This is a genomic window from Pseudarthrobacter chlorophenolicus (genome assembly GCF_000962805.1).
In the GTDB taxonomy this organism is placed as follows: domain Bacteria; phylum Actinomycetota; class Actinomycetes; order Actinomycetales; family Micrococcaceae; genus Arthrobacter; species Arthrobacter chlorophenolicus_A.
The window spans coordinates 1-55517 of sequence record NZ_JZTW01000008.1; the positions used below are offsets into that span (position 1 = coordinate 1).

The 55517-nt window shown below is 67.5% G+C and carries 57 protein-coding genes (1 of these 57 running past the window's edge); 30 read left to right on the forward strand and 27 right to left on the reverse strand.

The window, feature by feature from the left end; all coding sequences use genetic code 11:
* Window positions 1-440: 440 nt before the first annotated feature.
* The 12 genes from UC32_RS09700 to UC32_RS09755 all read left to right on the forward strand — a co-directional run bounded on the left by UC32_RS09700 (window position 441) and on the right by UC32_RS09755 (window position 7291).
* Complete coding sequence (locus tag UC32_RS09700) at window positions 441-635, forward strand: hypothetical protein (RefSeq protein WP_045731026.1); 195 nt, start codon at window positions 441-443, stop codon at window positions 633-635.
* Window positions 636-806: 171 nt separating this feature from the next.
* A complete protein-coding gene (locus tag UC32_RS09705) occupies window positions 807-1667 on the forward strand; it encodes a CPBP family glutamic-type intramembrane protease (protein ID WP_045731027.1) in 861 nt (286 codons plus the stop codon).
* Window positions 1668-1808: 141 nt separating this feature from the next.
* On the forward strand, window positions 1809-2300 hold the full coding sequence (locus UC32_RS09710; protein ID WP_045731028.1) for an Asp23/Gls24 family envelope stress response protein: 492 nt from the start codon (window positions 1809-1811) through the stop codon (window positions 2298-2300).
* Complete coding sequence (locus UC32_RS09715; protein WP_015938414.1) at window positions 2297-2488, forward strand: DUF2273 domain-containing protein; 192 nt, start codon at window positions 2297-2299, stop codon at window positions 2486-2488. Before UC32_RS09710 ends, UC32_RS09715 begins: the two co-directional genes overlap by 4 nt.
* Window positions 2485-2790 (forward strand): hypothetical protein, encoded by a 306-nt coding sequence (locus UC32_RS09720; protein WP_045731029.1) that lies wholly within the window; start codon window positions 2485-2487, stop codon window positions 2788-2790. Before UC32_RS09715 ends, UC32_RS09720 begins: the two co-directional genes overlap by 4 nt.
* A 93-nt stretch (window positions 2791-2883) precedes the next feature.
* Complete coding sequence (locus tag UC32_RS09725) at window positions 2884-3465, forward strand: hypothetical protein (protein ID WP_045731030.1); 582 nt, start codon at window positions 2884-2886, stop codon at window positions 3463-3465.
* Window positions 3462-4082 carry a hypothetical protein gene (locus UC32_RS09730; RefSeq protein ID WP_045731031.1) on the forward strand — a complete coding sequence of 207 codons (621 nt, stop codon included), beginning with the start codon at window positions 3462-3464 and terminating at the stop codon, window positions 4080-4082. The genes UC32_RS09725 and UC32_RS09730 overlap by 4 nt, the downstream gene beginning before the upstream one ends.
* Window positions 4083-4144: 62 nt before the next feature.
* Window positions 4145-4375 (forward strand): CsbD family protein, encoded by a 231-nt coding sequence (locus tag UC32_RS09735; RefSeq protein ID WP_045731032.1) that lies wholly within the window; start codon window positions 4145-4147, stop codon window positions 4373-4375.
* A gap of 130 nt (window positions 4376-4505) precedes the next feature.
* Complete coding sequence (locus UC32_RS09740) at window positions 4506-5093, forward strand: RNA polymerase sigma factor (RefSeq protein WP_045731033.1); 588 nt, start codon at window positions 4506-4508, stop codon at window positions 5091-5093.
* Window positions 5090-5671, forward strand: a complete 582-nt coding sequence (locus tag UC32_RS09745) for an anti-sigma factor family protein (RefSeq protein WP_045731034.1) — start codon at window positions 5090-5092, stop codon at window positions 5669-5671. Before UC32_RS09740 ends, UC32_RS09745 begins: the two co-directional genes overlap by 4 nt.
* Entirely contained in the window at window positions 5668-6129 is a 462-nt protein-coding gene (locus UC32_RS09750) for a hypothetical protein (protein ID WP_045731035.1), read from the forward strand. The genes UC32_RS09745 and UC32_RS09750 overlap by 4 nt, the downstream gene beginning before the upstream one ends.
* A gap of 88 nt (window positions 6130-6217) precedes the next feature.
* Window positions 6218-7291, forward strand: coding sequence for a LacI family DNA-binding transcriptional regulator (locus UC32_RS09755; protein WP_045731036.1), 1074 nt, complete (start codon window positions 6218-6220; stop codon window positions 7289-7291).
* Here UC32_RS09755 and UC32_RS09760 read toward each other — a convergent pair.
* Genes UC32_RS09760 through UC32_RS09775 form a run of 4 tightly spaced genes read right to left on the reverse strand, consistent with a single transcriptional unit; the run spans window position 7288 to window position 12025 of the window.
* Entirely contained in the window at window positions 7288-8694 is a 1407-nt protein-coding gene (locus UC32_RS09760; protein WP_045731037.1) for a glycoside hydrolase family 32 protein, read from the reverse strand. The two genes, UC32_RS09755 and UC32_RS09760, sit on opposite strands and share 4 nt — an antisense overlap.
* 33 nt (window positions 8695-8727) lie before the next feature.
* On the reverse strand, window positions 8728-9633 hold the full coding sequence (locus tag UC32_RS09765) for a carbohydrate ABC transporter permease (RefSeq protein WP_045731038.1): 906 nt from the start codon (window positions 9631-9633) through the stop codon (window positions 8728-8730).
* Between the two features lie 8 nt (window positions 9634-9641).
* Window positions 9642-10607: a carbohydrate ABC transporter permease gene (locus UC32_RS09770; protein WP_045731039.1), complete on the reverse strand. Its 966-nt coding sequence runs from the start codon at window positions 10605-10607 to the stop codon at window positions 9642-9644.
* Window positions 10604-12025 carry an extracellular solute-binding protein gene (locus UC32_RS09775; RefSeq protein ID WP_045731040.1) on the reverse strand — a complete coding sequence of 474 codons (1422 nt, stop codon included), beginning with the start codon at window positions 12023-12025 and terminating at the stop codon, window positions 10604-10606. Before UC32_RS09775 ends, UC32_RS09770 begins: the two co-directional genes overlap by 4 nt.
* 154 nt (window positions 12026-12179) lie before the next feature.
* On the opposite strand from UC32_RS09775, the gene UC32_RS09780 reads away from it, so the two are divergent.
* Entirely contained in the window at window positions 12180-14276 is a 2097-nt protein-coding gene (locus tag UC32_RS09780) for a penicillin acylase family protein (protein ID WP_045731041.1), read from the forward strand.
* On the forward strand, window positions 14276-14887 hold the full coding sequence (locus UC32_RS09785) for a GNAT family N-acetyltransferase (protein WP_045731042.1): 612 nt from the start codon (window positions 14276-14278) through the stop codon (window positions 14885-14887). The genes UC32_RS09780 and UC32_RS09785 overlap by 1 nt, the downstream gene beginning before the upstream one ends.
* Here the strand turns inward: UC32_RS09785 and UC32_RS09790 are convergent.
* The 3 genes from UC32_RS09790 to UC32_RS09800 form a co-directional block, all read right to left on the reverse strand.
* Entirely contained in the window at window positions 14884-15633 is a 750-nt protein-coding gene (locus tag UC32_RS09790; RefSeq protein ID WP_045731043.1) for a hypothetical protein, read from the reverse strand. The two genes, UC32_RS09785 and UC32_RS09790, sit on opposite strands and share 4 nt — an antisense overlap.
* 189 nt (window positions 15634-15822) lie before the next feature.
* Window positions 15823-16863 carry an NAD(P)-dependent alcohol dehydrogenase gene (locus UC32_RS09795; RefSeq protein WP_045731044.1) on the reverse strand — a complete coding sequence of 347 codons (1041 nt, stop codon included), beginning with the start codon at window positions 16861-16863 and terminating at the stop codon, window positions 15823-15825.
* A 110-nt stretch (window positions 16864-16973) separates the two neighbouring features.
* Window positions 16974-17381 (reverse strand): (R)-mandelonitrile lyase, encoded by a 408-nt coding sequence (locus UC32_RS09800; protein ID WP_045731045.1) that lies wholly within the window; start codon window positions 17379-17381, stop codon window positions 16974-16976.
* A gap of 139 nt (window positions 17382-17520) precedes the next feature.
* Here UC32_RS09800 and UC32_RS09805 point away from each other — a divergent pair, with 139 nt between their 5' ends.
* Complete coding sequence (locus UC32_RS09805) at window positions 17521-18405, forward strand: helix-turn-helix transcriptional regulator (protein ID WP_045731046.1); 885 nt, start codon at window positions 17521-17523, stop codon at window positions 18403-18405.
* A gap of 42 nt (window positions 18406-18447) precedes the next feature.
* On the opposite strand, the gene UC32_RS09810 is transcribed toward UC32_RS09805, so the two are convergent.
* Window positions 18448-19632, reverse strand: coding sequence for a PQQ-dependent sugar dehydrogenase (locus UC32_RS09810; RefSeq protein ID WP_045731047.1), 1185 nt, complete (start codon window positions 19630-19632; stop codon window positions 18448-18450).
* Window positions 19633-20144: 512 nt separating this feature from the next.
* Here UC32_RS09810 and UC32_RS09815 point away from each other — a divergent pair.
* The 7 genes from UC32_RS09815 (at window position 20145) to UC32_RS09845 (ending at window position 27195) form a co-directional block, all read left to right on the forward strand.
* On the forward strand, window positions 20145-21245 hold the full coding sequence (locus tag UC32_RS09815) for an ABC transporter substrate-binding protein (protein ID WP_045731048.1): 1101 nt from the start codon (window positions 20145-20147) through the stop codon (window positions 21243-21245).
* Window positions 21242-22099 (forward strand): ABC transporter permease, encoded by an 858-nt coding sequence (locus UC32_RS09820; protein WP_152642593.1) that lies wholly within the window; start codon window positions 21242-21244, stop codon window positions 22097-22099. Before UC32_RS09815 ends, UC32_RS09820 begins: the two co-directional genes overlap by 4 nt.
* Window positions 22075-22851: an ABC transporter ATP-binding protein gene (locus UC32_RS09825; RefSeq protein WP_082072026.1), complete on the forward strand. Its 777-nt coding sequence runs from the start codon at window positions 22075-22077 to the stop codon at window positions 22849-22851. The genes UC32_RS09820 and UC32_RS09825 overlap by 25 nt, the downstream gene beginning before the upstream one ends.
* Before the next feature lie 71 nt (window positions 22852-22922).
* Window positions 22923-24302, forward strand: a complete 1380-nt coding sequence (locus UC32_RS09830) for an LLM class flavin-dependent oxidoreductase (RefSeq protein ID WP_045731049.1) — start codon at window positions 22923-22925, stop codon at window positions 24300-24302.
* A complete protein-coding gene (locus UC32_RS09835; protein WP_045731050.1) occupies window positions 24302-25690 on the forward strand; it encodes an LLM class flavin-dependent oxidoreductase in 1389 nt (462 codons plus the stop codon). Before UC32_RS09830 ends, UC32_RS09835 begins: the two co-directional genes overlap by 1 nt.
* Window positions 25687-26718, forward strand: coding sequence for an aldo/keto reductase (locus tag UC32_RS09840; RefSeq protein ID WP_045731051.1), 1032 nt, complete (start codon window positions 25687-25689; stop codon window positions 26716-26718). Before UC32_RS09835 ends, UC32_RS09840 begins: the two co-directional genes overlap by 4 nt.
* A 54-nt stretch (window positions 26719-26772) precedes the next feature.
* Window positions 26773-27195: a universal stress protein gene (locus UC32_RS09845; protein ID WP_015938440.1), complete on the forward strand. Its 423-nt coding sequence runs from the start codon at window positions 26773-26775 to the stop codon at window positions 27193-27195.
* Here the strand turns inward: UC32_RS09845 and UC32_RS09850 are convergent.
* Together UC32_RS09850 and UC32_RS09855 are read right to left on the reverse strand one after the other, a co-directional pair.
* Window positions 27183-28109 carry a DUF817 domain-containing protein gene (locus UC32_RS09850; protein WP_045731052.1) on the reverse strand — a complete coding sequence of 309 codons (927 nt, stop codon included), beginning with the start codon at window positions 28107-28109 and terminating at the stop codon, window positions 27183-27185. The two genes, UC32_RS09845 and UC32_RS09850, sit on opposite strands and share 13 nt — an antisense overlap.
* Window positions 28102-28908 carry an oxygenase MpaB family protein gene (locus tag UC32_RS09855; protein WP_235423631.1) on the reverse strand — a complete coding sequence of 269 codons (807 nt, stop codon included), beginning with the start codon at window positions 28906-28908 and terminating at the stop codon, window positions 28102-28104. The genes UC32_RS09850 and UC32_RS09855 overlap by 8 nt, the downstream gene beginning before the upstream one ends.
* A 205-nt stretch (window positions 28909-29113) precedes the next feature.
* Between UC32_RS09855 and UC32_RS09860 the strand changes: the two genes are divergently transcribed.
* Complete coding sequence (locus tag UC32_RS09860; RefSeq protein WP_045731054.1) at window positions 29114-29527, forward strand: Hpt domain-containing protein; 414 nt, start codon at window positions 29114-29116, stop codon at window positions 29525-29527.
* A 322-nt stretch (window positions 29528-29849) separates the two neighbouring features.
* The gene (locus UC32_RS09865) at window positions 29850-30491 is read left to right on the forward strand and encodes an ANTAR domain-containing protein (RefSeq protein WP_082072028.1); all 642 of its coding nucleotides are present in this window, start codon (window positions 29850-29852) and stop codon (window positions 30489-30491) included.
* Window positions 30492-30623: 132 nt separating this feature from the next.
* Here UC32_RS09865 and UC32_RS09870 read toward each other — a convergent pair whose 3' ends face one another.
* Together UC32_RS09870 and UC32_RS09875 are read right to left on the reverse strand one after the other, a co-directional pair.
* Window positions 30624-31571 (reverse strand): polysaccharide deacetylase family protein, encoded by a 948-nt coding sequence (locus UC32_RS09870; RefSeq protein ID WP_045731055.1) that lies wholly within the window; start codon window positions 31569-31571, stop codon window positions 30624-30626.
* 67 nt (window positions 31572-31638) lie between these two features.
* The gene (locus tag UC32_RS09875; RefSeq protein ID WP_045731056.1) at window positions 31639-33204 is read right to left on the reverse strand and encodes a purine-cytosine permease family protein; all 1566 of its coding nucleotides are present in this window, start codon (window positions 33202-33204) and stop codon (window positions 31639-31641) included.
* A gap of 108 nt (window positions 33205-33312) precedes the next feature.
* Here UC32_RS09875 and UC32_RS09880 point away from each other — a divergent pair, with 108 nt between their 5' ends.
* Entirely contained in the window at window positions 33313-35058 is a 1746-nt protein-coding gene (locus UC32_RS09880; RefSeq protein ID WP_045731057.1) for a PucR family transcriptional regulator, read from the forward strand.
* Between the two features lie 32 nt (window positions 35059-35090).
* Here UC32_RS09880 and bla read toward each other — a convergent pair whose 3' ends face one another.
* Window positions 35091-36032 (reverse strand): class A beta-lactamase, encoded by a 942-nt coding sequence (gene bla, locus UC32_RS09885; protein WP_045731058.1) that lies wholly within the window; start codon window positions 36030-36032, stop codon window positions 35091-35093.
* A gap of 79 nt (window positions 36033-36111) precedes the next feature.
* Between bla and UC32_RS09890 the strand changes: the two genes are divergently transcribed.
* Complete coding sequence (locus tag UC32_RS09890; RefSeq protein ID WP_161797264.1) at window positions 36112-36996, forward strand: LysR family transcriptional regulator; 885 nt, start codon at window positions 36112-36114, stop codon at window positions 36994-36996.
* Window positions 36993-37907: a serine hydrolase gene (locus UC32_RS09895; RefSeq protein ID WP_200896363.1), complete on the forward strand. Its 915-nt coding sequence runs from the start codon at window positions 36993-36995 to the stop codon at window positions 37905-37907. Before UC32_RS09890 ends, UC32_RS09895 begins: the two co-directional genes overlap by 4 nt.
* Window positions 37908-37934: 27 nt before the next feature.
* On the opposite strand, the gene UC32_RS09900 is transcribed toward UC32_RS09895, so the two are convergent.
* From UC32_RS09900 to UC32_RS09955, 12 genes are all read right to left on the reverse strand, one after another.
* The gene (locus UC32_RS09900; protein ID WP_045731060.1) at window positions 37935-38804 is read right to left on the reverse strand and encodes an IclR family transcriptional regulator; all 870 of its coding nucleotides are present in this window, start codon (window positions 38802-38804) and stop codon (window positions 37935-37937) included.
* 61 nt (window positions 38805-38865) lie between these two features.
* Window positions 38866-40122 carry an aminopeptidase P family protein gene (locus UC32_RS09905; RefSeq protein ID WP_045731061.1) on the reverse strand — a complete coding sequence of 419 codons (1257 nt, stop codon included), beginning with the start codon at window positions 40120-40122 and terminating at the stop codon, window positions 38866-38868.
* A gap of 123 nt (window positions 40123-40245) precedes the next feature.
* Window positions 40246-41616, reverse strand: coding sequence for an MFS transporter (locus tag UC32_RS09910; RefSeq protein WP_045731062.1), 1371 nt, complete (start codon window positions 41614-41616; stop codon window positions 40246-40248).
* A 315-nt stretch (window positions 41617-41931) separates the two neighbouring features.
* Window positions 41932-42162 (reverse strand): hypothetical protein, encoded by a 231-nt coding sequence (locus UC32_RS20315; protein ID WP_082072032.1) that lies wholly within the window; start codon window positions 42160-42162, stop codon window positions 41932-41934.
* A 122-nt stretch (window positions 42163-42284) separates the two neighbouring features.
* Window positions 42285-43778, reverse strand: a complete 1494-nt coding sequence (locus tag UC32_RS09920; protein ID WP_045731064.1) for an aldehyde dehydrogenase family protein — start codon at window positions 43776-43778, stop codon at window positions 42285-42287.
* 24 nt (window positions 43779-43802) lie between these two features.
* Window positions 43803-44603 carry an SDR family oxidoreductase gene (locus UC32_RS09925; RefSeq protein ID WP_045731065.1) on the reverse strand — a complete coding sequence of 267 codons (801 nt, stop codon included), beginning with the start codon at window positions 44601-44603 and terminating at the stop codon, window positions 43803-43805.
* Window positions 44603-45583: a dihydrodipicolinate synthase family protein gene (locus UC32_RS09930; RefSeq protein ID WP_045731066.1), complete on the reverse strand. Its 981-nt coding sequence runs from the start codon at window positions 45581-45583 to the stop codon at window positions 44603-44605. The genes UC32_RS09925 and UC32_RS09930 overlap by 1 nt, the downstream gene beginning before the upstream one ends.
* A gap of 49 nt (window positions 45584-45632) precedes the next feature.
* Entirely contained in the window at window positions 45633-46454 is an 822-nt protein-coding gene (locus tag UC32_RS09935; protein WP_045731067.1) for an enoyl-CoA hydratase-related protein, read from the reverse strand.
* Window positions 46451-47719, reverse strand: a complete 1269-nt coding sequence (locus UC32_RS09940) for a CaiB/BaiF CoA transferase family protein (RefSeq protein ID WP_045731068.1) — start codon at window positions 47717-47719, stop codon at window positions 46451-46453. Before UC32_RS09940 ends, UC32_RS09935 begins: the two co-directional genes overlap by 4 nt.
* Complete coding sequence (locus tag UC32_RS09945; protein ID WP_045731069.1) at window positions 47716-49122, reverse strand: FAD-dependent oxidoreductase; 1407 nt, start codon at window positions 49120-49122, stop codon at window positions 47716-47718. Before UC32_RS09945 ends, UC32_RS09940 begins: the two co-directional genes overlap by 4 nt.
* A gap of 11 nt (window positions 49123-49133) precedes the next feature.
* Window positions 49134-50465: an MFS transporter gene (locus UC32_RS09950; RefSeq protein WP_045731070.1), complete on the reverse strand. Its 1332-nt coding sequence runs from the start codon at window positions 50463-50465 to the stop codon at window positions 49134-49136.
* Window positions 50466-50629: 164 nt separating this feature from the next.
* Window positions 50630-51235 (reverse strand): helix-turn-helix domain-containing protein, encoded by a 606-nt coding sequence (locus UC32_RS09955; protein WP_015938467.1) that lies wholly within the window; start codon window positions 51233-51235, stop codon window positions 50630-50632.
* Window positions 51236-51421: 186 nt separating this feature from the next.
* Between UC32_RS09955 and UC32_RS09960 the strand changes: the two genes are divergently transcribed.
* Both UC32_RS09960 and UC32_RS09965 read left to right on the forward strand, forming a co-directional pair.
* A complete protein-coding gene (locus UC32_RS09960; protein ID WP_045731071.1) occupies window positions 51422-51886 on the forward strand; it encodes a hypothetical protein in 465 nt (154 codons plus the stop codon).
* Window positions 51883-53613 (forward strand): DUF5671 domain-containing protein, encoded by a 1731-nt coding sequence (locus tag UC32_RS09965; RefSeq protein ID WP_045731072.1) that lies wholly within the window; start codon window positions 51883-51885, stop codon window positions 53611-53613. Before UC32_RS09960 ends, UC32_RS09965 begins: the two co-directional genes overlap by 4 nt.
* 4 nt (window positions 53614-53617) lie before the next feature.
* Here the strand turns inward: UC32_RS09965 and UC32_RS09970 are convergent, their stop codons facing one another.
* Together UC32_RS09970 and UC32_RS09975 are read right to left on the reverse strand one after the other, a co-directional pair.
* Window positions 53618-54391: a cation diffusion facilitator family transporter gene (locus tag UC32_RS09970; protein WP_045731073.1), complete on the reverse strand. Its 774-nt coding sequence runs from the start codon at window positions 54389-54391 to the stop codon at window positions 53618-53620.
* Window positions 54388-54714, reverse strand: coding sequence for an ArsR/SmtB family transcription factor (locus tag UC32_RS09975; RefSeq protein ID WP_045731074.1), 327 nt, complete (start codon window positions 54712-54714; stop codon window positions 54388-54390). The genes UC32_RS09970 and UC32_RS09975 overlap by 4 nt, the downstream gene beginning before the upstream one ends.
* Before the next feature lie 107 nt (window positions 54715-54821).
* Between UC32_RS09975 and UC32_RS09980 the strand changes: the two genes are divergently transcribed.
* On the forward strand, window positions 54822-55517 hold the 5' end (the start) of the coding sequence (locus tag UC32_RS09980) for a Na+/H+ antiporter (RefSeq protein ID WP_045731075.1). It continues 1179 nt past the right edge of the window; the window shows 696 of its 1875 coding nt (coding positions 1-696); its start codon is at window positions 54822-54824; the stop codon falls past the right edge of the window.

Sequence of the window (55517 nt, forward strand, 5' to 3'; positions counted from 1 at the left end):
CCCCCCCCGGCCAGCGACTCTCCCGCCCGTCCCCAGGGTCACGCGTGTGATGAGTTTCACCTGCAATATTCGGCCATCTGGTTGGGCGGCCGCCGAAGCCCCGTGCACTATGGAAGGGCAGGGCTGGAGACTATCCGGCCCTCTACCCACCTGGTGAAGCGATGAAGCGCACCGGTGCGCCCCCGGCCGCCGACGCCTCAGAGCTCGTTCAGGCCGCTTCCCGGCTTCCGGCCGGGGTCCATAGAAAGTACAGAACGTGATTTCCGTGCCGCCGCGCGGGTCCGGTGTGATTGCTCACATTGCTGCCCGATTGATTGCCAACTCCGTCAGCGGCGTGCACCATGGAAGAACGGGAATGCGCTTTCCCAACTAATTGCCTCACCGACGAGGCCCCGGCCTGTTCAGCCAGGCCGCCCACCGCAAGAAATGGAAGTTGAATAATGACGTTCGATGCCACTCACTCCGTAACCCTGAAGATCTGGGACAAGGCAGCCCTCCACCACACCCTTGATGCTGCCATCAGCGATCTCTCCACCCGCCACAACACCACCACCTGCCAGGTGGCGGTCACCTGCAGTGGCCCGAACACCTTCACGCTGAGCCTGCGCAACAGCGGCGCCCTGGCCACCGCCTAGGCAACCGGAACTGCCGCGGAAGCGGACGACGGCGGGCCCTCCCGCCGTCGTCCGCTTTCCTTTTGTCCGCCCCAGCCCGCAGGCGTCCGGTAGGGCCACTGGAGCAGGCGTTCAGTAGAGCAGGACGTCCAGTAGAGTCGTGGCAACAACCTCGACACAAAGGTTTGGATGATGCAGGCTGGCGATAAATCCATGCGCGTGCCCTCGTCGGATCCCGCTGCCGGGCAGGTTGGGACGGCACCCGTCCGGGCGAGGCTGGCCGTAGTCCCGGCAGCGATGCTGTCGGCCGCGGGATTCCTCCTTTTCGCCCGCGAAGACCGGCTCTCCGGCTTTCTCCTCCTGGCGGCTGCCCTTGCACTGGCGGGATTCCTCAGCCGGAAGCTGCTAATCGACCTGGCCCTGATCACCGTGGGACTGACCGCCATGAGCCTGGTGCCCATCACCACGGACATCAGCACCGAGCACATGGCCATCATGGGCACCGCCATGGTTGTGGCGGTGGGCATCCCCTACGCCATCTCCCGGTTCATCACCAAGGACCACTCCATCCGGTTCCCCATCCGGACCGGGCAGCCGTGGACGCGGGCGGAAAAGTGGTACCTGCCGGCGGTCCTGGTGATCGGCTATGCCCTGATGCCGGTGTACATGATCCGGACCGGCGTTTACGAGAATTGGCCTGCCGTAAGTGACGCTGACGGCATTGCCAGGCTTTTCCTGGGTACCAATGTCCTGGGCATCTGGGATGAACTCTTCTTCATCTGCACCACCTTCGCGCTGCTCCGACGGCACCTTCCGGACTGGCAAGCGAACCTGCTCCAGGCTGTACTGTTCACGTCCTTCCTGTGGGAACTCGGCTTCCACGCCTGGGCGCCGTTCTTCATTTTCCCGTTCGCCCTGCTGCAGGCCAGGCTGTTCACCGTAACCAAGTCGCTGTCCTATATTGTCAGCGTCCACCTCTTGTTCGACTTCGTACTGTTCCTGGTCCTGATCCACGCGCACAACCGCGAATGGATCAACATCTTCCTGTACTGACCGCGTCACCAATCCCCTTCAGAAACATGTGACGCACGTCACGCAAGAATGACCGTGACGATCTCCCTCCCTGCTGCGTCTTACCTGTAACGGCGCAATCCCGCGCCTGGAACAGAACGCCAATCGAGCAGGAGTGACGTAATGACCACGCAGCCCAACGCCAGCACGCAGCAGACCGGCACCGCAGCGCAGAAGAAGCCGGCAGCCACCCACTCCCTGGACACGGCCGAAGGCCACGACGGCCGTGGCCGCACCACCGTCGCCGATGGCGTAGTGGCAAAGATCGCCGGCATCGCCATCCAGGAAATCGACGGCGTCCACGCCCTTGGCGGCGGCGCTGCCCGGGCCATCGGAAACCTGCGCGAGCGGGTGGGCCAGAAGGACCTCACCCAGGGCGTGAGCGTTGAGGTGGGCCAGACCCAGGTGGCCGTGGACGTAACCCTGGTGGTCGAGTACCCGCACCCCCTCCAGCAGGTGGCGGACAACGCCCGCGACGCCGTCTACTCCGCCGTGGAGGACCTGGTGGGCATGGAAGTCACCGAAGTGAACATCACCATCACGGACATCCACGTCCCCTCCGAGGACAACGACGGCGAGGCTGACGACGCCGGCCACGAGCCGAGGGTGGCATGACCCCGGTCATCGGCGGTGCGGCAGCCGGGGCAGTCCTGGCGGTAGTGGCGCTGGCCTTCGGGTTCTGGGGCTTCATCCTGACCCTGCTCTTCATGGGCATCGGTGCGGTCCTGGGACGCGCCGCCGAGGGCCGCCTGGACCTGGCGGCGGTGTTTGACGCCCTGCGCGGCCGCCGCACGTCGTCGTGAACCGCCAGGGCCACACCCGCATCGCCCCGGCCGCCCTCCGGAAGACCGTGGAAGCGGTGACGGGCCAGGCGTTCGGCGTTCCCCAGGCTGACGTTTCCGCCTCCCTGCGGGACGACGCGGGAAAGCTGGGGGTGGACCTCTTGGTCCGCCTGCCGGCACCTTCCTTGCTCGCGACAGCCCCGGAGGGCCGGCCACCCCTGTTTGAACAGGCGGAAGTGGCCCGGCTGAAGATTTCCTTCATGGGGCGCCAAGTCACCGGCATGGAGCTCGGCAAAATCAACATCAGGCTCGGGGCCGCATGAGGAGCCTTCCCGCGGAGGCACACCGGCTGCCTGTGGCCAGGACGGCAACACCAAACAGCACCAGCACATCCAGCGACCCACCAGGAGGTCACCGTGGGCACGGCCCGAACCTTTAGCAGGATTGTCCGGCGGGAAACGCATTCATCGCGCGCCGGGCTGTCCGCCGCCACTGCGGTGCTCCTCCTGGCCGTCTTCCTGTGGCTGGGCACCGAAAGTGTCCTCGCCCTGCTGGGCCAGGATGCCCTGGTGGCCGGTCCCGGCAGGCTTGCCGACGCAGCGGCCACAGCGCCGCAAACCACGCCTCCGGCCGAACTGACCGCGGCCGGGGTTGCCGCCGCCGTCCTGGGCCTCACGCTGCTGGTGGCCGCGTTCAAGGGCGGCCGCAAGGGGCGCCGGCCGATGCAGGCCGAACGCGCTGCAGTGGTGGTGGATGACCAGGTGATTGCGGCTGCAGTCTCCCGGCAGGTGCAATTGACCGCCAAGCTCGCTCCCGAACAGGTGGCCACCACCATCAGCCGAACACGCGCCCAGGTGGCCGTCAGGCCGACGTCGGGCGCTCCCCTGGACCGCGAAGCCGTCACCCGGGCTGCCGCAGCGGAGCTCGACTCTTGCCGCCTGGGACGCAAACTCAGCACCGATATCCGCATCGCCACCGAAGGAGCACTGGGACGATGAACCACACCAACCGCGCCCTGAACCGCTTCTTCCTGGCTATCACTGGACTGGTCCTGGTGGCCGCCGGCACCCTCACCGCGGGTGCCGGAATGGACGCCGGCGTCCGGGACCGCTGGAGTTCCGTCAGCACCAGCCTATTGGGGGGCTGGCGGAACCTCCGGGGCACCGCACCCCTGCAGGAGCCCTTGGGCAGCTGGTGGGCACTGGCAGTGCCCACCGTGCTCCTCCTCGGCGCCACAGCCAGCATCATGTGGCTGACCCGGCAGGGCGGCGGGCGGACCAGCGAGGCAGCCCGGCAGCGGGACCCCGAACTCGGGGACACCGCCGTCGACATTTCCTATCTCGAATCCGCCGTGGAGGCCGCGCTGGAAGGCAACCGGGCCGTCGTCGGCAGCTCAGTGTCCGCCTGGCGCGGACGCGGCCGGCGGCGCACCACAACCCAAGGACTGCGCATCACCCTGCAGGCAAGGCGCGGAGCATCTCCGCGAGAGGTGGCCGACCTCGCCGAGGCACTGGTCACCGGCATGGAAGCCCTGCTGGGCCATCGCACCACCGTTCTGGTCCGAATAGCAGGTGGAACCAGGACCCGGCTGGCCGGTGCGCACCGCACCAGCTAGCAACGCTGCCGTGTTTCGGACACACAGGAGCGCAACAGGAACACCGAGAGAAAGGCATCATCATGGGACTCGATGACAAGATCAACAACGCCGCCACCAACCACGCTGGCGCCGCCAAGGAAGGCGTAGGCAAGCTCACGGGCAACGAACGGCTCGAGCGCGAAGGCCAGCACGACCAGGCCCAGGCGAAGGTCCAGGAAGCCGGCGAGAAGGTCAAGGACGCTGCCAAGGACATCGGACACAACCTCAAGGAAGCTGCGGAGAAGGTCAAGGAAAGCTTCCGCAAGGAATAGCCAGCCCCTGGGCGGAAGGCGCGTTGCAGCCAACCGTGGCGCAACGCGCCTTGCCGTCAGTCCGTTCGTCCGGCGCACCCCTTTCATGCCTGCCCAGGCAGGCAAGCGCCGATAATGAAAGCAGAGTCAGGTGACAGGAACACCCTTGGTGCGGGACCAGCTGGACCTGGTCCCCGATGCCATCCTGGCCGGCAGGGCAGCCGACGGCGATACGGCGGCTTTCGAGGCCCTCGCCCGGCGGTACGGGCCGCACATGCGGGCATGCGCCCGCCGGCTGACCGGATCGCACGCCGATGCCGACGACGTGGTCCAGGAAGCCCTGGTCCAGGCCTGGAAGCAGCTTGAATCGCTGCGCGAACCCGCTGCGGTTAAGGGCTGGCTGCTCAGGCTGACGGGCAGCAGGAGCATCGATTACCTGCGCCGGCGCAGGAACCACACCAGTCTGTCGGCCCTGGAAGAGGGCGGGGCAGGACTGGAACCTTCAGCCACCGCACCCGGCCCCGAGTCATCCGCCGTGGCTTCCTCGGGTACCGATGCCCTGAAGGCTGCCCTGTCCCGGCTGCCCGAGGAACAGCGCCGTTGCTGGGTACTGAAAGAGTTCAACGGACAAAGCTATGAGCAGATTGCGCAGACCCTGAACATCAGCCCAGCCAGTGTCCGGGGACGGCTTGCCCGGGCCCGGATTACACTGGTCCGCGAAATGGAAGGATGGCGATGAGCATCCCCCACGACACGTTCGAGTGCGGGCACACGCTCGAGGAGTTGAGCCAGTACCTGGATACCGGCGAATTCCCCGATCCCCGCCACCTCGAGACATGCCCTGATTGCCGCAACGGCCTCGACTCGCTGCGCCGGCTTTCCACCGCCGGCAGCGAGCTGTTCAGCAACGACCTCGCCGAGGCCGGCAGCGGCAACGACGACTGGATGAAGAACATCCTGGCCAACCTCAAGCTCGAGCTCCGGCCAGGGCGTTCCATTCCGCTGCGGTCCGAGAACGCGGCGGACACCCTGACCGAAACAGAAGGCTCGGTCCTCGCCCTGGTCCGTTCCGTCACCGACCTGGCACCCGGTGCCGTGGCGGGCAGGGTCCGGCTTGAAGGAGATGTCACCGTCCCTGGTGAGGCCATCACCGTCAACCTGGACCTTGCCGTCGCCTTTGGCAATCCACTGCTGGGCAGCGCTGCGGCACTCCGTCACGACCTCGGGGAAGCCCTGGCCCGGCACACCGAGCTGAACATCGCCGCCATCGACATCACCATCACGGACGTGATCGACACTCCCCGGGAGGAACCATGACAGTGCCGGCGCAGCCAACTCCCGCGAAGCGGGAAACGGTGCGGGAAGATGTGCGGGAAGAGCTTCCGGGCAACGGGCAGGCTGGTCAACCGAACGCCGAGGCGCCCGGGTCCCTGCGGGCCGCCGTCCTGCGCGTGGAGGGCGTCACAGACGTCTTTCCGTCCCGGCCGCTCTGGCAGCGGTTGCCCGCCGGAGCCTTGTCCCTGCTGCAGCAGGCGGCGGGGCAACGGGGTGCCGGCGACCGGTCAACGGGTCAGCAGGGCGGGGATCCCGACGACGGCCCGCTGGTTGAAGCCCGGGCGGACGGCAGTGCCACGGACGTGACAGTCCGCATCGGCGTGGGTGCCGACGCCCGGACCCCGGACGTGGTGCGGGCGGTTGCTGCGGCGGTCCGCGCCCATTTTGCCCCCGCGCAGGTTTCGGTGAAGGTCACCGTGGCACGCATATCCCCCGAGTAGCGGGACCCGTGCACGTGCGGCGGCAGCGGATCCTCACACGCGTTAGGTAAACTGCAGCATCACTGTTGTTTGCCACCAGAGGATCACCATGAATCGCAAGGCCACCGCACTGGACGTCGCCAAGCTGGCCGGTGTTTCGCGGAGCGCCGTCTCCCTGGTCCTTAACGGCCGCGGCGACGGCAACGTGGCGCTGGAAAGCCAGCAGCGGATCCGTGAGGCCGCGGCCAGCCTGAATTACACGCCCAATAAGATCGCCCTCAGCCTGCGGAACCGGCAGTCCCGGATCATCGGCATCGTCTCGGACCAGGTGGTCACCAGCCCGTTCGACGGCAATATCATCGCCGGCGCGGATGCTGTGGCGCGGGAGCACGGCTTCGTCACGGTGGTGATGGACACCGAACTGGACGGGTCCCGTGACGAAGGAGCGGTGGAAACCCTCCTGGACCGGCAGGTGGACGGGCTGATGTATGTCACAGTGGGCCTGCGTCCGCTGCATGTCCCGGCGAACATGGAGCGGGTGCCGTCCATCCTGGCCAACTGTTTTGATGACCGCCCCGAGGCCGGTGTTGGAGCGGTCATTCCGGACGAGGTCCGCGGCGGGCGGGAAGCCGCCGAGCACGTCATGTCGCTGGGCCACCGGGACATCGCGTTCCTTGCCGGTGACTCACTGACGCCCGCGGCGCCGCGACGGATCGAAGGCTACCGGGAGGCGTTCCGTAGGACAGGACAGCCAGTGAACGAGGCCAGGATCCTGCAGGTGGGCTGGGACATCGACGCCGGCTTCCATGGCGCCATGAAGCTCCTGGACGGCGACGGGGCCGCCCACCGCCCCACCGCCATCCTGTGCGCCAACGACCGCCTGGCCATCGGTGTGGTGCTGGCGTGCTACCGGCTGGGCCTGAGTGTTCCGCAGGACATCTCCGTGATGGGCTACGACGACGAATTCCGCGTAGCCAAGGCCATGGTGCCCGCACTGAGCACCATGGCCCTGCCGCTGCGCGAGATGGGCGCCGCTGCCATGACGGCGCTGCTGGGCGATGTCACGCAGCACCGGGTGCAGCTGGACGATCACGGCACGCCAGGCGGCAGCAGCACCGAAACGATGGTGCCCTGCCGCCTCGTGGTCCGCGACTCCACCGGCCCGGTACCTGCCGGCCGCTAAGCCGGCAACGGCTGGCCCAGCTCCCAGACGTCTGCCGTAGCACCGGCAGGAAGCAGCAGCTGCCATTTCTCCCCCGCCGCCGGGTACGCGCGGAGGGTGGTGGCCACGGCTCCGGTGCGGTAGACCTCCACCAGTGAGGCGTCCACGAAGAGCCGCAGTTCCTCCCCGTCCGCAAGGGGGCCGCTGAAGACGGTCTGCTGGCCGTCCCCGCCCACCAGCAGGAGTTCGACGACGGCGTCCCCTGCACCTGCATCCTGCACGCCGGAGGCGCGGGTCACCACAGCCTCCGCGAACGGCGGCAGCTCCACGCCACCTTCGGCTGAGCGGGCCACCGGGTCACCGCGGTAGGCCTCGATTTCCGGGGCAGGGGCAACCGCCAGCGTCCCGTCCACCACGGACAGCTCCCGCGGGAAGGTGAGCACCCCGGACCAGCCTGCGGCGTCGATCTCTTCCTGGCTGCGGCCACGGCGCCCGTCCCTGCCCGGGCCTTCGTTGGCCCAGCCCCACAGCAGGGCGCGGTCTTCGAGGGCAACAACCTGCGGCGCATAGAAGTCGCGGCCCAGGTCCGACTTGCCCCCGTTGCGGGGCGTGAACACCGGGAGCCCGGTGGCGGGGTCCTCGGTGAGCGAGCCGATCAGGTGGCCCACCCCGTTGGCGTGCTCGTGCGCGTCGCCGGAGAGCCACAGCGAGAACATCGCCACCCAGGTGTCTTCCGCGCCGGAAGCGTCCGGGACCCGGACCAGCTGCGGGCACTCCCAGATCTCGGCCGGCGTGAACTGTGCTGCCACGGGATCCGCGGACGTGAGCCACACGCCCTGGTACTTCCAGTCGGACAGGTCCTCTACCGTGTAGAGGAGGAGCGCGGCGTGTCCGTTGGCCAGCCCGGCGCCCTGCATGGCGTAGCGCTTGCCGTTGAAACGGAAGATGAAGGGGTCGCGCACCGCGGTGACGTCCCCGCCGTCGGGCATCCGTGCCGCAACGTGACCGGTCTGGTCCCAGTCCACCAGGTCCTGCGAACCGCGGGCGATGACCACCTCGGAGTGGCCGCCGTCGCTGCGGACACCGGAATATGCGGCGGTGGGGACACCGGCGTCGTCCGTCACCACGCCCGTCCAGCAGCCGTACTCATCCGGCCCGCCGGGCTGGGGGCGCAGCGCCACGGGGTGTTCTTCCCAGCGCACCAAATCCGCGGAGCTGACGTGCCCCCAGGCGATCCTGTGGTGCCGGGCGGAGTCCGGGTTGTACTGGAAGAACACGTGGTGGCGGCCGTTGATGAAGCTGATGCCGTTGGGATCGTTGATCCAGCCCTGCGCCGGGCGCGGGTGGAACCGCGGGAAAGCGGGATCGGGATGGGCAGCGGCGACGTCGTCGAAGGAGATGGCGGCGAGGTCCGGGGTGGGCATGGTGGAGCCTTTCAAGGTGGAGGAAGGAAGAAGTTACTTGCCCGTGCCGGCGGTGAGGCCGGCCTGGAGGGCGCGCTGGCCGAACATGAAGACCACCAGCGCCGGGATCATGGACAGGACCACGCCGGCCAGGACCACCGAGATGCTGCCGGTGCCCAGGTTGCCCTGGAGCGAGACGAGGCCCAGCGGAAGCGTGAAGTTCTGTTCGGAGATGGTGAGGATGAGGGGCCGGAAGAACTCGTTCCAGTGGAAGTTGAACGCCAGGATCCCCACGATCGCCATGCCGGGCATGGCCAGCGGGGCGTAGACCGAGCGGAAGGTCCGCCAGGGTGAGGCACCGTCGATCGAGGCGGCCTCGGCCAGCTCCGTGGGTAGTCCCAGGAAGTACTGCCGCATGAGGAAGGTGCCGAACGCCGTCGGGATGGCCGGCAGGATCAGCGCCAGGAGGGTATCGGACAGGCCCATCCCGCGGATCAGCATGAAGACGGGCACGATGGTCACCTGCACCGGCACCATCATGGTGGCCAGGACGATGGAGAACAATGCGCCGCGGCCACGGAATTTGAGGTGGGCGAACGCGTAGCCGGCCAGCGCCGCCGAAACCATCTGGCCCACGGCGATCAGGCCGGTGACCAGGGCGCTGTTGAGGACCAGGAGGAAGATGTTCAGCTGCTGGAACACCTGGCCGTAGGACGTGAAGTCAGGGTTCCAGGGGATGAACGACGGCGGCAGCTTGAAGGATTCCGACGGCGAACGCAGCGACGTGGACAGCGTCCACAGCACCGGGCCCAGGGTCAGGGCTGCCGCGATCAGCAGCAGGATCACGCGGAGGGCAGTGTTCCAGCTGAACCTGCGCCGGTTGGTGCGGACGGCGGGCAGGCCCGCGGAAAGCCGGGGCGTGGGCCCGGAGGCCAGGCCGTGCTCAGTGGTGGTGGTCATGGCTGGCCTTACTGGTAGAAGACGAATCGTTTGCTGAGCCGGAACTGCGCGGCCGTGATGGCCATGATGATCAGGGTGAGCAGCACGCCGATGGCGGATGCCTGGCCGAATTCAAGCCGCTGGAAGGCCGATTCGAAGATCACCATGACGGCGGTGCGGGTGGAGTCGCCCGGGCCGCCGCGGGTCAGGACGTACGGCTGGTCGAACACCTGGAGGGCGCTGATGATGGCCATCACGGACGCCACCAGCGTGGTGGGGCTGAGCAGCGGAAGCGTCACGTGCAGGTGCTTGCGCCAGCCGGTGGCGCCATCGATCGATGCCGCCTCATAGGTCTCCACCGGAATGGAAGCGAGGCCGCCGATGAACAACAGGAACGAGAACCCGAAGTTCTGCCACACGTAGACCAGGATGACGACGGCGGCGGACCCGCCGGGGGTGGTCAACCACGGGACCGCGGGGATGCCCACCAGCGACAGCAGCCAGTTGACCACGCCGAACTGTTCGTTGAAGAGGTACCGCATGAAGATGGACACGGACGCCGCGGAGAGGATCAGCGGGAAGAAGAAGGCGGAGCGGAAGAACACCCGCAACCAGGCCGGCATCTTCTCCTGCACCATGATGGCCAGGGCAAGGGCCAGCCCCAGTTGCAGGGCCACGGCCACCACCACGAACACGATGGTGTTCAGGAACGACACCCTGACGGTGGGGTCCTGCACTACTTCGGCGAAATTGTTGAAGCCCACGAAGGACGGAGCCGAGATGATGTCCCAGCGGAAAAAGGCAAGGACCACGGACGCCACGATGGGTATCAGCGTGAACAGGCCCATGCCCAGGATGGTAGGGGCCAGGAAGACCCACGCGAGCCAGCGCTGGCTGTGGCGGCCGGTGCCGGTCTTCCTGTTCCGCGCCGGCGTGGGCCTGTCCGGCCTGGCTGCCTGCCGCGGCCTTTCCTGCGGCGGGATGGTGGTGCTCATGGCTGCCTCCTCAAGGCAATTTCAAGGTCCCGCTGCATCGATGCAAGGGCCTGCTTGAGCTGCTGTTCGTCGCCGCTGACGGCGAGTGAGACGTTCTTCATCAGGGCCGTTTCGACCGCGGCCTGCTGGGGCGGCGCCGGGATGGGGCCGGTGGTGGGGAACCTGTCCAGGGTGTCGTAGAAGACCTTCCAGTGTGCGGGACCCTTGCTGGCGTAGAGCTTCTCGTTGACCATGGAGCGGCGGGCCGGCGTGGTGGCAGGGTTGGGGAAGATCAGTTCCATTGCCTCGCGGCTGGAGCTGAACTTGATCCATTCCCAGGCGGCGTCCTTGTCCTTGGCGGTCTTCATCATGGCGTATCCGGCGGTGCCGAACTGGTGCCGCTGTGTCTTCCAGCGCGGGAAGAACTGGACGTCGAAGCCGTCTTCGGCCATTCCTGCCTCGTGCAGGCCCTGCACCCAGTAGCCGCCGGCAGGGGTGGTGCCGATCCGGTTGGAGGCGAACAGGCCCACCAGGGAGTTGCCGCCGCCCTCTTCGGGGCGGACGCCGAGCCCGTCCTTGACCAGGCCGCGGAGGTAGTCGAAGGACTCGAAGACGCGGTCATCGTTGGCGTTGGGTTCCAGCCACTGGTAGCCGCCGGAGCGGAGGCTGCGGGAGGGGTCGCTGGCGTAGAAACCGTCCCAGAGCCAGTCCCCGCCGGTGGACCTGGTCTCCTTGAGGAAGCTGGTGTCATTGGCGTACAGCCACGGCACCACTCCGCCGAAGAGCCGGTTGGTCCAGTAATACGGGGTGAAGTCGGAAGGCCGGGCCTTCTTCATCGCCGCCAGGCTGCTGCGGAAATCGAGGTGCGACCAGTCATCCGCCGGCCGGTCGAGGCCGGCCGCCGCAAACGCGGTGGTGTTGTAGTACATGTTAGCCGCGTTCCAGTCCATCGGGAGCTGGTAGAGGCTGCCCTTGTACATGAACGCTTCCACCAGGCTGGGGTGGACATCGCTGAAGAACTCCCGCATGTCCGCGGCGTCGCGGCGGATGTAGTCGTCCAGCGGATGGGCCAGCTTCTCGGCGAAGAGCTGGGCGCCTTCCGTGGCCACGTACACCACGTCCGGCGGGGTGCCGGCAGCCACCATGGTGAGGATCTTGGTGAAGAAATCCTTCCAGTCCACTGCCTGGATGGCTTGGACTTTCACCTTGATATCCGGGTGGATGCGGCTGAAGGCGTCGATGGCACGCTGGCGGGCGGCGGCGTCCGCTGCGGTGCCCAGGATGGCGATGCTGAGGCTGTTGTCCCCGCGGCCGGGAATGTCCGTCCCGGAGAGCCGCGGCCACGACGCCACGGATGCTCCGATGATTCCTACGCCCAGGGCACCAAGGGCGGTGCGGCGGGTGATCTGCCGCAACTGCCCGTTTATGGCTCCGGTCATGTCTAATTCCTTCCTAACACGTGTTAGGAACTGTAGACCTGGCACCTAACACGTGTCAAGCGTCACAACGTACTTAGCGCCGGAGGTCATCTTTTGGGCAGACCCGGCTGGAGCCGTACCCTACTTAGGATTACCTAAGAAGAAGGACCATGCCGTGCCAGTGACCTACCGCGACCCCTGGGGCGTCCCGCACCTTCGCGCCGGCACCGCCGAGGAACTGGCGTTCCTGCAAGGCAGCAACGCCGCGGCCGACCGTTCCTGGCAGATCGAGATGGAGCGCTGGCGGTCCGAAGGCCGGACGGCAGAGCACCTGGGCGACGACGGGCTGCTGTGGGACAGGTTCGCCCGCCAGGCCAGGATCGATGACACTGCCCGCCGCTGCTTCGACAACCTGGACGGGGAGACCCGGCGCTGGGTCACGGCTTACGTGGACGGCGTCAACGACGCGCTGGCCCGCGGACGCCGGCGGGCGCAGGAGTTCCGGGAAACCGGTACCGAACCCGGGCCGTGGGAGCCGTGGACCCCGCTGGGCGTCTTCCTGGTCCACCACATCCTGTTCAGCACCTTCCCCAACAAGCTCTGGCGCGACCATGTGGCCCACACCCTCGGACCGGACGCGGTGGGCCTCTTCAGCATCGAGGCGCCGGTCTGGGCCGGCAGCAACGCCTGGGCGGTCTCCGGGAGCCTGGCTAACGGCGGTTCTCCCCTGCTGGCCGGCGACCCCCACCGGCTCATGGAGCTGCCCGGCGTGTACCAGCAGGTGCGGCTAGCCTGCCCCGAGTTCGACGCCGTGGGGCTGGCTTTTCCCGGCGTCCCCGGGCTGCCGCACTTCGGCCACGCCGGCGCCGCAGCGTGGGCGGTCACCAACGCCATGGCTGACTACCAGGACCTCTACCGCGAGCAGTTACGCCGCGACGGCGGGACCCTGCAGGCTCTCGGCCCCGACGGCTGGGAGCCGGTGGTTGCGGACCACGAGGAGCAGATCCGGGTACGCGGCGGCAACACCGAGGCGGTCCAGGTTGTGGAGACCGTGCGCGGGCCCGTGATCACCAGCGGGTACGACGGCGGCACGCTGAGCCTGCGGATGCCCTCACGGGTGGGCGGGCGGCTGGGTTTCGAGGCCCTCCTGCCGCTGCTGCGGAGCCGGTCCGCTGCGGATGTCGAGGCGGCGTTTGGCGCCTGGGTGGAGCCGGTCAACTGTGTCCTGGCCGCCGATTCAGGCGGTGCCGTCCGGCAGTTCGTGGCGGGGGCCGTTCCCCAAAGAAGCCACGAGAACCGGGTGCGTCCGGTCCCGGCGGACTCGGGCGGGCACCAGTGGACCGGCGGCTGGGTGGCGCTGCCGGCCTCGGACGTGGAAACGCTGGCGGTCAATGCCAACGACCGTGCGTCCGGCGGCGGCGATCTGACCGGCCTGGAGTTTGCCCCCGCGCACAGGGCCGAGCGGATCCGCGCGCTGCTGGAGCAAGCAGGGAGCGGCCTCGATGCCGGCAGCATGCAGCGCATCCACATGGACAGCAGGCTCGGGTCCTGGCCCGCGCTGAAAGCGGTGCTGGAGCGGCGCGGGACCGGTGCTCCCCTGTCGCAGGCTGCGGCGGACCTACGCCGCGCGCTGCTCCGCTGGGACGGTGACATGCGGGCGGACAGTTCCCTGGCAGCTTCCTTTGCCGCTTGGCGCTCGGCATTCGTCCGCGCCCTGGCCTCCGCTCCCCTGCTGGCTCCGCTGGCCCGGCCCGCGGGCCACTCGCCGCTGTTCAGTCCCTGGCTGGACCCGGTGTCCAGGGTGGGTTTTGCGCTGGAGACCATCGTGGCGAAGGGCGACGCCGCCGGCCTGGACGTGGCAGCAGCGGCCACCGAAGCGCTTGAGGCGGCGGCAGCGTCGCCGTCGTCCGCGGACTGGGGCGCAACCCACACCGTGCTGCCGCTGCACGCGTTGGCGGACCACCCGTCCGCCGGTGCGAAGGCACCGCGTATCCCCATGACCCCGCTGTCCGGTGACACGGGCTGTGTGCTGTCCACCGAAAGCCTGCCCGGGGTCACCGACGCGTCCTTCCGGGGCCCCGTGGCCCGTTACGTGTGGGACCTGGCGGACCGGTCCAGGAGCCGGTGGGTGGTTCCGTTCGGAACATCGGGCCATCCCGGCGACGCGAACTTCCTGAGCCAGCGGCCGGTTTGGGCCGCCGGCGAACTACTGCCGGTTATCACGGACTGGGACCAGCTGAGCCGCGAGAACTATGACGAAGGAGAACCGTGATGGGCGCTGACGCTTCAGGCCACACCCGCGAGGCCGTGTACGGGGAGGAGCTCGAGGGCCTGGGCTTGCTCAGGCTGTTCCGGCTGGCACCGGAGGACGACGCGGACCTACTTCACAGCTGGGTGCGCGAGGAGCGCGCGAGGTTCTGGGGCATGAACGGCTGGAGCCGCGACGAGGTCCGGGACGTATACGCCTTCCTGGACAGCCTGGACACCCACCACGGCTACCTGATGGTTGTGGACGGTGAGCCTGCTGGCATCTTCCAGACCTACGAGCCGCAGCACGATCCGGTGGGCGAGGCCTACCCGGCGCTGCCGACGGACGCGGGGATCCACCTGTTCCTGGCGCCCACCGGGACGCCGGTACCCAACTACACGCCAAGGGTCATGGAAGGCCTGGTCCGGTTCGTGCTCTCGGATCCGGCCAAGGACCGGGTGGTGGCCGAGCCGGACGCCCGGAACGGAAAGGCCATCAGGCGGATGGAGGGTTTCGGATTCGAACGCGGCCCCATTGTGCAGCTGGCCGAGAAGGAGGCCCAGCTGATGTTCCTGGGCCGGGCGGCATTCCAGGCACGGACCGCCGGCCGGGACGAGGTCCGGCCCGGCCTCTAGCCTGCCGGGCGGAGCGAGGTGATCATCCGCCGGATGTTCTGGTATTCGGTGGTGTCCATGTACTTGCGGGCCTGTTCCAGGTACGGAAGGTTTTCAGCGCCCGGAGTGGTGTTGTTCTCCGGATTGTAGAAGGCGCCGAACATCGCGGCCGTAGGCGGCCAGGTGAAGAACTGGAAGATGGGGCAGGCCAGGTCACCGGCGGGTGCTGCTGAAACGGTAATGCCGTAAGCCGCCGCCGGGGTGTTGGCAGGGCCGGGGGTGCCGGAATTGCCGCGGGTTTCAAACACGAACCGCGGGACTGTTCCGGCCTGGGCCAGGGCAGGGAGCTGCTGGGACTCAAATTCGGTGAACGGGTACTTTTCCGTACAGGTGGAGCCGGTGGCCATGTTGGTCCGCAGCGTCGCCAGCGGCTTACCGGACTCGTTGGTGACCTCGGCGAAGGCCCCGCCACCGTCGGGCAGCTCCCCGGCGGGATCCCTGATGCTCCAGTTGGCGGGGTGGTCGAACGCCAGCTGCCCGTCCGCCGTCGTAAACGTTGCCCAGGGCTTTGCGGTGCCGGTGGTCATTGCGGTGCCGGTGGGCGCAGGCTCCGGTGGCGTGCCGGTCCCATCCGGCGGAACGGTGGTGACAGGAACGGATCCTGGCACCGTGGCCGTGGCCACCGGCGGGCTGGCCTGCTGTCCGCAACCGGCTGCGGCCAGGACGGCCAGGACCAGGACGGGAAGCAGCCGGTGGAACGTTTTCATGACACCCTCCCGGGCCTCGCAAAATATGTCCTTCAATTGTGGGACGGCTTCCCCGGTTTGCGCCTGGATGCGGAGGATTGGAGCCCAACCGTTGTGCCTGGTAACAAGGGGGTCTAAAACCCTGCTGGCGTTAACGCACGAACGGCGGCCGCGCTCCTTCCGGAACGGGCCGCCGTCGTAAGCCATCCGTTAGATGGTGGCAGTGTCAATCACGAAGCGGTAGCGGACGTCGGAGGCCAGTACGCGCTCGTAGGCCTCGTTGATCTTCACGGCCGGGATGACCTCGATTTCCGCGCCAATGCCGTGCTCGGCGCAGAAGTTGAGCATCTCCTGGGTTTCGCGGATGCCGCCGATCATGGAGCCGGCGAAGGACCGGCGTCCGCCGATCAGGGCGAAGGCGTTGACGGGGAGCGGCTCGGCGGGAGCACCTACGTTGACCAGTGCGCCGTCGAGGGTCAGCAGCTGCAGGTATGAGCTGATGTCGATCGAGGCGCTGACCGTGTTGATGATCAGGTCGAAGTGTCCGGCGAGTTCGGAGAAGGTGTTCTCGTCGCTGGTGGCGTAGTACTTGTCGGCACCGAGGCGGAGGCCGTCTTCCTGCTTCTTCAGGGACTGCGACAGGACCGTCACTTCAGCGCCCATGGCGTGGGCGATCTTGACGGCCATGTGGCCGAGGCCGCCCAGGCCGACGACAGCAACCTTCTTGCCGGGACCGGCACCCCAGTGGTGCAGCGGTGAGTAGGTGGTGATGCCGGCGCACAGCAGGGGGGCGGCAACGTCGAGGTCCAGGCCTTCGGGGATGGTCACCACGAAGTCTTCGGTGACGACGACGTGCGTGGAGTAGCCGCCCTGGGTGATGGTGCCGTCGCGGTCAACGGCGCCGTAGGTGCCCACGTTGCCCTTGAGGCAGTACTGCTCCTCGCCCTTCTGGCAGTTCACGCACTCGCGGCAGGAGTTCACCATGCAGCCAACGCCGACGCGGTCGCCGACCTTGTGCTTGGAGACCTCGGAGCCAACCTCGGTGACGATGCCGGCGATTTCGTGGCCGGGGGCCAGCGGGTACTGCTGGGGACCCCAGTCACCGCGCACGGTGTGGATGTCGGAGTGGCAAATGCCGGCGAACTTGATGTCGATCAGGACGTCGTGGGGTCCGACTTCGCGGCGCTCGATGGTGGTTGCAACCAGGTCCTCGGTGGCGGACGGGGATGCGTAAGCCTTGACGGTGGTCATGGTTCTCCTGTGCTTCTTGGGGGATCTCTAAAATGCTACCGGCGCTATCTGACCGGAACCTGCAAAACGGGCCTGCCTCGGTGGCCCTGTTGTACCTAGTACTGGCAGTCCTACCCTTGGCGGCCTTCATACTGCTGGTCCGTGATGTGCTCGGCCCAGGCGGTGGTGGCGGCCGGGTCCTCGTCGTTTTCGAGGATGGCGATGTGTTCCATGAAGGTGCCGTTCGCCGAGGCGTGCCAGTGCTCCTCCCCGGGCGGCGTGTAGAGGGTCTGGCCGGGGTGGACTTCGATGATGGTGCCGTCGCGGCTGCCGAAGCGGGCCACGCCGGAAGTCACGTGCAGGTACTGGCCGCGGGCGTGGGAGTGCCAGGCCGTGCGGGCTCCGGGGGCGAAGCGGACCTTGGCGACGACGGCGCGCTGCTCGGGTCCGTTCGGGGCCGCGATCAGGTCCACCCACACGTCACCGGCGAACTGTTCCGGCGGGTTTTTGACGGTTTCGCGTGCTGGTTCGATGTTCATGGTGTTTCCTTCCGGCCTGGGGCGTTGCCTTGCCTTCCATCCATCCAAGCCGGTCCATGCAGCGGTAGCGAGGGCCCTGCTGTAACGGGTTATGCCAGACCCTCCTTAGGGCCCGGGCATTAGTCGTAACGTGTCCTGTATGGATAACCGAGCCGAGGTACGGCAGTTCCTTTCCACCCGCCGCGGGCGCATCACGCCCGAACAGGCGGGCATTGAGCCCTACGGTGGGCGGCGGCGGGTGCCGGGGCTCCGCCGTGAGGAAGTGGCGAGGCTGGCCGGTGTCAGCGTGGACTACTACACGCGCCTGGAACGGGGAAACCTGACGGGGGTCTCGGACAGCGTGCTGGATGCCATCGCCGGTGCACTCGAACTGGACCGTGCCGAGCACGACCACCTTTACGACCTTGCCCGCACCGCCAACACGTCGGGCCGGAAACGGGCCGCCATTTCTCCGGCGGCGGGGGTGCGCCCGGAGCTGCAGTACCTGTTGGATACCATCACCGGCGCGCCTGCCTTCATCGGCAACAACCGGCTGGACATCGTGGCCGCCAACACGTTGGGGTACGCGCTGTATTCGGACATGTACCGGGTTCCCGCCAGGCCTGCGAACCATTCACGGTTCATTTTCCTGGACCCCAGGGCGCACACGTTCTACACCGATTGGGAGCGGGCGGCGAACACCAATGTGGCTATCCTGCGGCGCGAGGCGGGGCGGAACCCGCACGACAAGGGCATTGCCGAACTGATCGGTGAGCTGTCCATGCGCAGCGACGAGTTCCGCACCCGGTGGGCTGCCCACAACGTCCGGCGCCACTACGCGGGGACCAAGTTTTTCCAGCACCCCGTGGTTGGCCTGCTGGAGCTGAACTACCAGGTCCTCGGCCTGGAGGAGGACCCCGGGCACTCCCTGACGGTCTATCCGGCCACCCCCGGCAGCGCATCGGACCAGGCCCTCAAGCTCCTGGCTTCCTGGGCGGCGACAGAGAACATCGCGGAACTGGCCCAGGCGGGCGTCCGGAGCTGACCGGGTTCAACAGCGGGCAACCCTCTGGCCCCTTTCCGCCAGCTATCCCAGGGGAACGGCGAGGATCCGGTCGTCGCCCTGCCGTGGACTGCCCCGCCCGTCGGTGTTGTTGGTGACCACCCACAGCTGGCCGTCCGGGGCCACAGTGACGTCACGGAGCCGGCCGAACTCCCGGCCAAAGTGTTCCGTGGACGTGGACGGATCCGAGACCGGAACGGACCGCAGCACCTGCCCGCGCAGGTTGGCGATGAACAGGGTCCCGCCGGAGTGGGCCATCCCGCTGGGGCTGGCTGAACCGGGCTGCCACTGCTGCACCGGGTCCACGAAACCGTCACGTTCCGCGATGCCCTCCACCGTGGGCCAGCCATAGTTCGCGCCGGCGGTGATGATGTTTAGCTCATCCCACGTGTTCTGACCGAACTCGGTGGCGAACATGGTTCCGTCCTCAGCCCAGGCGATTCCCTGCGGATTGCGGTGACCGTAGCTGTAGACCAGGGAAGCCGGGAAGGGGTTGCCAGCCGGGACAGAGCCTTCGGGCGTCATCCGCAGGATCTTTCCGGCGAGCGCATTCCTGTCCTGGGCGTCATCCCGCCGGCCCGCGTCCCCGGTGGTCACGTAGAGCATGCCGTCGGGGCCAAAGGCGATCCGGCCGCCGTCGTGGTTGCCCGCGGCCGGGATCCCGTCCAGGAGGGTCCGCGGCTGCCCCAGGGACAGCGAGCCCCGGGTTCCGGTGACCGGGAAGCGCTGGACGCGGTTGCCGCCGTCCGCCGTCGAATAGACGAAGAGGTCACCGCCGGAGCCCACGGCCAGGCCGAGGAGACCTGCTTCCCCACGGGCTGCCACACCGTCCACGGTGCCGATGGACCGTGATGAACCATCCGTGGCGAGCTCAAGGATCCGGCTGCTGTTCCTCTCGCTGACCAGCGGAACGCCGTCGCGGAACACCACTGACCACGGGGCCTCCAAACCGGTGGCCACCGGCTGCGGGCTGCCCTCGATGGTGGCTGCCGGCGAAGGGGCGGTGCCGGCCGAAGGCGTCGGGCCGGGGCTTTCGGGGCCGGCGGACACTGAATCCGTGGGTGTGGCCGAGCTGGTGGAGGGGCCGGGTCCGGGCGCGGGCGTGCAGCCAACGAGCAGCAGAACTGCCCCTAGGACGGCTGCCGGCAGGATTGCTGGTCTCACGTGCTTCCCCTTCGCATTGTGTGCCTGGCCTCTATCGTCCCGCATCCGGCGGGGCCGCCACACCGTCCAGTCATATGAAGTCCCGTTGCGGTACGTGGCGCTGCGTTGCCTGTTTTGACCCTTCTGCGCGCCAATATGTAGCGCGGTTGCGTCCCGTTGAGCGTCTCCGTCAAAGTGCTGGCCAAGGCCTTGAAGCGCGTGCTTAGGTAGTTCCCACGGTCCCGGCCAGGCCGCTTTACAGCACGCACCAGCTTCAACCCGCGCCAGCCCCATCGAAGACAGGAGGACCTGATGTCTGATTCATCCAGCCGCATGCACCGCAGCACCACATGGGGTCCGCATTGTTGCCGCCCCCGAATGTCGCCGCCCAGCCGAATGGCAGCAACACGGCGCTAGCTTCGGCCGCGGCCCCACAGATTTCCTTACAGCGGGTGCCGGCGCGTCGGGCCTGATTCGTCCGACGCCGGCACTCCCCTTGCATCCCTTTTCCGCCTTCCGGGCCACGAGCCTTCGTTTGCCCTGCCCGGATTTGCCCGCATTCCTTCCGAAAGGCACCCATGTCCTTCGCAGCATCCTCCCCACCTTCTTTCACCCGGCGCCGTGCGCTCGGGGCACTCCTGGCGATTCCCGCCGTCGGACTTCTTTCTGCCTGCGGCGGTTCCGCCACTGCCGGCGGCGAGCGGATCAGCCAGGAGGCCCTTGCCCCGCTTGCCGCCTCAGTCCCCGCCGGCACCACCATCAAGGTGGGCGACCCCAGCATCCGCGTGGCACTGGAACTCTCCGGCCTGAACAAGGAACTGGCCGGTATCAACGTGGAATTCGCCAACCTCTCCGGCGGTCCGCAGACCACCGAGGCGTTCCGGGCCAATGCCCTGGACGTCGGCTCGGTGGCCGATATCCCGCCCATCCACGCCACCTGGACCGGCCTGGACGTACGCATCATCGCCGCCGTGTACCGCCAGGACGCCGTGAACCACCCCATCTACGAACTCGGCATCGCGCCCGGTGCCGGGATCACCAAACTGGAGGAGCTGCGAGGCAAGAAGGTGGCGTACAGCCCCGGGCAGGCGCAGGGCGCCCTGGTCCTGCGCATCCTGGATAAGGCAGGGCTCAAGCAGGAGGACGTGAAGCTCGTGGAGCTGCCCAGCACCGGCGACGCCTACGCCTCGGCGCTGTCCAGCAAGCAGGTGGACGCCGCGCCGCTGGGCGGAGTCCAGATCAAGCGCTACCTCGCCAAGTACACGGCCGACGGCGCCACCACCCTCCGCCACGGCCTGCGGGATGATCCCGGCCACCTCTACTCCCCCGCCAGCGTGCTGGCCGACCCCGCCAAGGCAGCGGCGCTGGCCAAGTACGTGGAGGTGTGGGGCAAGGCCCAGCGCTGGGTGGAGGACCACCCGGAGGAATGGCTGGAGGGCTATTACGTCAAGGACCAGGGCCTGTCCCGCGAGGACGGCCAGTACCTGATCGAGGCCACCGGCAATCGGGACATCCCCACGTCCTGGACAGAGGCCATCGAACGCCACCAGCAGACCATCGACCTGCTGTCCCGCGAACAGAAGAAACCGCAGCTGAACGCCAAGGACCTCTATGACACCCGGTTCGAGGCCATCGGCGGCACGTCCTTCGCCGCGGCCGCCACGGCAGGTGCCGCATGAGCGCCGTACTGGACCGCCCCGCCGTCGAACCCCACCTGGACCCGGACCTCGACAAGCGCGAAGACGTCAGGCCCACCGGCAAGCGGCTGGGCCCAGGCCGGCGCCGCAGGCTCGCTTGGGTGCTGGGCCCCGGCGCACTGCTGGCCCTCTGGACCATCACGTCCGCCACCGGCATCCTCGATCCGCGCATCCTGTCCGAACCCTGGACCGTGGTGGCCACCGCCGGCGAACTGATCGCAGACGGCCGGCTCCAGGAAAATCTCGCCATCTCAGCCCAGCGCGCCGGCCTGGGACTCTTCTTCGGCATCGTGGTGGGCGCGGTCCTGGCACTCCTGGCCGGGCTGAGCAGGGTGGGCGAAGCCCTGATCGACGGTCCCGTGCAGATCAAGCGCGCCATCCCCGGCCTGGCCCTGATCCCGCTGCTGATCCTGTGGTTCGGCATCGACGAGACCATGAAGGTCCTCACCATCACACTGGGCGTGTTCGTCCCGATCTACCTGCAGACCCATGCCGGGCTGCGCGGTATCGACCTGCGGTACGTGGAACTGGCACAGACCGTGGGCCTGAGCCGCGCCGGTTTCATCCGCAAGGTGGTCCTCCCCGGCGCCCTGCCCGGATTCTTCCTGGGTTTGCGCTTCGCAGTCACCGGCGCCTGGGTGTCCCTGGTGGTGGTGGAACAGATCAACGCCACCAGCGGCATCGGCTACATGATGGAGCTCGCCCGCACCTACGGCCAAACCAACATCATCGTCCTCGGCCTGGCTGTCTACGGCATCCTGGGCCTCCTCTCCGACGGCATTGTCCGCTTCATCGAACGAAAGGCCCTCTCATGGCAGCGCACCCTGGCGGGCTGACCGCCGTCGCACCCCGTCCACTCACGAACACCTCCCCGGACGCCGCCAAGGCTGCGGTGTCTGTGCGCGGCCTGGTCCGCAGCTTCGGGCCCAAAGGCGTCCTGAACGGAGTGGACCTGGACATCGCACCCGGTGAATTCGTGGCACTCCTTGGACCCAGCGGCTGCGGCAAGAGCACCCTGCTCCGCGCCCTCGCCGGCCTGGACCACGACGTCCGTGGCAGCGGCGTCATCAGCGTCCCGGACCGGGTGTCGGTGGTGTTCCAGGACTCCCGGCTCCTGCCGTGGGACACGGTCCTGGGCAACGTCACCCTGGGTTTGCGGGAGCACGACGCCGAAAGCCGGGCACGCAGGGCCCTCGCCGAGGTGGGGCTCGCCGGCCGCGAAAAGGCCTGGCCGCACGAGCTGTCCGGCGGTGAACAGCAGCGCGTCGCCCTGGCCCGGTCGCTGGTCCGCGAGCCGCAGTTGCTGCTCGCGGACGAGCCGTTCGGCGCCCTCGACGCCCTGACGCGGATCAGGATGCACGGCCTGCTCCAGGACCTCGTGGCTGCACACCGGCCCGCCGTCCTGCTGGTCACCCACGACGTGGATGAGGCCATCGCCCTGGCCGACCGGATCGTGGTGCTGGACCACGGCCGCATCTCGACGATCCGTCCTGTTAGCCCCGAGATTGGTTCCGCGGCTGACGCCGCCGGTCACGAAGCCCTCCGCCGCGACCTCTTGACTGCCCTCGGCGTCGAAGCCGCCCACTAACCCCGGGGGTTGAGCGCCCCGCCCGGCGCGCCGCCGTCGGCCGCCAACCCAAATTTTCCAAGGAGCCTTCCATGAGCAGCACGCCCACTGAACCGCAGCGCCACCTCCACCTCAACGCCTTCCTCATGAGCACCGGCCACCACGAAGCCTCCTGGCGGCTGCCGGAGAGCGACCCGCAGGCCAGCACCGATGTGGAGCATTACAAGAAGCTGGCCCGCACCGCCGAACGCGGCAAGCTGGACTCGATCTTCTTCGCCGACTCCCCCGTCCTGTTCGGCGAGGTGGGCCGCCGCCCCGCCGGCAAGCTCGAACCAACTGTCCTCCTCACGGCCATCGCGGGAGCCACCGAGCACATCGGGCTGATCGCCACCGCCTCCACCACCTACAACGAGCCGTTCAATCTGTCCCGCCGCTTCGCGTCTGTGGACTGGGCCAGTGGCGGACGGGCCGGCTGGAACGTGGTGACCACGGCCGGCCCGGACGCTGCCCGCAACTTCGGCGTGGACGATCAGCCCGTCCACGCCGTCCGGTACGAGCGTGCCGGTGAGTTCATCGAGGTGGCGCAGAAGCTCTGGGACAGCTGGACCGATGACGCCGTCCTGGCGGACAAGGAAGAAGGCGTGTGGGGCGACGCCGAAAAGATCCGCACCATCGACCACGAGGGCAAGCACTTCAAGGTCCGCGGCCCGCTCAACGTGCCGCGGTCGCCGCAGGGCCACCCGCTGATCGTGCAGGCGGGCTCGTCCGAGGACGGCAAGGACCTCGCCGCGAAGTACGCCGACGCCGTGTTCACCGCGCACCAGACCCTCGCCGACGCGCAGGAGTTCTACCGCGACCTCAAGGCCCGCACCGCCGCGGCCGGCCGGGACCCGGAATCCATCAAGATTCTCCCCGGAATCGTGCCCGTCATTGGCGCCACCGTGGAGGACGCCCTGGAGCTGGAGTGTGAACTGGACCGGCTGATCAAGCCCGAGTACGCCCGGATCCAGCTGGCCAAGACCCTGCGGGTGGAGCCGGAGGACCTGCCGCTGGACCGGCAGCTGCCGGACAACCTGCCCAGCGAGGACGAGATCGAGGGTGCGAAGAGCCGCTACACGCTGATCGTGCAGCTGGCCCGCCGCGAGCAGCTCACGGTGCGGCAGCTGATCGGCAGGCTGGGCGGCGGCCGCGGGCACCGGACGTTCACGGGCACCCCGGTGCAGGTGGCGGACGCTATCCAGGAATGGTTCGACGGCGGCGCGGCGGACGGCTTCAACATCATGCCGCCGGTGCTCCCCTCCGGGCTCGAAACGTTCGTGGACCAGGTGGTGCCCATCCTCCAGGAGCGGGGGCTGTTCCGCACCGAATACACCGGACGGACGCTCCGGGAGCACTATGGCCTTCCCCGCCCAGAGAACCAGTACGCCCATGCGGCCGGTCCGGAGCTGGCATCGATCGGCTCCGCGTTCTGATGGCGCGGCAGCTGAAACTCAACCTGTTCATCTACCCGGGCGGCCACCACGAGGCCGCGTGGCGGCACCCGAAATCCCACACGGACCGGCTGCTGGACATCCGGTTCTACCAGGAGCTGGCGCAGCGGGCGGAGGCCGCCAAGCTGGACGCGGTGTTCTACGCTGACGGCCCCGCGCTGGAGAGCAATGTCCAGTTCGCCACCCGGTTCCGGATCGAGCCGTTCACGTGGCTGTCCGCGATCGCCGTCGCCACCGAGCGGATCGGCCTGATCGGCACCGCCAGCACCACCTACCTGGAGCCGTACAACGCCGCCCGGCTGTTCGCGTCGCTGGACCACCTCAGCAAGGGCCGCGCCGGCTGGAACATCGTGACCACCGGGGCGGAACGGGCGGCTCAGAACTTCGGGCTGGACCAGCACCCGCCGCACGCTGAACGCTACAGCCGCGCGGACGACTTCGTCCGCGTGGTGGGCAAGCTCTGGGACAGCTGGGAGGACGACGCAGTGGTGGCCGACGCCGGCACGGGGGTTTTCGCCGATACGTCACGGATCCATCCGGTGGAGCATGAGGGCCGGTACTTCCGCGTGGCAGGGCCACTGAACACGCCGCGCTCCCCGCAGGGCCGGCCGGTTTACGTGCAGGCAGGGTCCTCCGAGGATGGCAAGGCCTTCGCCGCCGAACATGCGGAGGCGGTGTTCACGGCCCATCAGTCGCTGGCAAGCGCGCAGGAGTTCTACGCGGACATCAAAGCCCGGGCGGCTGCGTTCGGCCGGGACCCCGGCCAGCTCCTGGTGCTGCCCGGCATCAGCCCGTACCTCGGTTCCACGGAGGCCGAAGCGAAGGCCCTGAAGCAGGAACTCGACGAGCTGACGCAGCCCGAGTATGGGCTGGGGATCCTGCGGAAGCTGCTGGGCATCGACCTGGACGGGGTGCCGCTGGACGGACCGTTCCCGCCGGACCTGCTGGCCACCGCCGGGAAGGCGGGCAGCCGCAGCCAGCTGGTGCTGGACATCATCCGCCGCGAAAACCTCACCGTCCGCCAGGTGCTGCACCGGTTCGCCGGCGCCCGCGGACACTACGTCTTTGCCGGCACTCCCGTGCAGGTGGCGGACGAGATCCAGCACTGGTTCGAGGGCGGCGCCGCGGACGGGTTCAACATCATGCCGCCATGGCTGCCCGGCGGCTTCGAGGCGTTCGCCGACGAGGTGGTCCCCATCCTGCAGTCCCGCGGCCTGTTCCGCACCGAATACACCGGGTGGACGCTGCGTGAGCACTTCGGCCTGGCGCGCCCCGAAAGCCAGTACAGCCGGGACATCCAGCCCCCGAACCAGCCCGGCGCGGTCCAGCGGAGCCAGGACCTTCCCAACCTTCAAGGAGCACCAGCATGACCGAATACCGCAGCCTCGGGTCCACCGGGCTGAAAGTCAGCCAACTGACCCTGGGCACCATGATGTTCGGAGCCATCGGCAACCCGGACCACGAGGACTCGATCCGGATCATCCACCATGCCCTGGACTCCGGCATCAACATCGTGGACACCGCCGACGTCTACTCCCAAGGAGAATCCGAGGTCATCGTGGGCAAGGCGCTCAAGGGCCGCCGCGACGACGTCGTCCTCGCCACTAAGGTCCACGGACGCCTTGGCGAGGACGTGAACCAGGCAGGCAACTCCCGGCGCTGGATCATCCGCGAGGTGGAAGACAGCCTGCGCAGGCTGCAGACGGACTGGATCGACCTCTACCAGGTGCACCGGCCGGAGCCGGACACGGATATTGATGAAACCCTGGGAGCGCTGAGCGACCTGGTCCGGCAGGGCAAGATCCGCTACATCGGCACGTCCACGTTCGAGCCCGGCCAGATCGTCGAGGCGCAGTATGTGGCCCGGGAGCGCCACCGCGAGCACCCGGTCACCGAGCAGCCGCCGTATTCCATCCTGGCCCGCGGGATTGAGCGCGAGGTCCTGCCGCTGGCCGAGAAGCACCGGCTCGGCGTCCTGCCGTGGAGTCCGTTGGCCGGCGGGTGGCTGTCCGGACGGATCAGGCCCGACGGCGCCCACAGCACCTCCAGCAGGGCTGCGCGGCAACCGGAACGGCACGATCCGTCGTCGGCCGAAAATGCCCGGAAGACCCGCGCGGTCCTGGAGCTGACCGAACTGGCGGACCAGGCAGGCCTCTCGCTGATCCATCTGGCGCTGGGCTTCGTGCTGGAACACCCGGCGGTTACCTCGGCCATTATCGGCCCGCGGACGCTGGAGCACCTTGAAGCCGCCCTGGGCGCGGACGAGGTGGTCCTGTCCCGCGACGTGCTGGACCAAATAGACCGGATCGTGCCGCCCGGCACCACCCTGAACACCGCCGACGCCGGCTACCAGCCGCCGTCGTTGACGGACCCCGCACGGCGCCGCCGCATCCGCTGACCCCTCCCTTAGACTGGCCCCTTGACGGTAATGCCCCCGAACGAAGGAGCCCCCATGAGTGGAGTAGTCGTTGTAGGCGTGGATGCCAGCGCATCTGCCCGGAAAGCCGCAGAAGTGGCACTGGACCTTGCGGAGTCGCTCGGAGCGTCGCTGCATGTGGTGACAGGGTTCGAGTCGGAGAGCGCCGAAACCTTCGGTTCGGGTTCGGACCAGGTGACGGTCTTCCGCGGTGACAGCGCCCAGCATGTTGCCGAATCCTTGGGCGCCTCCAGGCCGGGAGTGCAGGTCACCCACTTCGCTTCCCGCGGCAAGCCCGCCGATTCGCTCATCAAGGAAGCTATCCGCCTGGACGCCCGGCTGATCGTGGTCGGCAACCGCAGGATGCGCGGCATCGGCCGCCTCCTGGGCAGCGTGGCCAACAGCGTGGCGCACAACGCACCGTGCGATGTTTACATCGCCAACACTTACGAGGACTGACCCTCGCCGGTGCCCACGGGCAGCGTGGCGGACGGCGGCGGAACTTTCCGCCGTCGTCCGCTTTCTTCGTCCGGGGGTGCCGGTTTGTAGACCCAGGCCACCAGCACTACGGAGATGATCATCAGCAGGAACCAGGCCACCAGCTTCTCCAGGCCCACCGGGTGCCAGCCGGCCACCTGGCTGGGGTAGAGCCACGCCCCGGACCAGGTGGCGATGTTCTCGGCGATCCAGATGAACAGCGCCACCAGCAGGAAGGAAACCACCAGGGGCATCCGGAAACTACGCCGGAACACCCGGAAGTGCATGGTGCACCGGCCGAAGACCACCACGACGGCGGCGAGCAGCACCCAGCGCAGGTCCCAGATGTAGTGGTGGCTGAAGAAGTTGACGTAGATGGCCGCAGCCACGATTGCGGTGATCCAGCGGCGCGGGTAGTTGGCGAACCGGAGGTCGAAGAGCCGGTAAACGCGCACCATATAGGACCCCACGGCCGCGTACATAAAGCCGCTGAACAAGGGCACGGCGCCAATCCGCAGCACGCCCTCGGCTTCATAGGACCAGGAACCCACGTCCGTCTTAAACAGCTCCATGCAAGTCCCTACCAGGTGGAACAGCACGATAACCCTCAGTTCCTTCAGGGTTTCGAGTTTGAAGGCGACCATCAGGACCTGGATCACGATGGCGGCGATGGTCAGGAAGTCGTTGCGGGCCAGCCCCGCACTGTCCGGGTACCAGAGGCGGGCTGCCATGAGCACAGCCAGGAGGGCCGCGCCGAAGATGCAGGCCCAGCCCTGTTTGAGGCCGAACACGACGAACTCTGTGAGCCTGGCTTTGGCGCCGTTGGCCGGCGCGGTGGCAAGGAAGCGGCGGGCACTTTCATCGATCCGCTGCTCAACCGGGGTGGAACTACGCACTGACTCCCTGACGCTTGGCTGACCGGCTGTTCCTGCGGATGTCCTTGTCCAGCTCGCCAAGGAGGTAGTCCTTGAGGCCGTGCCGGATCCCCCGTGGAAGCCTGGGGTAGGTGAGCGACAGCATCCGCATGGTGCTGTTGAAGCGGCGCTCCCGGCGCTCATTCCACGGGAGTCCGAAGTCCTGGCGGAGCCGGTCCGGCAGGAACCCCGCGGTGAGGAACCGGGCCGGCGGAATGATGGCCCGGTACCAGAGGGCGGTGTGCTTGGGGTAGAGCAGGCCGTGCGCCACCCGGATGCCGGCGGGTCCGGCCTCCAGGGTGGCCACCTGTTCGTCCCAGTAGCGGCCAAACGCGGCCCGGTCCTGCGGCCACATGCCTTCGGGAACCTGCAGGGCTGTGCCTAGCCGCGCATAGTCGCGGTACATCTCATCGGCCGTGCCGGCGTCGAGCGGTCCGTAGATCCTTTCGATGACGGTGCGGGCGGTGTCATAAAGCGTGGCCACCACCCAGAGCTGAAGTTCGGGATCGTAGGCGCTGTAGCCGGGCGACTCGGCGTTGTCCGGGCGCCGGACAGGCACGTGGGCCCGGTTCACGCGGCGGCGGACTTCCTTCACCTGTTCGTCGGTGCCGTAGACGATGGCGTACACGTAGGTGAGCGTGCCCTTGAGCCGGTTGACCGGGCGGCCCTCGAAGGTGCTGTGTTCGGCCACGCCGCGTCCCACGGCCGGGTTGGCAAGCTGCAGCAGCAGGGCACGGCCTGCCCCGGCGAGCATGATGCCCTCGCCGCCGAAATCAGCCATTCCCCGAACCATCCCAACAGGCTACCGGAGGTAAACACCACTGTAAGCAGGGGTCGGTACCCGGAAATGCGAGTACCCACCACTCATGCGCTCCGGCCCTGCGGGCACGTACCGTCCGTTGAAAGTCCTGCCGCAGCATCGCGCAGGTATGCGGACAGCGGAGGAAGCTCATGGGCCGGCAACGGGACGTGCGGGGTGGAGGACCGTGACGCAGGAAGATGGCTACGCGCTGCCGCTGCTGGACAAGGCGGTGCTGGAACGGCTGCGCTCCGACCTGGACGACGACGAGGGTGTGTGGCAGGTCTTCATCCAGGATTTCATCGCCAACCTGCCGCACCGGATCCAAAAGGTCCGCCTGACGTTCACCACCGGCGATGCTCCGGGTGCCCTCGATGCCATCCTGAGCCTGAAGACTTCCAGCCAGATGATCGGTGCGGAGCGGCTGGCGGGCCTGGCCCTGGAGCTGGAGCGGGAGCTGCGCACCGCAGCCCGCGGCAATGGCTCGGCCACCGCCCTCCCCCGGCTGGCCGCCCAGCATCTCCGCGGCATCAAGCAGTGCGCGGACCAGACCACCAACCTGCTGCGGGCTCTTCTGCAGGACCGGCCCGGTGGTTTCTAGGCGGACTGTCAGCCAGCCAACACCCCGTCGATCCGGTCCAGCAGGCCCGGCCAGCCGATGCCCATCCCCTCGCGGGTTCTGGCGGGTTCTCTCGTTCGGGTTCTCCCTAACTCAGGCATCGATCTTTACCTCACCTCCAAACAGTAAGTACCCTTAGCTTTTGGTGGGGTGTGGCTCAAGCAGCCGGGTCACACCTCACCCTGTTTAGCCATCTCCACTGAGGCCGCGAGGATCTGGTCCGGGAAAATGCTGCTGCTATATCCTGTTGCTTTCAAATCCGGCCGGGGGGTAGCCGGGTGCACACGTACGAAATGGTGTTGTATTGTCACCCAGCAGTAAATACACGGGACCCCCTCCCGCGCGAGAGACGGCCCTCAACAGCGACTTCCTGAATTGCCCCACCGGGCTCGTCGAGTACTACTTTAATGACGGCATTTTCCGCTGGTCAGATGGGCTGTACCAGATGTACGGCTTTGAACGGGGAGAGGTAGTTCCCTCCATGGACATGGTCATGCCCCACCTCGAGCCCATAGATAGGCCAAGAGTCCAGGCCTATTGGGAGCATGTGTCCAAGCACGGCGGGCCTTCCTCCATCTACGTAACCATCCGGGACCGCAAGGACCACCAACACAAGTTGCTCTACTCAGCGGACTACATCATGGACGGCACCACCCCGGTTGGCGTCTGGGGAGTCGTAGTGGATCTCACCACGTCGATTCATACAGACCGGCACCAGCTCGCCACCGAGGCAGTAGCGGCCTCCGCAGTAAACCGTGCAGCCATCGAGCAGGCCAAGGGCATCCTGATGGGACGCACAGGCATCAGCGCGGACGAGGCCTACGGACTCATGAGCCAACTGAGCCAGGATACGAACCGCAAGGTCTACTCGATTGCCCAGGACATCATTGAACGCACCACGGCCGGGGTCCGCGGCAAAAACGGGGAGGACCACTCCCTGCTCTGACCGCAGGAGCCACAACCCGGGAAGCGTGGCCGATCTGCTTAGCCTCATTCGCAGCTGCCGGCGGCAGGTCGGCAGACGCAAGCGGACGACGGCGGGAACCTCCCGCCGTCGTCCGCTGCTGTTTGGCTTGGCCTACTTCAGCGCCCCCTCCCGCACTGCCGCCGGCGTGAACGCTGCACCTGCACCCGGGAATACCGGCACGTCGATCCGGGCGTGGGTGTGGATTTCGGTGACCGAGGACTTGGTGTGCCGCGCGATCTCCTCCATGGTGGTCACCCACATGCCGTCCATGCCCTTCACCCGCTCGATGAGCTGCTCCAGGGCCACGGCCTTTGAGGGCCGGCCGGAGATGAACGGGTGGTTGGTGAGGACGAAGCAGCTGCCCTGAGAGTGGTGGGCTTCAGCCTCGAGCGTCCACATTTCCAGGACCTTGGCGGGGCTTTCGATGACGCCGCTGCCGGTCACTCCCGGGTAGAAGGCGTACTGTTCCCAGTCGTCCAGCGTCCAGTCCACGGGGATCTCCACAATGTCGCGGGGATCATCGGCGGCGACGGCGAAGCGGTAGGGGGCATCGCCGTCGAGCAGGCTCGAATCATAGAGGAACCCACGGTCCGCCAGCAGGCCAGGTGAGTGCCAGTTCAGTTCCCACCACGGCGCCCGGTACCCCACCGGCCGAACCCCTGCCACCTTGGCCAGAGCCTCAAGGCCGCGGTCCATGTAGCCGGCCTCCGTGGCGGCGTCGATGCCCTGCATCGGCTCGTGCAGGTAGCCGTGGTGGCCCACCTCGTGCCCGCCGTCCACGATCTGCCGGACGATGTCCGGGTAGGACTCGGCCGTGAATCCCGGGATGAAGAACGTGGCCCGAATGTCCTGGCGCTCCAGGATCTTCAGCAGCCTCGGGACCGCCACCTTGGGCCCGTACGACTGGTGGGTCATCAGCGACATCCGCCGCGTGCTGGTGGGATCGTGGGCGATGGTGCAGGACTCGGCGTCAACGTCGAACGTGAAGGACGCTGCGGCCTTGAAGCCTTCAGGCCAGGTGATGGGATGCAGGAGGTCCGCGATGGCGGGCTGGTTCACGATGGATTCCTTTCGGCGGGCGCAGTGCGCCCGCCTGTACAGCTGTGGTGTTGAGTGGACGTGCGGGTCAGATGACCGGGAGGGCTGCGGCGCTGTCCGGGTTTTCGGCGGCCGGGGCAGCCGCGGGCTTGGCATCGGTGCCGGCACCGGTGACGTAGCGGAGGTGGACCCGCGGGCCGAGGATCGCGTAGACGCCGGCACTGGTGAGTCCGCCGGCGAGCCAGGAGAGGTCCCAGCCGCCCAAAGCCACGGCGATGGGGCCCTGCATGGCGGGGACCAGGCCGTACATGAACAGCCAGGTGGCGAAGATGCCTGCCAGGAGCGAGGTGACGCCGGCCCAGTTGACGCCGGGGAGACGGCGGGTGCCGATGCCGTCGAAGAGCCGCTCGGCTCCGCCCGGCCAGCGCTTCTCCAGCCAGAAGTAGTGCACCAGCATGACGCCGCCCCAGGCAGCCACCCAGGCCACCAGGCCGATCAGCCAGGCGTCCAGCACCTCGGCGAAGTTCTCCTGGAAGATGAAGAAGACCACGGCGGCGAGGGAGAAGACGCCCACGAACAGGTTGAGTTTGCGGCGGCTGATGGTGATGTCCAGGGCCTGCGTGGCCACGGAGAACGTGTAGATGTTCAGGATGTTGGTGGCGATGGGGCCGTGCAGCACCATCAGCAGGACCGGCAGTGCCAGGACGCCGAAGTTCTGGACGATCAGTTTTCCGGGGTCAACTTCGCCGCTGTTCGTGGCAAGGCTGGCGCCGAGGATCCCCAGCCAGACCACCGGGATGAACTGGCCCAGGACCGAGGCGAGGTAGACCTTTTTCTTGGGGACCGAGGTGCTCACGAAGCGGGAGTAGTCAGCGGCGTAGGTGAACCAGGTGATGCCCCAACCGATGCCGATGGCGGTCATCACGGCGCTCATGGCGGCGATGCGTTCGGAGCCTTCGAGGATGGCTCCTGCGGGGCCTGCGTAGCCCCAGTCGATTTTCATGCCGAACCAGGCGACGGCGGACATGACCGCCAGGATGATGATGGTGGGCGGCACCGTCCACTTTTCGAACGCGGCGATGGCTTTGTAGCCGAACCAGGCAATGGCAACCTGGGCAGCCATGATGGTGGTTGCCACGCCGATCTTCCAAGCGTAGTTGTGGGCTTCCGGGTCCACCCAGCCGAGCGTTCCGAAGAGGGCCATCACCAGGTCCAGGATGATCCAGGTGTTGACGGCACACCAGCCGATCACCAGCAGCGCCTGGATGGCGGCCGGGAGGTAGTTTCCGCGCCGGCCGAAGGCTGCTCGGGCCAGGACCATGCCGGTGGCTCCGGTTTTCTGGCCCAGCAGTACGAAGCAGCCGAAGAGCAGCATGCCGATCAGGTTGCCGAGGACCAGGACGGTGACGGTGTCAGCGAAGCCGAGTCCCAGGTGGATCCCGAGCGCCCCGAGGACCCAGTTGATGGGTGCCAGGTTGGCGCCGGCCCAGATCCAGAACTGGCCGGACACCTTGCGGGTGCGGGCGGACTCGGGGATGGGCTGGAGCCAGGCTTCGTGGTCGGTGGTGGAGTGGTCTGTGGTGGAGTGGTCTGTGTGGCCGTTTGCGTCAGAAGCAGCGCGCCTTTGCGCTGAAGAAGAAAGCTTTTCTTGCATGGGGGCCTCCGTGAGGTGGATTTCGTACTCACAAGGCTATGTGGCCCCAATCACAGTAAACAAGATACGATGTGTCGAATAGATTCCCCTTCTACGTTACGGACTGTCGTGTCAGTGTCCCTTGGTGAAATACTCGCCCATCCAGCCCTCAGCGCAGCCGATCCTGTGGTCCATCCGCTGGGCACTGACACCTCCGCCCAGCCGGTCCGCTGGGTGCACTCGAGCGAAGTCCTGGACATCGCGCCGCTGCTGCGCGGCGGTGAGCTGCTGCTGTGCGGCGGCATCACCCTGGCCACGGCCACTCCGGCCAGGCGCGGGGACTACGTCCGTGAGTTGGCCCAGCGCGGCATTGCGGCCCTGGCCATCGAGACCGGCGGAGTGCTTCCCGAAGTCCCCGCCGACATGCTGGAAACAGCAGCGGAATACGGGCTTCCGGTGGTGGAGCTGCGCAAGGTGGTGCCGTTCGTGGGCGTCATGCAGGCCATCAACTCCATCCTGGTCAGCGAGTCGGCGGGGCACCTGCACCAGGCGGACGCTGCCACCCGGGCCATGGCCGCCGAGCTGGCCCACGGCGCGTCCCTGGACAAGATCCTCGGCGTCCTGGCCGGCATCACCGGGTCCGCGGTTCGCCTGGTCTCCCCGTGGGGCGTTGACCTGGGCAGTGCCCTGCCCGAGGGTCTGGACGCAGCGGAGCGCGAGGCCGTGCACGACGCCGGCACAGACGGCGGAGTGACGGCCGGCGGCAGGGAGGGCGACAGGGAGGGCGACGGCGGGGGTGCAATGCGCGACGGCGGCGCGGACAGCGGCGCGGCAGGCGACGCCGGCGGGACCCACCACGGCACGGACCCGGCCGGGGCAGGCGAGGTCAGCGGGACGCCGGATCTCACGGACGCGCCCGCAGCTCCAGACACGCCCACCGGGACTGTCATGAGCGTAGACATTCCGGTGCGCGGCGTCCTGATGGGCAGGCTGGAGGTACTGGTGCCGCACGGCGGTGACACGGCGCTGGCGCAGGTGGCCGGGGAACGCGCCGTCGACATCCTTGGCCTCGCACTGCTGCAGCACACCCCGCCCGGCTTGCACGCGCAGGCCGGGGCCGAGCTCATGCGCGCGGTCCTGACGTCCGCCCCCGAATGGCGCCTTGAACAGCTGGCCCCGGGAGCAGGGTTTCCGCTTGATTCGCCGCTGGTGGTGGCCGCCGTCCACGCAGCCTCCCCGCAGGAACTGCGCGGGGCCATCGAGGCGTTCCTGGGCGCCGGCCGGATCCCCAGCGCCGCCTACCTGGACGATGCGGAACTGGTGGTCATGGCCGGGCTCCCCTGCACCGACACACCACGGGTAAGGCGCGAGCTGCTTGCTTCGCTGCAGGGACTGGAAGGTAACCACGATGCAGTGATTTCAGTGGGGCCGCTGGTTGACGGGGTGGCGGATGCCGCGTGGTCCCTGGCGGAGGCGCGGCGTGCCCTGGATGTGCGTCAGGTGCGGCGCCGGAACGCCTCACCGCGAAGGCGGCCGCCCGCCCACGGCCTGGTGGTGCTCGACGCCGACGACGCCGCTGTGGAGAGCCTGGCACTGACGGGCCTGCCGGCGTCAGCCCGGGAGGCCTTCGTCAACCACCAGCTGCGTGCTGTCCTGCAGCATGATGCACAGCGGCAGTCCCAACTGATGGAAACGCTGCAGGTGTGGCTCGATTCGGGCTGCAACACGGCCCAGTCGGCCCGGGAACTGCACCTTGAGCGGCAGTCGATGCACCACCGGCTGCAGCGCATCTTCGATCTGTGCGGCGGCGATCCCCGCGGGACCGGCAGGCTGGCGGCGCTGCACCTGGCGGTACGGATGGCCGGCCTGCCCTGACCCGCCTGCCATGGGGAAACGGACGAAGCCGCTCAGAGGAGCTCGCCGAAAACGAGCTGGCCCACGCGCGCCACCACAGCATTGTTGTTCACAGCATCCGGGCGGCTGGTCCTTGTCATCACTGCGAGTGTCAGCGGAGGGCCATCTTCCGGCCACACCACCCCGGCATCGTTGACCACCCCGTAGCTGCCGGCACCGGTCTTATCGGCGAGTTCGGCTCCGGGCGGCACCGCTGCCCGCAGCCGCTCACCGGAGGTGGCATTGCGCAGCATCCACCCTCTAAGGCGGGCCTGCCCCAGAGTGCCCAGTGCATCGCCGAGCAAGAGCGCTTCGTACAGCGTGTGGATGTCGCTGGGCGTGCTGGTGTCCCGGACGTCGCCGGGCAGCGCTTCATTGAGCTCCGGTTCCCACCGGTCGAGGCGGGTGGACAGGGCACCGAGCGACCGGGCATAGGTACCAATTTCCGGCGGGCCCCCGATGAGTTCAAGCAGGAGGTTGCCGGCGGTGTTGTCACTGAAGCGCAGGGCAGCATCGGCAAGCTCTTCCACACTCATGTTCCGGTCCTTGTCGGCAGCGCAGATGACGGAGTCTCGCACGATCTGGTTCTTACGGAAGGAGATCCGGTGCTGCCAGAACCCGTCGTCGTACGCGTGGTCGCGGAGCAGCCGGGCCACGGCCAGGGTCTTGAACAGGGAGCACATCGGAAAGATGTCTCCACCTCTGTAGGCATAGGCGGGACGCTGGCCCAGCCGGCCCGCCGCGACGCCGATGGTGAGGCCATGGGCTGACTCGAGGCCGCTGATCGCCGTGTCGAGGCGCCGGCCGGCGTCGCCCGGACCGGATGCCGCGGAGGCCGGGCCCGCCGCACTTGCTACGGCGGCCGCCAGCACTCCTCCTGCACCGAACATCAGGGCCCTGCGACGGGTCGGCTGGTTTGACGCTTCCGGGAGCTGGAATGTGTGAAGTCGATTCATGCGGCCAGTCTGGGCGGAATTTTTGGTTCGCTCAAAGACAGAAATAGCAGGATTTATGCGTCAGCGGCATGATTGGTGGATGGACCTCCTCAGCGGTGCGCGTGCGTTCGTTGCTGTTGCCCGCCGGCAAAGCTTCTCGGAAGCGGCCCGGGATGAACAGACCACGCAGCCCGTCGTCAGCCGCCGTGTTGCCGGTTTGGAGGCGCAACTCGGCGGGGCGCTCCTCGAGCGGAGCACCCGCCGCGTGCGGTTAACAGCCCTGGGCACGGCGCTCCTGGAGCACGTACAGGCCTTGCTGGGCGCCGAACGCTCGCTGCTCGACGCTGCGGCATCCCACCATCGCGGCACTGTCCGGCTGCTGGTGCCCTGCGACCTCGATCCTGCGCGGTGGGCGGCCCTAAGGGTGCGGGCACTCGGGGCGGGCGCCGACCTCGAAATAGAGGAAGCCGGCCGGGAGCGGCGTACCCTGCGGTTTCGGCTCGGGGAAGCCGATGCCGCCGTCCTTCCGGTCGAAACCGCGCGGGCTGACTGGGTGGTGCCGCTTGGCCTCGCGCAGGTTACGGACCGGCGCAGGCCGCTCTCACTCGGGGCCTTGCGTCCCACCCGCGCCCAGGGGCCGAAAGCGGCTTCCAACCTCTTGGTGTTGGCCGAGGATGCCTCCGGCCAACTGCTGTCAGTGCTCCGGACATCCGCCGCGGAATGTGGCTTGGCAGCCAATCAGGTGGCCGAGTCTCAGAACCTCGTCAGCGCACTCGCGGGAGCCATCGCGGGCGATGACTGGATCCTGTGCACCCGGAAGCAGGCTTCCGCGTGGGGCCTGCAATGGTTTGAAGTCCGGGAGCTACCGGTGGCACGTGCCTACCGGCTTGAATTGCGCACGCCGGACGGGCGGCGGCTCTTTGACGCATCCCTTCGGCGGGACATCGCCGCGGCTCTCGGCGCCGTTCCAGGGGTGCAACCTTGAGCGAGGCCGCCTTCGACGCCGGCGCGGGCGCAAGTGCCCTGCGCCAGGCAGCGGAGGTACTTGAGTCCGCGGGCCTTTCGGGGTCCATACTGGTGCGCCATCTCGGCACCGGACACGAGCTGGCGCTGGATGCCGACCGGCCCTATCCCCTGGCGTCCGTGGCCAAGTTGCCGCTCGCGGCCGCTGCCCTGGACACCGCCCACAACGGCGGGTTCGACCTCAGCATGCCGGTGCATATTGACGGGACAAGCCGTTCCCTGGGCGGCCCCGGCATTGCCCGCTTCACCCACCCGGCGACGATTGCAGTGGGGGACCTTATCCGGCTCGCCATCGAAATCAGCGACAACACCGCCGCTGACGCAGTCTTCCGCATCGTGTCCCCCGGCGACGTCACGGACTGGCTCCGAAACCTCGGCACCAGCGGCATCGTTCTCCGCCACCCCATCGGCGAACTCTACGCCTCGCTCGCCACGCAGGCTGCGGTCCGCGACGCCGCCACCGTCCACTCACTCGTTGTCCAGGCTGACCAGCAGGGGCATCCATCCCCGTTGCCCCAACTCGACGTCGAGCGCGCCAACGCCGGCACCGCGCGCAGCCTTGCCGACCTCCTGCAAAAAATCTGGGACGGAACCGTCTCCCCGGCGGTGGCGGCACCCCTGCGTGAAATGCTTGCCGCCAACGTCTTCCGGCATCGCCTCGCGCCGGATTTTTCGGCCGATACGTCAACCTGGTATTCGAAAACGGGTTCCTTCGTCCACCTCCGGCACGAGGCTGGGGTGGTGGAACACACGGGGGGACCGGCCCTGGCCGTCGTGGCCCTGACACGCAGCCGTGTGCCTGCGGCCGTCCAGCCTTCGGCGGAACAGGCAATGGGTCACGCCGCCCGCATCCTGCACGATGAACTCCTCTAGCAGCACAGACCGACGCGCCGGAGCACTTTACCGGGGGCTGCGCCCGCCCAGCCGGGTGGTGACCTGGGCGGCCGCGGCCATGCAGGCTTCGCCGAGGTCTTCCAGCCGTTCGCGTGACACGCGGAACCGCGGGGCGGGGATCAGCACGACGGCGGTGACGTCGCCCCGGTGGTCGTAGGCGGGTGCGGCGACGCCCACTTCGTCCATGGAGGATTCGCCGTAGTTTCCGGCCCACCCGCGCCCCGCAACCTCTTTGAGCCGGTCCTCGTAAGCCGCCAGTCCGGCGTCGTCCATTCCCGGAAAGGTAACGGCGCCGCTCCGCAGCAGTTCGCGGACCCGCTCGGCGGGCTGGTGGGCGAGGAAGACCTGGACCGAGGCACTCATGGCGTCCCGGTAGCGGGCGCCGAGGGGTGTGGTGTGTTTGATCTGGTGGGGGCTGGCGATCTGCTCCACGCAGATTGCCTCGTCGCCGTTCCACAGCATGAGGGCGCTGGTCTCCCCCGTCTGCTCGGTGAGCCTGCGCAGCACGGGGTACGCCACGCGGCGTTCGTCCATTTCCGCAAGCAGCGGCCCGGCTACGGCGATCAGCCCCAGGCCAAGACGGAACCGCCGCGTTTCGGGGTCCCGTTCCACCAGGCCTTCCTGTTCCAGGGTGGCCAGGATCCGTGAAACGGAACTCTTGTGCATGCCCACACGGCCGGCGATTTCGGTGACTCCCAGCAGGGGTTCCTCGGCGCTGAAGGTGCGCAGCACGGCGATGGCGTTGACGACGACGGAAGCACCTTTGGCGTCCGCCGCGCCACTGGCGCCGGTACCGGCGGCGCCGTTGTCACCTGCGGCGTCGTTGTCTGCGGCGTCTTTTTGGCTGGTCTTTGCTGGAGTCATGGTGGACACCATCTTTCCCTAAACGGCGGAAGCGGCGCCACGTGTGCGTGACGCCGCTTCCAGTGCTGGACGGTTAGGCCTCGATGATGTTCTTCTCCGGGCCGAACGGGAACTTGGTGATGTTCTCCACCGAGCTGTCCTCACCAATGACCAGGATGTCGTGCTCACGGTAGCCGCCGGCGCCCGGCTGGCCGTCGGCCACGGTAATCATGGGCTCCATGGAGACCACCATGCCGGGCTCCAGGACGGTGTCGATGTCCTCGCGCAGCTCAAGCCCGGCTTCGCGGCCGTAGTAGTGGCTGAGGACGCCGAAGGAGTGGCCGTAGCCGAAGGTGCGGTTGGCCAGCAGCCCGTGGCTGATGTAGATCTCGTTCAGTTCCGCGGCGATGTCCTTGCAGACGGCGCCGGGCTTGATGAGTTCCAGGCCGCGCTTGTGCACCTCCACGTTGATGTTCCACAGTTCCAGGGATCGCTCATCCGGCTGGCCCAGGAAGAGGGTGCGCTCCAGGGCGGTGTAGTAGCCGGAGGTCATGGGGAAGCAGTTGAGCGAGAGGATGTCGCCCTGCTGCAGCTTGCGGGTGGTGGCCCAGTTGTGGGCGCCGTCCGTGTTGATGCCGGACTGGAACCACACCCAGGTGTCGCGGACTTCGCGGTCCGGGAAGGTCTTGGCGATCTCGTGCACCATGGCCTCGGTTCCGATCAGCGCCACCTCGTATTCGGAGATACCTTCGCGGATGGCGTTGCGGATGGCTTCGCCGCCCAGGTCGCCGATGCGGGCACCGTGCTTGATGACCTCGATCTCCTCGGCGGACTTGATCATTCGCTGGCGCATGGCGTCCTGCGAGACGTCCAGGAGCTGTGCGCCGGGGAACGCGGCGGCGATCTTCTCGCGGGTCAGGCCGGGGAGGAAGTCATCCTCGACGCCGAGGCGGGTTGCCTTGACGCCGCGCTGGCGCAGGGCTTCCTGGAGTCCGAAGTAGAAGTTGTCGCGGCGCCAGTCGGTGTAGACGATGTTCTCGCCGTAGGAGGTGCGCCACGGCATGCCGGCATCGATGTTCGCGGTGATGGTGACCGAGTCGTCGGCGGTGACCACCAGGGCGTAGTTGCGGCCGAAAGTGGTGAACAGGAAATCGGAGTAGTACTTGATGCCGTGGTAGCTGGTCAGGATGACCGCGTCCAGGCTCTTTGCTGCCATGATCTGGCGGAGGCCGCCCAGGCGGCGTTCGAACTCGGCGTCGGAGAACGTGAGCTTGCCCTTGGCACCGTTGTGGAGGACCTTGAGGCGCTCGAGTTCGGCGATGGACGAGGCGTTATCGGCGGTGATAGTCACTGTTGTGCCTTTCGTTAATGCTTCTGGATTGTCCAGTGCAGTTGATGTGGTGTGGATCGGAAGGGTGGTCAGGGGGCCTTGCGGCGGGCCGGGAGTGCCTGTGAGCCAGGCAATGCCGGCGGATCAGAGGTGCTTCAGGGGCTTTCGCGACGTCTCAGTGGCGAACAGGACTGCCGCCAGGGACACCGCTGAAGCTGCAACCAGATACCAGCCCGGGGCGATCTTGCTTTGGGTCATGGCGATCAGCAGGGTGGCCATGAACGGGGCGGTGCCACCGAACAGGGCGTTGGAGAGGTTGAAGCTGACGGCAAACCCGCTGTAGCGGACCTTGGTGGGGAACAGCTCGGCCAGGAAGCTGGGCAGGGTCCCGTCGTTCAGGGTGAGCATGCCGCCAAGGAGGATCTGGACCAGGACGATGACCAGGAAATCACCGGTTTCCAGCAGCATGAACGCCGGAACGGTAAGGACCATGAAAAGGATGGATGCCGTGATGAGCATCCGCTTGCGGCCAAAGACGTCCGAGGCCATGCCCGTAAGGAAGATGAACCCGATGTAGCTGGCCAGGGCAATGGTGGTGGCCAGGAAGGACTCGGTGGGGCCGAAGCCCAGTTCCTCGGAAAGGTAGGTGGGCATGTAGCTGAGGATGACGTAGAAGCCAACGGCGTTGAGCAGCACCGCGCCGCAGGCGATGACGAGCTGCTTCCGGTAGGTCTTGAACATGGCCAGCGCGGGGGCCTTCTCTTCGGTGCCTTCCTTCGCAGCCAGTTCCCGGAAAGCCGGGGTGTCCTCGAGTTTGGTGCGGATGTAGCGTCCGATGAGGCCCATGGGGGCAGCCAGCAGGAACGGCAGCCGCCATCCCCACTCGTGCAGCTGGTCTGCGGTGAGGACCGAGCTCAGGAGCGCCGCGATGAGGGAGCCCAGGAGCAGGCCGGCCGCGGTGCTGGCCGGAACCACTGCTGCATAGAGGCCGCGCCGGTTGGCCGGGGCGTACTCCACCAGGAAGGCCGAGGCGCCCGCATATTCGCCGGCGGCTGAGAACCCCTGCACGATGCGGATGATCAGGAGCAGGACCGGAGCCATCAAGCCGATGGATGCGTAGCCGGGAATCAGCGCGATGCAGAACGTTGAGACGGACATGATGACGATGGACAGGGACAGTGCCTTCCGCCGGCCGAGCTTGTCGCCGATGTGGCCCCAGACAAAACCACCCAGCGGCCGGACGAAGAACGAGACCGCGAAGACGCCAAAAGTGGCCAGCAGCGCCGTTTGCCGGTCCGCTTCCGGGAAGAACACCGATGAGATAACCGCGGCGAGGTAGCCGTACACCGCGTAATCGAACCATTCGACGAAGTTGCCGATGAAGCTCGCGGTGACCACCCGGCGTCGTACGTCCTTGCTGGGCGTTAGGGGACTAACGCCGCCGCCTGCCAGGGCGGAACCATCGGCATCTTTGGCGATGACTCCCGCCTGGGGCGGTGTTGTTTCGTGACTCATAGAACCACCAATGAAAATCGGAGTTGCACTGATTGCAACGTCGTTGTTTCAACATAAGTGGTGACGGCGAACACAGTCAAGAGATTTGCCGACTATTACTCAGGGAAGAACACCGTCGCAGCGGGCATTCATCGCCCGAGGGAGGCAATATCGCAAAAGACGCTTCAGTTGCACTCAAAGCAACATTGTTGAAATATGCCTGAAACCTGTTGCGGCTACGCGACCAGGAGGCACGCAGCCCGGCACCGCATGCCGGGCAACAAAAACAGGCGACGCCGGGAAAGTCCCGTCGTCGCCTGTTGTGGTTCCTCTGTCCTAGGCGGAACTGCCGCTCCGCCAGTCCCCATCGGTGTGGGGTTGATCCGGCGGAGGCTCCTCCCCGTGCGGTTGATCCTTGTGGCGGGCTTCCTGGAGATGGTGCTCCAGCTTCTCCTCCGCGTCGCGGCGGCGCTGGCCCACCGTGCGCATCTGCTGCGTGGTGGGCGCGGTGTGGGCATGCAGATGCGGGCCTGCATCGTTGGGGCTGTCAACCCTGTTTTCCTGCATACGAACATCGTCCCACCGCGGCTGTGGCGCGGGTAGGGCCGAGCGGTCCGCTGGCAGGCAACGGTGGCCGGGCACACGAACGGCCGCCAGGCATCTGCCTGGCGGCCGCAGTGACGGAATGCCTAGATCCCGGTGTAGACGGTCTTGCCCCACGTGAAGAAGTCCAGCGCGGACCGGCCCTGCTCGCGGAACGTGTTCGTGGACGAGTCCTTCACGCCGCCGAAAGGCACGTTCAGGTCCAGCCCGGCGGTGGGCCTGTTCACCTTCACCACCCCGGCCTGGGCGCGGGCAGCGAAATCGGTGGCCAGGGCCAGGGAATCGGTGCAGATGCCGGCGGTGAGGCCGTAGCGCGAATCGTTGATCGCGGCGAGCCCGGCCTCGTAGTCCGGGACTTCCAGGACCGCCACCACGGGGCCGAAAATTTCCTCGGTGACCGCGGGGTCATCGGCGGGCAGGTTGGTGAGCACGGCGGCGGGGAAGAACAGCGCACCGGAGGGGTCGCCGTCGTACTCGCCGTGCAGCAGGGTGGCCCCGCGTCCGACGGCGGCGCGCACCGCGTCCTGGTCCTGCTCGAATTGCTGCCGGCTCACCACGGCACCCATGCGCGACGTTCCGCCTATGACAGCGCCGTCCCCGGCGGTGTACTGCGCGGCTTCGGCCACCAGAGCCTCGAGGAACTTCTCCTTCACACCCGGCGTGACGTAGACCCGCGATGTTGCGGTGCAGGCCTGGCCGGTGAGTCCGAACGCGCCGGCGGCCACCACCTGCGCAGCCTTGGCGGGGCCGGCGTCATCAAGCACCAGGACGCCGTTCTTGCCGCCCATCTCAAGCTGGACGCGGGCACGGCGGGCGTTCAGGATTTCCTGGAGCCCCAGGCCCACACGGGTGGAACCGGTGAAGGAGAGCCCGGCGATGCGGGCGTCCCGGGCCAGCGCCTCGCCCACTACTCGCCCCTTACCGTGGACCACGTTGAAGACTCCGGCGGGCAGCCCGGCATCCTGCAGGGCCCGGGCCAGGTGGGTGGCCGAGAGCGGGGTCAGTTCGGCCGGCTTGATCACCACGGCGTTGCCGCTGATCAGCGCGGGGGCGGCCTTCCATGCGGGAATGGCGATGGGGAAATTCCAGGGCGTGATCAGGCCCACCACGCCCAAGGGCTCACGGCGGGTGGTGATGGTGGTGTCCGGCAGGCCGCTGGGCAGCACCTCGCCGGTGGCCGCCCAGCCGAGCGAGCCGAAGAACCGCAGCACGTCGGAGGCGCGCTTGACCTCGCCTTTGGCCTCGGCCAGGGTCTTGCCCTCCTCGCGGACAAGGTCTTCGGCGATGGCCGACTGCCGCTCGATCAGCAGGTTGCCGGCTGAGATGAGGATGGCGCCGCGCGAGGGGGCAGGCAGGGCTGCCCAGGCAGGTTGGGCTGCCGCCGCGGCGGTGACGGCGGCATCCACGTCCGCGGCGGTGCCGCTGGGGGAAACCGCGGCGATCTCGCCGGGGCGGGCAGGGTTCATCCGCTCCGTGTCCGCTTCACCCAGCCAATGGCCGTTGATGAGGTGCCGGGCGGTGACGGCTTCCCGGGAGTCAATGGATTGGGTGGTTTCGGTGTCAATAACGGTGGAGGTCATGGTGGGTCCTTTGGAACGTTGGGGCTAGAGGCTGCGGATCAGGCCGCCGTCGCAGCGGAGCGCCACGCCGGTGATGTACGACGCCGGGGCGCTGCACAGGAAGGCAGCGGCGGCACCGAACTCGGCGGGTTCTCCGTAGCGGCGGGCCGGTATGGACTTGCGGGATTCGAGCTCGATTTCGTGGGCGGTGGTGCCGCGGCGTTTGGCGGCTGCCTGGTCCAGTTCGGCCACCCGGTCCGTGGCGATCCGGCCGGGAAGCACCATGTTGACGGTGACACCGTCCAGGGCCACCTCGGCGGCGAGGGTTTTCAGATAGCCGGCCAGTGCGGCGCGGCCGGTGTTGGAGACGGCCAGGTTGGGCAGCGGGGCCACTACTCCGCTTGAGCCGATGGCCACGATTCGTCCCCAGCGGCGTTCCCGCATGCCAGGCAGGATGTGGGAGATGAGCGCATGCTGGGGCTTGACCAGCAGGTCGAAGGCGCTGGCGATCTCCTCGGAGCTGAGCGCGGCCGCGGCGCCCGGTTTGGGGCCGGGGCCGTTGAGGACCAGGATGTCGATGGGGCCGAGGTCGGCTACAGTCTGCTCGACAGCGGACCCGATGCCCTCGGGCGTGGCCAGGTCCGCTTCGATGGCCACGGCGTCGAAGCCTGCGGTTCCGGCATGGCTCTCCTGCAGCTCCGCCACAATCTCCTTGGCACGGTCCCTGCGACGTCCCACGATGGCGACGCGCACGCCTTCCGCAGCGAGCGCGCGGGCCACGGCCAGTCCCAGCCCGCCGGTGGAGGCCGCAACCAGGGCTGTCTTACCGGCAATTCCGAGATCCATCAGAAGCCCCTTGCGGCGGTCAGTGCCGGGGACTGTGCCTGTGCCCGGGCGGTGGCGTTGCCGTGCGCATCGGCTGCCTCGCTGAGGTGGGTGTGCATGGCATCGCGCAGGCTTTCGGGGAAAGCTGCCGCCGGTGCCCGAACGCCGGAGTCCTTGATCAAACCGCGTTCGCGGAGGCATTCCTTCCGGATGGCCAACGCCACCTTGGCCTGCTGCTCGAAGTTGATCAGCGGGAGGTAGGGCAGCAGTTCGGTGCGGGCGGCCTCGTAGCCCCGGTCCTGCCAGGCGGCGACGCAGGCGATGAGCGCCTCCGGGTAGGAGAAGCCGGTCATGGCCCCCGCTGCACCGGCCTGGAGTTCATCCAGCAGCCCCTGCCCGCCCAGGCCGCCAAAGATGGAGACGCCGACGGCGGCACTCAGCTCGGCGATGGCCACGCTGGTGGGCGGGGCCTCGGCTTTGACGGCGATGACGAACGGGCATGCGTTGACCACCGCTATCAGTGCCGCGGTGGCGATGCTGACGCCGCTGGCCAGCGGGTAGTCCTGCAGCACCACCTTGGCGCCGGTGGCGCGGTGGATGGCGTCCAGATGGGTTATCACCGCGTCTGGCCGGGCCGAGTTGGCCTGGACCATCACTGCGGCCAGGCGCCCGCCCGCCATCTCCTGCGCCGCCCGGACTTCCTCGATGGCCGGCCTGGTGGCCAGCGCGGTCACTCCCACCACCAGCGGAAGCGACGTGCATTCGGCAACGGTTTCCAGGACGTGGCGGCGTTCCTCCGCTGTCAGTGCGGCGGCTTCGCCGAACACGCCAAGGACGGTGAGGCCTGTGGCGCCGATGGCTTCGTAGTGCTCCACCAGTTCGGACAGGCTGTCCAGGTCCACGTCGAGGGTGCTGCCCTGGAAGGGCGTGGCTACCACACCCCACACGCCTGCGGGCAGTGCGTCAGGGGCCAGGCTTTTGGGCGCAAGGGATTGCTGCATTGTTCTGTTTCCTTTCAATGCGAAGCGTGAGGTTTGGGAGGATGGCGGGTCAGCGGCCGGGCCACTCCGGCCGGCGTTTTTCCTGGAAGGCCCGGACGCCCTCGGCGGAGTCCTCGCTGTCCAGTGCGGCCATGAGCGCCGGGAGCCGCAGGCCGCGTGCTTCCGTGGCGGTGAGGTGGCTGGTTTGCATGACCATCTGTTTGACGGCCCGGACCGATGTGGGGGCGCAGGCGAGGATCTGGTCCACCCAGCGCTGTACGGCGGCGTCGAGCTCTTCCTCGGGCACCACTTCGTTGACGAGGCCCATGGCCTGCATCTCCGCCGCGTCCGCTTTCCGGCCCGTGAGCAGCATCCCCATGGCCTGCGTGTAGGGGACGCGGCGCACCAGCTGGTGGATGCCGCCGTCGAGCGCCAGCCGTCCTACGCGGGGCTCAGTGAGCCCGAATTTCGCGGTCTCGGCTGCGACGACGATATCCGCGCCGAGCACGATTTCCATGCCGCCGCCCAGGGCGTAGCCGTTCACCCGGGCGATCACCGGCACGTCCAGCGTGGTGCGCAGGCTCAGGCCGCCGAACCCGTTGGGGTCCAGGCCGGCCCAGTATTCCAGGCCGGTCTTGTCCACGGCGGATGCGGACATGTCCGCACCGACGCAGAACGCCCGGGTGCCGGCGCCGGTGATGACCACGGCCCGCACCGACGCATCCTGTTCCAGCTGCTCCCAGATCCCGTTGAGCCGGGCCTGGGCGGTGCCGTCCACGGCGTTGAGGACGTGCTGCCGGTCGATCACCACGGTGGCCACACCATCGGCGATGTCCAGCGTGATCTCGTCTGTCCGCTCTTCGACGGCGGGTTCTTCCACGGCGGTGCTCACCGGAGGACCCCCAGCTGCTGCAGGCGCTCGATGGTCTCGGCGTCGAACCCGTTCTCCAGCAACACCTCCACGTTGTGCTCGCCCAGGCGGGGCGCCACGCGGCGGACGGACGGCGGGGTGGCGGAGAGCCGTATAGGGGCGTTGAGCATCTTCACCGTGCCCACACCGGGGTGTTCGGCCTCCACGATCATGCCGTTGGCCTCGGTCTGGGCATCGGCGAGCGCCTGTTCCAGCGTGTGGACGGGGGCGTTCAGCAGCCCCTGTTCCTCGAGTTTTCCGGTCCAGTACTCGGTGGTGTTGGTTGCGATGTGTTCCCGGAAGATGGCCTGGAGGGCGGGCTTGTGCTTGAACTGCTGCTCCAGGTTGGCGAACTCCGGGCGCTGGGTGAGGTCCTCGTCCAGGCCAAGGGCGTCAGAGATGCGTGCCAGCGGGTCCGGGGTGAAACCGCCCACCATGCACACAGCTCCGTCGGTGGTTTCGAAGACGCCGCTCAGCGGCATGGCACCCCAGTTGACCTCGTAGCCGCGGTTGAGCTGCATGCAGGCTTCCTGCATCTGCAGGTGCAGCATGGAGTCGTACATGGTCACCTCCACTTTCTGGCCCACCCCCGAGGTTTCCCGGGTGCGCAGCGCCAGCAGGATTCCCTGCATCAGGTGCATGCCGGTGATGTAGTCGCAGAGGGTGGTGGGGTAAATGGCCGGCTTTTGGTCGTCCGATTCGCGCCGCCACATCACACCGGAGTAGGCCTGGGCGATGGCGTCCTGGCCGCCCTTGTGCGAGTACGGTCCCACCGGGCCGAAACCGGTGCCGGATGCCCAAATGATGCCGGGATTGTCTGCCTTGAGATCCTCGTAGCCGAAGCCCATCCGTTCCATCACACCGGATCGGAAGTTGCTGACCACCACGTCTGCGTCCGCCATGATGGCGTGCAGGACGTTCCGGCCTTCCTCCGTACGCGTGTCGATGGAGACACTGCGCTTGTTGCGGTTGATGGACAGGAAGATGGGGTTGTCCTGGCCGTCCTGGTCAGGGAACGAATTCCGCGAGATGTCTCCGGCGCCCGGGCGTTCCACCTTGATGATGTCCGCGCCGTAGTCACCCAGCATCTGGGTGCAGGACGGGCCCATGAACACCTGGGTGAAGTCCACGATCTTGATGCCGTCCAGCGGCAGCGGGGTGGCCGGCCGCGCATCCCCGGCGAGGGGCGACGCGTAGGCGCCCGCCGTCGTCGTACTTTCCGTCTTTTCTGCCAGTGCGCTGCTCATGCCGGCACCGCCGCGTCAGCATCGATGGTGGCGTTCGACGACGGGACGTCGCCCGGGTCTGCGCCGTGCCGGCGCATGCCCTGCTGGATGTCCAGGGCAGAAACGTCGCGGACCAGCACGTTGTTCTCCACCGCAAGCGCGGCGGCGACGCCGACGGCCTGGCCCATGGCCATGCAGGGCGGAATCTCGCGGGACATCTTCTGCGCCTCCGGGGTGGCGGAGTAGTGGCGTCCGGCGACGAGGAGCTGGTCCACTTCCTTGGGGAGCAGCGAGCGGTACGGGTAGTAGTAATCGCGGCCGCGCGCCACGGTATCGGCGAAGTGCCGGCGCTGGGTGACGTCGTCCTTGGTCATCACGTATTCGCCTTGCAGCAGGCGGGTCTGCCGGACGCCCATCTGGGAGGCGACGTCCAGCATAAAGCAGTTCTCGAAACCGGGCAGGTGGGCGCGGACGTAGTCCACGGCCTCGGAGATCCGGTCCCTGGCGGCGAACTCGGCGGCGGTCATGTCCGCCGGGTTAGTCCCGTCGAACCCGGACATGTGCGGGGCATTGCACCAGACCACGCCGTCGATGGGGGTCTTGAGCCACCACAGTTCCCAGGCGCCGCCGAGGAGGCGCTTGATCTTGCGGTTGATGGCGCGGGCTTCTTTGGGGTTGGCCTGCTCAAAGGCCTCGGCGGCCCGGGTGTCCACGTTGCCCAGGCGGAACACGAGTGTGGTGATGTAGTTGTCCTTGGCGTAGCTGGCGCCGGCGCGGGAGGCGACGTCGATGTCGCCGGTGGTGTCGATGACCACGTCCGCCATGAAGGCCTGCGGACCCATCTTGGTTTCCGTGATGACGCCCTTGATCACGCCGTTGTCCACGATGGGGCGGGAGAACCAGGAGTGCAGGCGGAGGTCCACGCCGGCTTCGCGGACCAGGTCGTTGGAGACCCGCTTCCAGCCGTCGGGGTCGAAGGCTGCGGCGTAGCAGATGGGCTTGGGGCTGGTGTGGGAGTGGAAGTCGAAGGTGCCGTAGCGGCCCCACTTGTTCCACAGTTCCTCCGAGGTTTTGCGGTCATCGGAGGGCGGGACGATCGCCAGTCCGAGCTTCTGCAGCCGCTCCACATATTCGGAGACGATGCCGGTGACGGTGATTTCCTGGCCGTTGATCATGTCGTCCAGCACCAGCACCATGCCGCCGGAGGCGAGGCCGCCCAGGGATGAGTAGCGTTCCAGCAGGGTGACCTTGGCGCCGGAGCGTGCGGCCGTGACGGCGGCGGCAACGCCTGCGGGGCCGCCGCCCACCACCAGCACGTTGGAGCGGGAGATGACGGGAGCGGTGAGGTCCGCCGTGGTGGTGGCGAGTTCCAGGGAGCCGGTGAAGCCGTTTTCGGGCGCGGCAAAGCTGGGTGTGGTGTTCATGGGAGGGTTCCTTACTTGCCGACGAAGATGCCGTTGGAGCGGCGTGCGGCGATGTAGAAGACGATGCTGAGGATGGACAGGACGGCCACGTAGACCGGGAAGATCCAGGTGAGGTTCAGGGACTGGAACCAGACCAGCAGGTAGGAGGCGGTGCCGCCGAAGAGGGCGACGCCGATGCCGTAGCCCAGGGCCACTCCGGTTCCGCGGATGTTCTTGGGCATCAGGGAGGAGCTGACCACGTTGTAGAGGGTCATGTTGAGCACCAGGACAACGGATCCGCCGAGCAGGACCGCCGCGAAGCCGCCGATGCCGGGCTGCACGTAGAGCAGCATGAGGAACACTGACGGGATGGCCAGGATGCGGGTCACCAGGAACCAGCGGGACATGGCCTTGCCGTCGGCGAGCTTGCCGATGATCCAGGAGCCGGCCACCAGGATGACGCCCAGGACGGTGGTGAGGGCGAAGACGGCGGTGGGGTCTTCCTTGAAGCCGCTGCGGGCTGCGCTGGGCAGGCCCACGTTCCAGGCGTAGTTGTAGGCCTGGGCTGCGCCCACCACGAAGATGATGGCGAGGACGGAGAGCCAGTGCTTGCGGACGCCGGACCAGACAGCGCGGGGCGTGTTGGTGGCCATTTCCTCTTCTTTGAGGGTTTCCGGCAGGGAGCGGCGCAGGTACAGGACCACGAAGCCGAAGAGGGCGCCGAGGATGAACGGTACGCGCCAGCCCCATTCCCCCATGGCCGCTCCGCCGATCACCAGGCTGCAGAGGAAGCTGACCAGCGAGGCCAGCAGGATGCCGATGTTCACGTAGAAGGACATGATGCCGGCCACGTAGCCTTCGCGGCCCTTGGGCGCCAGTTCCACGGCGTGGGACGTGGAGAGCGGGGCTTCGATGCCGGTGGAGATGCCCTGCAGGACGCGGCAGACCAGAAGGATGATGCCGGCAAGCGGGCCGATGGTGGCGTAGCTGGGCGTAACGGCGATGACCAGGGTGGTGCCGGCCATCAGCATGATGGACAGCAGCATCACCCGGCGCCTGCCGATCCGGTCTGCCAGGGTGCCCAGGAGGATGCCTCCGAGGGGGCGGAAGGCGAACCCGACGGCGAACACGGCCAGAGCGTTCAGAGTTGCGGACAGCGGGTCAGTGTTGGGGAAGAAGTTGGGTCCGATGAACGCGGACAGGAGGCCGAAGACCATCCAGTCGTACCATTCGAGGGCGTTGCCCAGGCCAAGGCCAAGCAGGCCTTTGCGGACCTCAGGGGTGAACTTTTCGTTTTTTTGGGGGGATGAAGCGGTGGTTCGGGGGGACGGGACGGCATTGTCCGTGGTTTGGGTGTCAAGCATTGGATTTTCCTTACGCTTGCGCCCCGGAGGGCGTAAGAGGGTATGACGCAGGAACGCCTGTTGGAGGAGGCGCCTGATGCGAAAGTGGCAAGGAGTGTCCGGGGCCACGGAAACGTGTCCGGACGGTTAGGGATCAGCGCCGGCGCCGGTAAAGGCCGGCAGGCCTACAACGCGTGGGGAGCGTTGACCCAGATGGCTACGCATACCTCTTCGTAGCTGTTCTTGTACCAGTGGGGGATTTCCGAAGAGTAGGTGATCGAGTCGCCCTCTTCGAGGCTGTAGCAGACGCCGTCAAGGTAGACGTCCTTCCGGCCCGAAATGATGTAGCAGAACTCTTCGCCACTGTGGGTGAAGGGTGTTGCGCTGGTGTCGTGCCCTGGGGGCGTGCTGATCCATTGCGCTTCGATGGTGCCATCGCGGTCCGGGGTCAGCAGCTCATGAATTGCTTCGCCGACGGACTCGCGGGTGACGTTTTGGAGGTTGCGCCGCGCGGATCTCCGGACCACCGGGGACCTGGACTGGTCCTGGCCGATGAAGAACCGTCCCACTGGGATGTCCAGTCCGTGGGCCAGCTGCGCGAGGGTTGTGAAAGACGGGTTGGCCATTCCGCGTTCGATCTGGCTGACGATCGCCTGGCTGAGTCCGGTGATTTCCGAGAGCCGGGCCAGGGTCATTCCCCGGTCCTTTCGCATGGACCGCACCTTGTTGCCGACTGTGGCCAGCAGTTCGCTGGTGGCCGGCGGGGCGGTGGTGCTAGTCTCGGTGGTCATCGTTTGTCTTTCACTGGGTGATGCTACTCACATAACTATAGTGAAGATTTGAGGCCAGTCAACGGGTTTTCCTAACTATATTGAAGATTCGCTCTCCAGTGCCCTACGAGAATCCCCATGCTGAGTCCCCCGCGCCGGGCCGAAAGACACCTGTAAAACTCCCTGACCAGGGCGCATACTGGCGCCATGAGCGACGCCACGCGGAAACCGGACCGAATCCTGTTCGTGCTGATCGGCGTCGTCGGACTGCTGGTGGTAGTTGCGCTGGCGGTGGTCTTCACGCGCGGCGAGCCCGCTGCACTGGACGAGGCCAGTCCCGCCGGCGTGGTCCAGCGGTACAGCAAGGCCGTGATCGACGGCGACAACACCACCGCGGATTCCTACCTCACCGAGGCCGCCCGGAGCAGATGCCGGGGAGGCTATCCGGGTGAGCCCCGCCCGGCGCGCGTCGTTTTGGTCTCGACGTCGGAGCGCACCGATTCAGCCACGGTGCGGGTTTCGATCGTCCGGCAGTCCCAAGGCGGACCGTTTGGACCGTCCGAATACGAAATGGAGGACGCGTTCTCGCTCCTGAAAGTCGACGGCACCTGGAAGATCGACCAGCCGCCCTACATCCTGACCGCCTGCTCAGTGGTTCCGGCCAAACCATGACCACGCCGGCAGCCACAACCTCCCGCGCCCCCGCCGGCGGCCTGGCCACCCTCCGCCGCCTGATCCTTTACGTCCTGCTTTTCGCCCTGGTGGTGATTGCGGCGTCGGGCGTGAGCGGCCTGCTCGAACGGCTCTTCCGCGCGTCTTCCGTGCTGGTCATCGGCGATCCTGCCAGCCTGGCACTCCCCATGGCGTTCACCCTGATCGGCGGCCCGCTGGCCCTGCTGCTGTGGTGGTTTGCCTGGCGGCGCCTCGATGACGCGGCGGAGCGCACCGCGGCCGGCTGGGGCCTGTACTTGTCCGGGATGTACGCCGTTTCGCTCATCATCGCCACCACGTCGCTGTTGAACCTGGCAACGGCTTTCATCGATACGCAGGAAAGCCAGTGGCAGTCCCCGCTCGCCAACGGTTTGGTGTGGGCGGCCATTTGGCTCTGGCACCGGTGGATGTGGAAGCACCCCGCCAAACCATCGACGCATCTGGAGGATGTCAGGACAATCCTAGGCTCCGTGTTCGGCCTGCTGCTGGGTGCCGGCGCAGCCGTTGCCGCCCTCAGTGGCCTGCTGGACGTGGCCATCCGCGGCTTCCCACTCAGTGCAGTGGTTGAGCCGTGGTGGTATGCCCCGGTCCGTTCGCTCGTGTGGGCCGCGGGCGGCGCCCTGGTGTGGTGGTGGCACTGGTTCAGGGAAGGCGGCCGGCACTTCCGGACCGGCCTGGCGGATGTGGCCATGATCGCCGTCGGCATCTTCATCGCGGGCATCGCAGCGCTGGGCGGGGTAGGCGTAGTGGTGTTCGTCCTGCTGCGGCTCGCATTCGACCGCAGCGATCCGGTGAACCTGCTGTTGGAGCCGCTGGCGCCGGCAATCTCGGCCGCGGCCATCGGCGCTGTGGTGTGGCGCTACCACCGGGCGGTGGCGGTCACCCGGTCCACAGAAACCAGGCGCGCCAGCCTCCTGGTGACATCGGCGGTTGCGCTTGCCGCGGCCGCGTCCGGCGTGGGCGTGGTGGTGAATGCCCTGCTGGCTGCCGCCGTCTCACCGCTGGCCGGCGGCGCCGCGCGCACCCTGCTGCTGGGCGGCATCAGCTCCCTGATGGTGGGCGGCCCGGTGTGGTGGCTGGCGTGGAAGCCTCGGCACCAGCCCCGGACAGCAGGCGAAATACCACCTGGCCGGCGCATTTACCTGGTGGCATTCTTCGGCGTCAGCGCGGTGGTGGCCCTGATAACGCTGCTGGTGACGGGCTACCGGGTGTTCCAGTACCTGCTGGGCGACGTCTCCGGCGGAAGCCTCGTGGACAGGATCCGGGCACCACTGGGCCTGCTGGTTGCGGCTGGGTTAGTGGCCGGCTACCACTTCGCGTCGTGGCGGCACGACCGCACGCTGCTGGCAGCCGCCGCGCCCGCCCCGCGTCGGGTGATTGACCAGGTCACGCTGGTCAGCGGCTATCCCTCGGGCATCCTTGACGTCCGTGCTTTGGCGCGGGGCATCGCTGAGGCCACGGGTGGTGCCAAGGTGACCGCCTGGCTGAGGGCGGACGACGGCACTGGCCTGCCGCCGTCGTCCGCCCCTGCGCCGGGGTCACCGGTTGCCCCGCCCGACGACGTCATCCAGCAGGTGACGGCGGCAGTGGCCGACGTGACCGCGCCGCACATCCTGGTCATCGTGGGTCCGGGCAACCGCCTGGACGTGGTCCCGCTGGCCGCGCCGCCTCCGGACATGGGGAGCTGAGTGCTTAGTTCTTGCTGCGGATCGTCAGCCCCAGGGACTGCGGTTGCTGCCGGGGCTGCGCCGGAGCGCACCCGGGGCAGCACGCGTCTGCGCCCTGCCCGCTGCTGGTGTTACCGCCGGTGTGGGGTAATGCTTGAGACTCTGCGTGGGGCACCGCGCAGCAGACGTCCCCGCGCCAGGCGTTGAAGCCTTCGCGGACAGCGATGCCGGCGATCACGATGGCTGCTGAAGCGTCTGCCCACCACCAGCCCAGCGTGCTGTTCAGGACCAGTCCCACCAGCAGCACCGCGGACAGGTAGGTGCATAGAAGTGTCTGCTTGGAGTCGGCGACGGCGGTCCGGGAGCCAAGCTCGCGTCCGGCCCGGCGCTGCGCCCATGAGAGTACCGGCATGATGGCCAGGCTCAGTGCGGCGATCACGATGCCGGGAGTGGAGTGCTGGGCCTCTCCCCCGCCCGCCAGCGACCGGACGGCATCCACGGTGACGAATGCGGCGAGCGCGAAGAAGGAGATGGCAATGATGCGCAGGGTGAGTTGCTCGCGCCGCTCCGGGTCCTTGGCGGAGAACTGCCACGACAGCGCCACGGCCGATGCGACCTCGATGACCGAATCCAGGCCGAACCCGATCAGTGCCGACGAATCGGCTACGCCGCCGGCCCAGAGCGCAACCACGGCTTCGATGACGTTGTAGGTGATGGTGGCGGCTGCGAAGAGGCGGATCCGGCGCGTCAGGATGGCCCGCCGATCGGACGGAAGGCGCGGGGCCAGGGTGCCGCTCATGCCAGGCACTCGCCGTCGGGCGCGCAGCAGGCCGGGTCCACCGCGAGGACAACGCCGAGGAGGTCCTTGATGGCGTGGCCCAGCCGGGCATCAGCAAGTTCGTAGCGCGTCCGGCGGCCGTCCGGGACGGACACCACCAGCCCGCAGCCGCGCAGGCAGGTGAGGTGGTTGGACATGCTCTGCCGGGACACTCCGATGGAGTCGGCCAGATCCGACGGATAGGACGGTGCCTGGGCGAGGGCCAGCAGGACCTGCGCCCGGGTGGGGTCCGAGACGGCGTATCCGAAGCGCGCCAGAACCGGGGCGTGGGTAAGGGTCTCCATCCACCCGATAGTACATTGCAGGCTGTATCCATTCAATGCTGTACTGCATGGGCCGCTATCCGTTGGTCTTCCGTTCCCTTTGGCGGCGTTGCTGGGAGAATGACCCCATGGAAATCGCCCTGGGCCTTCTGGTCCTCGTTGCCGTGGTCTGTGCCGGCAGCGCCCTCGGCCGGAAGCTCAACATTTCGGTGCCGCTGCTGCTGGTGCTGATCGGTGTGGCGGGGTCCTTCCTTCCGTTCATACCGGACATCGAGCTGAACCCGGAACTGGTGCTGGTGGGGCTGCTGCCGCCACTCCTGTATGCAGCGGCGCTGCGCACATCCTTGTTCGATTTCGGCTCCAACCGCCGCGCCATCGGACTGCTTTCGGTGGGCTATGTCATCTTCGGGACCCTCACAGTCGGCCTGGTGGTTTGGTGGCTCTTTCCGGAGATCCCGCTGGCCGCGGCGTTCGCACTGGGGGCCGTGCTGGCGCCGCCGGATGCGGTGGCTGCGACGGCGATCGCGCGGAAGGTGGGGATGCCGCGCCGGATCGTCACCATCCTCGAGGGCGAATCCCTGGTGAACGACGCCACGGCGCTGATCTGCCTGCGCGCCGCGATTGCTGCCATCTCGGGTGTGGTGTCCGTGGCCGGGATTGCCGGGGACTTCCTGCTGGCGGTGGGCGGCGGACTGGTGGTGGGCATCGCCGCGGCATACGTGCTCACCATGCTCCGCAAACGGATCCGCAACGTTGCCATCAATACGTCGACGTCGCTGGCGGCGCCCCTGGTGGCCTACCTGCCGGCGGAGGCGATCCACGCC

Excerpts from the sequence above, each read along its gene's own strand:
- UC32_RS09750 (WP_045731035.1), top strand. The coding sequence starts at position 5,668 with ATGACAGTGCCGGCGCAGCCAACTCCCGCGAAGCGGGAAACGGTGCGG.
- UC32_RS09745 (WP_045731034.1), top strand. The coding sequence starts at position 5,090 with ATGAGCATCCCCCACGACACGTTCGAGTGCGGGCACACGCTCGAGGAG.
- UC32_RS09920 (WP_045731064.1), bottom strand. The coding sequence starts at position 43,778 with ATGACCTCCACCGTTATTGACACCGAAACCACCCAATCCATTGACTCC.
- UC32_RS09755 (WP_045731036.1), top strand. The coding sequence starts at position 6,218 with ATGAATCGCAAGGCCACCGCACTGGACGTCGCCAAGCTGGCCGGTGTT.
- UC32_RS09845 (WP_015938440.1), top strand. The coding sequence starts at position 26,773 with ATGAGTGGAGTAGTCGTTGTAGGCGTGGATGCCAGCGCATCTGCCCGG.
- UC32_RS09975 (WP_045731074.1), bottom strand. The coding sequence starts at position 54,714 with ATGGAGACCCTTACCCACGCCCCGGTTCTGGCGCGCTTCGGATACGCC.
- UC32_RS09785 (WP_045731042.1), top strand. The coding sequence starts at position 14,276 with ATGGGCGCTGACGCTTCAGGCCACACCCGCGAGGCCGTGTACGGGGAG.
- UC32_RS09940 (WP_045731068.1), bottom strand. The coding sequence starts at position 47,719 with ATGAGCAGCGCACTGGCAGAAAAGACGGAAAGTACGACGACGGCGGGC.
- UC32_RS09790 (WP_045731043.1), bottom strand. The coding sequence starts at position 15,633 with ATGAAAACGTTCCACCGGCTGCTTCCCGTCCTGGTCCTGGCCGTCCTG.
- UC32_RS09900 (WP_045731060.1), bottom strand. The coding sequence starts at position 38,804 with ATGGTGTCCACCATGACTCCAGCAAAGACCAGCCAAAAAGACGCCGCA.
- UC32_RS09965 (WP_045731072.1), top strand. The coding sequence starts at position 51,883 with ATGACCACGCCGGCAGCCACAACCTCCCGCGCCCCCGCCGGCGGCCTG.
- UC32_RS09810 (WP_045731047.1), bottom strand. The coding sequence starts at position 19,632 with ATGCGGGACGATAGAGGCCAGGCACACAATGCGAAGGGGAAGCACGTG.
- UC32_RS09735 (WP_045731032.1), top strand. The coding sequence starts at position 4,145 with ATGGGACTCGATGACAAGATCAACAACGCCGCCACCAACCACGCTGGC.
- UC32_RS09835 (WP_045731050.1), top strand. The coding sequence starts at position 24,302 with ATGGCGCGGCAGCTGAAACTCAACCTGTTCATCTACCCGGGCGGCCAC.
- UC32_RS09970 (WP_045731073.1), bottom strand. The coding sequence starts at position 54,391 with ATGAGCGGCACCCTGGCCCCGCGCCTTCCGTCCGATCGGCGGGCCATC.
- UC32_RS09950 (WP_045731070.1), bottom strand. The coding sequence starts at position 50,465 with ATGCTTGACACCCAAACCACGGACAATGCCGTCCCGTCCCCCCGAACC.
- UC32_RS09955 (WP_015938467.1), bottom strand. The coding sequence starts at position 51,235 with ATGACCACCGAGACTAGCACCACCGCCCCGCCGGCCACCAGCGAACTG.
- UC32_RS09775 (WP_045731040.1), bottom strand. The coding sequence starts at position 12,025 with ATGACCGGAGCCATAAACGGGCAGTTGCGGCAGATCACCCGCCGCACC.
- UC32_RS09825 (WP_082072026.1), top strand. The coding sequence starts at position 22,075 with ATGGCAGCGCACCCTGGCGGGCTGACCGCCGTCGCACCCCGTCCACTC.
- UC32_RS09925 (WP_045731065.1), bottom strand. The coding sequence starts at position 44,603 with ATGGATCTCGGAATTGCCGGTAAGACAGCCCTGGTTGCGGCCTCCACC.
- UC32_RS09945 (WP_045731069.1), bottom strand. The coding sequence starts at position 49,122 with ATGAACACCACACCCAGCTTTGCCGCGCCCGAAAACGGCTTCACCGGC.
- UC32_RS09795 (WP_045731044.1), bottom strand. The coding sequence starts at position 16,863 with ATGACCACCGTCAAGGCTTACGCATCCCCGTCCGCCACCGAGGACCTG.
- UC32_RS09760 (WP_045731037.1), bottom strand. The coding sequence starts at position 8,694 with ATGCCCACCCCGGACCTCGCCGCCATCTCCTTCGACGACGTCGCCGCT.
- UC32_RS20315 (WP_082072032.1), bottom strand. The coding sequence starts at position 42,162 with ATGCAGGAAAACAGGGTTGACAGCCCCAACGATGCAGGCCCGCATCTG.
- UC32_RS09705 (WP_045731027.1), top strand. The coding sequence starts at position 807 with ATGCAGGCTGGCGATAAATCCATGCGCGTGCCCTCGTCGGATCCCGCT.
- UC32_RS09815 (WP_045731048.1), top strand. The coding sequence starts at position 20,145 with ATGTCCTTCGCAGCATCCTCCCCACCTTCTTTCACCCGGCGCCGTGCG.
- UC32_RS09840 (WP_045731051.1), top strand. The coding sequence starts at position 25,687 with ATGACCGAATACCGCAGCCTCGGGTCCACCGGGCTGAAAGTCAGCCAA.
- UC32_RS09710 (WP_045731028.1), top strand. The coding sequence starts at position 1,809 with ATGACCACGCAGCCCAACGCCAGCACGCAGCAGACCGGCACCGCAGCG.
- UC32_RS09875 (WP_045731056.1), bottom strand. The coding sequence starts at position 33,204 with ATGCAAGAAAAGCTTTCTTCTTCAGCGCAAAGGCGCGCTGCTTCTGAC.
- UC32_RS09715 (WP_015938414.1), top strand. The coding sequence starts at position 2,297 with ATGACCCCGGTCATCGGCGGTGCGGCAGCCGGGGCAGTCCTGGCGGTA.
- UC32_RS09765 (WP_045731038.1), bottom strand. The coding sequence starts at position 9,633 with ATGACCACCACCACTGAGCACGGCCTGGCCTCCGGGCCCACGCCCCGG.
- UC32_RS09805 (WP_045731046.1), top strand. The coding sequence starts at position 17,521 with ATGGATAACCGAGCCGAGGTACGGCAGTTCCTTTCCACCCGCCGCGGG.
- UC32_RS09910 (WP_045731062.1), bottom strand. The coding sequence starts at position 41,616 with ATGAGTCACGAAACAACACCGCCCCAGGCGGGAGTCATCGCCAAAGAT.
- UC32_RS09770 (WP_045731039.1), bottom strand. The coding sequence starts at position 10,607 with ATGAGCACCACCATCCCGCCGCAGGAAAGGCCGCGGCAGGCAGCCAGG.
- UC32_RS09930 (WP_045731066.1), bottom strand. The coding sequence starts at position 45,583 with ATGCAGCAATCCCTTGCGCCCAAAAGCCTGGCCCCTGACGCACTGCCC.
- UC32_RS09960 (WP_045731071.1), top strand. The coding sequence starts at position 51,422 with ATGAGCGACGCCACGCGGAAACCGGACCGAATCCTGTTCGTGCTGATC.
- bla (WP_045731058.1), bottom strand. The coding sequence starts at position 36,032 with ATGAATCGACTTCACACATTCCAGCTCCCGGAAGCGTCAAACCAGCCG.
- UC32_RS09700 (WP_045731026.1), top strand. The coding sequence starts at position 441 with ATGACGTTCGATGCCACTCACTCCGTAACCCTGAAGATCTGGGACAAG.
- UC32_RS09730 (WP_045731031.1), top strand. The coding sequence starts at position 3,462 with ATGAACCACACCAACCGCGCCCTGAACCGCTTCTTCCTGGCTATCACT.
- UC32_RS09855 (WP_235423631.1), bottom strand. The coding sequence starts at position 28,908 with ATGGCTGATTTCGGCGGCGAGGGCATCATGCTCGCCGGGGCAGGCCGT.
- UC32_RS09830 (WP_045731049.1), top strand. The coding sequence starts at position 22,923 with ATGAGCAGCACGCCCACTGAACCGCAGCGCCACCTCCACCTCAACGCC.
- UC32_RS09800 (WP_045731045.1), bottom strand. The coding sequence starts at position 17,381 with ATGAACATCGAACCAGCACGCGAAACCGTCAAAAACCCGCCGGAACAG.
- UC32_RS09890 (WP_161797264.1), top strand. The coding sequence starts at position 36,112 with ATGGACCTCCTCAGCGGTGCGCGTGCGTTCGTTGCTGTTGCCCGCCGG.
- UC32_RS09820 (WP_152642593.1), top strand. The coding sequence starts at position 21,242 with ATGAGCGCCGTACTGGACCGCCCCGCCGTCGAACCCCACCTGGACCCG.